The sequence below is a fragment of the Alistipes indistinctus YIT 12060 genome, assembly GCF_025144995.1.
Lineage (GTDB): Bacteria > Bacteroidota > Bacteroidia > Bacteroidales > Rikenellaceae > Alistipes_A > Alistipes_A indistinctus.
Window position 1 is genome coordinate 515,012 of record NZ_CP102250.1, and the last position, 57,671, is coordinate 572,682.

52 protein-coding genes (2 of these 52 running past the window's edge) are annotated in these 57,671 nt (G+C 52.9%); 31 read left to right on the top strand and 21 right to left on the bottom strand.

The genetic code is table 11. The features are described from left to right. The 7 genes from zwf to NQ495_RS02480 all read left to right on the top strand — a co-directional run. Positions 1 to 1,268, top strand: partial view of a glucose-6-phosphate dehydrogenase gene (gene zwf, locus NQ495_RS02450; protein ID WP_050808027.1) — the 3' portion only. The gene continues 256 nt to the left of window position 1, outside the view; only the last 1,268 of its 1,524 coding nucleotides appear in the window; its start codon lies beyond the left edge, outside the window; it ends in the stop codon at positions 1,266 to 1,268. A 16-nt stretch (positions 1,269 to 1,284) separates the two neighbouring features. After that, on the top strand, positions 1,285 to 2,022 hold the full coding sequence (gene pgl / locus NQ495_RS02455; protein ID WP_009134556.1) for a 6-phosphogluconolactonase: 738 nt from the start codon (positions 1,285 to 1,287) through the stop codon (positions 2,020 to 2,022). Positions 2,023 to 2,210: 188 nt separating this feature from the next. Then, positions 2,211 to 2,711 carry a hypothetical protein gene (locus tag NQ495_RS02460; protein ID WP_147513075.1) on the top strand — a complete coding sequence of 167 codons (501 nt, stop codon included), beginning with the start codon at positions 2,211 to 2,213 and terminating at the stop codon, positions 2,709 to 2,711. Positions 2,712 to 2,884: 173 nt separating this feature from the next. Next, positions 2,885 to 3,397: a GNAT family N-acetyltransferase gene (locus NQ495_RS02465; protein ID WP_040294571.1), complete on the top strand. Its 513-nt coding sequence runs from the start codon at positions 2,885 to 2,887 to the stop codon at positions 3,395 to 3,397. A gap of 130 nt (positions 3,398 to 3,527) precedes the next feature. Further along, on the top strand, positions 3,528 to 3,875 hold the full coding sequence (locus NQ495_RS02470) for a DUF3795 domain-containing protein (protein WP_009134553.1): 348 nt from the start codon (positions 3,528 to 3,530) through the stop codon (positions 3,873 to 3,875). Positions 3,876 to 3,955: 80 nt separating this feature from the next. Next, positions 3,956 to 4,627 carry a DUF2461 domain-containing protein gene (locus NQ495_RS02475; protein WP_009134552.1) on the top strand — a complete coding sequence of 224 codons (672 nt, stop codon included), beginning with the start codon at positions 3,956 to 3,958 and terminating at the stop codon, positions 4,625 to 4,627. 3 nt (positions 4,628 to 4,630) lie between these two features. Continuing rightward, entirely contained in the window at positions 4,631 to 6,415 is a 1,785-nt protein-coding gene (locus tag NQ495_RS02480; protein ID WP_009134551.1) for a MutS-related protein, read from the top strand. Between the two features lie 186 nt (positions 6,416 to 6,601). Here NQ495_RS02480 and NQ495_RS02485 read toward each other — a convergent pair whose 3' ends face one another. The 3 genes from NQ495_RS02485 to NQ495_RS02495 form a co-directional block, all read right to left on the bottom strand. Next, complete coding sequence (locus tag NQ495_RS02485; protein WP_009134550.1) at positions 6,602 to 7,150, bottom strand: NADH peroxidase; 549 nt, start codon at positions 7,148 to 7,150, stop codon at positions 6,602 to 6,604. A 48-nt stretch (positions 7,151 to 7,198) separates the two neighbouring features. Then, complete coding sequence (locus tag NQ495_RS02490) at positions 7,199 to 7,615, bottom strand: Fur family transcriptional regulator (protein WP_009134549.1); 417 nt, start codon at positions 7,613 to 7,615, stop codon at positions 7,199 to 7,201. Between the two features lie 96 nt (positions 7,616 to 7,711). Beyond that, positions 7,712 to 8,080 carry a DMT family protein gene (locus tag NQ495_RS02495; protein WP_009134548.1) on the bottom strand — a complete coding sequence of 123 codons (369 nt, stop codon included), beginning with the start codon at positions 8,078 to 8,080 and terminating at the stop codon, positions 7,712 to 7,714. A gap of 198 nt (positions 8,081 to 8,278) precedes the next feature. On the opposite strand from NQ495_RS02495, the gene NQ495_RS02500 reads away from it, so the two are divergent. Beyond that, positions 8,279 to 8,926 (top strand): MBL fold metallo-hydrolase, encoded by a 648-nt coding sequence (locus NQ495_RS02500; RefSeq protein WP_147513074.1) that lies wholly within the window; start codon positions 8,279 to 8,281, stop codon positions 8,924 to 8,926. Between the two features lie 58 nt (positions 8,927 to 8,984). On the opposite strand, the gene NQ495_RS02505 is transcribed toward NQ495_RS02500, so the two are convergent. From NQ495_RS02505 to NQ495_RS02515, 3 genes are read right to left on the bottom strand one after another with little or no spacing between them, the layout of a single operon-like run. Then, positions 8,985 to 10,232, bottom strand: coding sequence for a glutamate-5-semialdehyde dehydrogenase (locus NQ495_RS02505; protein ID WP_009134546.1), 1,248 nt, complete (start codon positions 10,230 to 10,232; stop codon positions 8,985 to 8,987). Positions 10,233 to 10,280: 48 nt separating this feature from the next. Beyond that, a complete protein-coding gene (proB, locus tag NQ495_RS02510) occupies positions 10,281 to 11,372 on the bottom strand; it encodes a glutamate 5-kinase (RefSeq protein WP_009134545.1) in 1,092 nt (363 codons plus the stop codon). 3 nt (positions 11,373 to 11,375) lie between these two features. Further along, complete coding sequence (locus tag NQ495_RS02515) at positions 11,376 to 12,167, bottom strand: pyrroline-5-carboxylate reductase family protein (RefSeq protein ID WP_009134544.1); 792 nt, start codon at positions 12,165 to 12,167, stop codon at positions 11,376 to 11,378. A 199-nt stretch (positions 12,168 to 12,366) separates the two neighbouring features. On the opposite strand from NQ495_RS02515, the gene NQ495_RS02520 reads away from it, so the two are divergent. Next, positions 12,367 to 12,933 carry an XRE family transcriptional regulator gene (locus NQ495_RS02520; RefSeq protein WP_009134543.1) on the top strand — a complete coding sequence of 189 codons (567 nt, stop codon included), beginning with the start codon at positions 12,367 to 12,369 and terminating at the stop codon, positions 12,931 to 12,933. A 21-nt stretch (positions 12,934 to 12,954) separates the two neighbouring features. Continuing rightward, on the top strand, positions 12,955 to 14,607 hold the full coding sequence (locus tag NQ495_RS02525; RefSeq protein WP_009134542.1) for an AMP-binding protein: 1,653 nt from the start codon (positions 12,955 to 12,957) through the stop codon (positions 14,605 to 14,607). Positions 14,608 to 14,750: 143 nt separating this feature from the next. Here NQ495_RS02525 and NQ495_RS02530 read toward each other — a convergent pair whose 3' ends face one another. Together NQ495_RS02530 and thrA are read right to left on the bottom strand one after the other, a co-directional pair. Further along, a complete protein-coding gene (locus NQ495_RS02530; RefSeq protein WP_009134541.1) occupies positions 14,751 to 16,511 on the bottom strand; it encodes a 1-deoxy-D-xylulose-5-phosphate synthase in 1,761 nt (586 codons plus the stop codon). Between the two features lie 299 nt (positions 16,512 to 16,810). Beyond that, positions 16,811 to 19,243: a bifunctional aspartate kinase/homoserine dehydrogenase I gene (thrA, locus tag NQ495_RS02535; RefSeq protein ID WP_009134540.1), complete on the bottom strand. Its 2,433-nt coding sequence runs from the start codon at positions 19,241 to 19,243 to the stop codon at positions 16,811 to 16,813. Between the two features lie 159 nt (positions 19,244 to 19,402). Between thrA and NQ495_RS02540 the strand changes: the two genes are divergently transcribed. Further along, the gene (locus tag NQ495_RS02540) at positions 19,403 to 19,825 is read left to right on the top strand and encodes a DUF5606 family protein (RefSeq protein ID WP_009134539.1); all 423 of its coding nucleotides are present in this window, start codon (positions 19,403 to 19,405) and stop codon (positions 19,823 to 19,825) included. A 7-nt stretch (positions 19,826 to 19,832) separates the two neighbouring features. Further along, positions 19,833 to 21,170, top strand: a complete 1,338-nt coding sequence (locus tag NQ495_RS02545; protein WP_009134538.1) for a M28 family peptidase — start codon at positions 19,833 to 19,835, stop codon at positions 21,168 to 21,170. 170 nt (positions 21,171 to 21,340) lie between these two features. On the opposite strand, the gene yajC is transcribed toward NQ495_RS02545, so the two are convergent. The 3 genes from yajC to NQ495_RS02560 all read right to left on the bottom strand — a co-directional run bounded on the left by yajC (position 21,341) and on the right by NQ495_RS02560 (position 23,195). Beyond that, complete coding sequence (gene yajC, locus NQ495_RS02550) at positions 21,341 to 21,655, bottom strand: preprotein translocase subunit YajC (RefSeq protein WP_009134537.1); 315 nt, start codon at positions 21,653 to 21,655, stop codon at positions 21,341 to 21,343. A 111-nt stretch (positions 21,656 to 21,766) separates the two neighbouring features. Then, a complete protein-coding gene (locus NQ495_RS02555; protein WP_187118326.1) occupies positions 21,767 to 22,222 on the bottom strand; it encodes a DUF1573 domain-containing protein in 456 nt (151 codons plus the stop codon). Positions 22,223 to 22,250: 28 nt separating this feature from the next. After that, complete coding sequence (locus NQ495_RS02560; RefSeq protein WP_009134535.1) at positions 22,251 to 23,195, bottom strand: transcription antitermination protein NusB; 945 nt, start codon at positions 23,193 to 23,195, stop codon at positions 22,251 to 22,253. Between the two features lie 134 nt (positions 23,196 to 23,329). On the opposite strand from NQ495_RS02560, the gene NQ495_RS02565 reads away from it, so the two are divergent. The 5 genes from NQ495_RS02565 to NQ495_RS02585 all read left to right on the top strand — a co-directional run bounded on the left by NQ495_RS02565 (position 23,330) and on the right by NQ495_RS02585 (position 27,634). Continuing rightward, positions 23,330 to 24,583 (top strand): BaiN/RdsA family NAD(P)/FAD-dependent oxidoreductase, encoded by a 1,254-nt coding sequence (locus tag NQ495_RS02565; protein WP_009134534.1) that lies wholly within the window; start codon positions 23,330 to 23,332, stop codon positions 24,581 to 24,583. 5 nt (positions 24,584 to 24,588) lie between these two features. After that, positions 24,589 to 25,119 (top strand): hypothetical protein, encoded by a 531-nt coding sequence (locus NQ495_RS02570; protein WP_009134533.1) that lies wholly within the window; start codon positions 24,589 to 24,591, stop codon positions 25,117 to 25,119. Positions 25,120 to 25,167: 48 nt separating this feature from the next. Then, entirely contained in the window at positions 25,168 to 25,725 is a 558-nt protein-coding gene (locus NQ495_RS02575; protein WP_009134532.1) for a cob(I)yrinic acid a,c-diamide adenosyltransferase, read from the top strand. A gap of 86 nt (positions 25,726 to 25,811) precedes the next feature. Then, positions 25,812 to 26,033, top strand: a complete 222-nt coding sequence (locus tag NQ495_RS02580; protein ID WP_009134531.1) for a DUF2795 domain-containing protein — start codon at positions 25,812 to 25,814, stop codon at positions 26,031 to 26,033. 470 nt (positions 26,034 to 26,503) lie between these two features. Beyond that, positions 26,504 to 27,634: an AAA family ATPase gene (locus NQ495_RS02585; RefSeq protein ID WP_009134530.1), complete on the top strand. Its 1,131-nt coding sequence runs from the start codon at positions 26,504 to 26,506 to the stop codon at positions 27,632 to 27,634. 472 nt (positions 27,635 to 28,106) lie between these two features. Here the strand turns inward: NQ495_RS02585 and NQ495_RS02590 are convergent, their stop codons facing one another. Both NQ495_RS02590 and NQ495_RS02595 read right to left on the bottom strand, forming a co-directional pair. Next, the gene (locus NQ495_RS02590) at positions 28,107 to 30,107 is read right to left on the bottom strand and encodes an LruC domain-containing protein (RefSeq protein WP_009134529.1); all 2,001 of its coding nucleotides are present in this window, start codon (positions 30,105 to 30,107) and stop codon (positions 28,107 to 28,109) included. Positions 30,108 to 30,280: 173 nt separating this feature from the next. Continuing rightward, complete coding sequence (locus tag NQ495_RS02595) at positions 30,281 to 31,150, bottom strand: helix-turn-helix domain-containing protein (RefSeq protein ID WP_050808026.1); 870 nt, start codon at positions 31,148 to 31,150, stop codon at positions 30,281 to 30,283. 185 nt (positions 31,151 to 31,335) lie between these two features. Between NQ495_RS02595 and NQ495_RS02600 the strand changes: the two genes are divergently transcribed. From NQ495_RS02600 to NQ495_RS02610, 3 genes are all read left to right on the top strand, one after another. After that, on the top strand, positions 31,336 to 32,862 hold the full coding sequence (locus NQ495_RS02600) for a PAS domain-containing sensor histidine kinase (protein ID WP_009134527.1): 1,527 nt from the start codon (positions 31,336 to 31,338) through the stop codon (positions 32,860 to 32,862). Positions 32,863 to 32,870: 8 nt separating this feature from the next. Then, positions 32,871 to 35,609, top strand: a complete 2,739-nt coding sequence (locus NQ495_RS02605; protein WP_009134526.1) for an ATP-binding protein — start codon at positions 32,871 to 32,873, stop codon at positions 35,607 to 35,609. 70 nt (positions 35,610 to 35,679) lie between these two features. Next, positions 35,680 to 35,961 (top strand): hypothetical protein, encoded by a 282-nt coding sequence (locus NQ495_RS02610; protein WP_040294570.1) that lies wholly within the window; start codon positions 35,680 to 35,682, stop codon positions 35,959 to 35,961. A gap of 221 nt (positions 35,962 to 36,182) precedes the next feature. Here NQ495_RS02610 and NQ495_RS02615 read toward each other — a convergent pair whose 3' ends face one another. The 5 genes from NQ495_RS02615 to NQ495_RS02635 all read right to left on the bottom strand — a co-directional run bounded on the left by NQ495_RS02615 (position 36,183) and on the right by NQ495_RS02635 (position 41,119). Then, positions 36,183 to 36,737: an RteC domain-containing protein gene (locus NQ495_RS02615; protein WP_009134523.1), complete on the bottom strand. Its 555-nt coding sequence runs from the start codon at positions 36,735 to 36,737 to the stop codon at positions 36,183 to 36,185. A gap of 179 nt (positions 36,738 to 36,916) precedes the next feature. After that, positions 36,917 to 37,717, bottom strand: a complete 801-nt coding sequence (locus tag NQ495_RS02620; protein WP_187118325.1) for an OmpA family protein — start codon at positions 37,715 to 37,717, stop codon at positions 36,917 to 36,919. A 396-nt stretch (positions 37,718 to 38,113) separates the two neighbouring features. After that, the gene (locus NQ495_RS02625) at positions 38,114 to 39,226 is read right to left on the bottom strand and encodes a DUF3575 domain-containing protein (RefSeq protein ID WP_009134521.1); all 1,113 of its coding nucleotides are present in this window, start codon (positions 39,224 to 39,226) and stop codon (positions 38,114 to 38,116) included. A 27-nt stretch (positions 39,227 to 39,253) separates the two neighbouring features. Beyond that, entirely contained in the window at positions 39,254 to 40,288 is a 1,035-nt protein-coding gene (locus tag NQ495_RS02630) for a FecR family protein (RefSeq protein ID WP_009134520.1), read from the bottom strand. 81 nt (positions 40,289 to 40,369) lie between these two features. Next, positions 40,370 to 41,119 (bottom strand): RNA polymerase sigma-70 factor, encoded by a 750-nt coding sequence (locus tag NQ495_RS02635; protein WP_147337763.1) that lies wholly within the window; start codon positions 41,117 to 41,119, stop codon positions 40,370 to 40,372. Between the two features lie 502 nt (positions 41,120 to 41,621). Here NQ495_RS02635 and NQ495_RS02640 point away from each other — a divergent pair. The 7 genes from NQ495_RS02640 to NQ495_RS02670 all read left to right on the top strand — a co-directional run bounded on the left by NQ495_RS02640 (position 41,622) and on the right by NQ495_RS02670 (position 51,491). Next, positions 41,622 to 42,728 carry a hypothetical protein gene (locus NQ495_RS02640; RefSeq protein WP_040294567.1) on the top strand — a complete coding sequence of 369 codons (1,107 nt, stop codon included), beginning with the start codon at positions 41,622 to 41,624 and terminating at the stop codon, positions 42,726 to 42,728. 77 nt (positions 42,729 to 42,805) lie between these two features. Beyond that, positions 42,806 to 43,702 (top strand): FimB/Mfa2 family fimbrial subunit, encoded by an 897-nt coding sequence (locus tag NQ495_RS02645; RefSeq protein ID WP_009134517.1) that lies wholly within the window; start codon positions 42,806 to 42,808, stop codon positions 43,700 to 43,702. 6 nt (positions 43,703 to 43,708) lie between these two features. Continuing rightward, the gene (locus tag NQ495_RS02650; RefSeq protein ID WP_009134516.1) at positions 43,709 to 45,118 is read left to right on the top strand and encodes a fimbrial protein; all 1,410 of its coding nucleotides are present in this window, start codon (positions 43,709 to 43,711) and stop codon (positions 45,116 to 45,118) included. 8 nt (positions 45,119 to 45,126) lie between these two features. Further along, entirely contained in the window at positions 45,127 to 47,100 is a 1,974-nt protein-coding gene (gene fimD, locus NQ495_RS02655; RefSeq protein ID WP_009134515.1) for a fimbrial tip adhesin FimD, read from the top strand. Between the two features lie 31 nt (positions 47,101 to 47,131). Further along, positions 47,132 to 49,393 carry a type 2 periplasmic-binding domain-containing protein gene (locus NQ495_RS02660; RefSeq protein ID WP_040294565.1) on the top strand — a complete coding sequence of 754 codons (2,262 nt, stop codon included), beginning with the start codon at positions 47,132 to 47,134 and terminating at the stop codon, positions 49,391 to 49,393. A 92-nt stretch (positions 49,394 to 49,485) separates the two neighbouring features. Beyond that, the gene (locus tag NQ495_RS02665; protein WP_147513104.1) at positions 49,486 to 50,052 is read left to right on the top strand and encodes a DUF3575 domain-containing protein; all 567 of its coding nucleotides are present in this window, start codon (positions 49,486 to 49,488) and stop codon (positions 50,050 to 50,052) included. Positions 50,053 to 50,069: 17 nt separating this feature from the next. Beyond that, positions 50,070 to 51,491 (top strand): OmpA family protein, encoded by a 1,422-nt coding sequence (locus NQ495_RS02670; RefSeq protein WP_009134512.1) that lies wholly within the window; start codon positions 50,070 to 50,072, stop codon positions 51,489 to 51,491. Positions 51,492 to 51,621: 130 nt separating this feature from the next. Here the strand turns inward: NQ495_RS02670 and NQ495_RS02675 are convergent, their stop codons facing one another. Genes NQ495_RS02675 through NQ495_RS02685 form a run of 3 tightly spaced genes read right to left on the bottom strand, consistent with a single transcriptional unit; the run spans position 51,622 to position 53,861 of the window. Then, entirely contained in the window at positions 51,622 to 52,143 is a 522-nt protein-coding gene (locus NQ495_RS02675) for an IbrB-like domain-containing protein (protein ID WP_118060473.1), read from the bottom strand. Positions 52,144 to 52,147: 4 nt separating this feature from the next. Beyond that, positions 52,148 to 53,446, bottom strand: a complete 1,299-nt coding sequence (locus NQ495_RS02680) for a DUF3440 domain-containing protein (protein WP_040294564.1) — start codon at positions 53,444 to 53,446, stop codon at positions 52,148 to 52,150. Further along, the gene (locus NQ495_RS02685) at positions 53,439 to 53,861 is read right to left on the bottom strand and encodes a hypothetical protein (RefSeq protein WP_040294563.1); all 423 of its coding nucleotides are present in this window, start codon (positions 53,859 to 53,861) and stop codon (positions 53,439 to 53,441) included. The genes NQ495_RS02680 and NQ495_RS02685 overlap by 8 nt, the downstream gene beginning before the upstream one ends. Positions 53,862 to 54,062: 201 nt before the next feature. Between NQ495_RS02685 and NQ495_RS02690 the strand changes: the two genes are divergently transcribed. The 4 genes from NQ495_RS02690 to ettA all read left to right on the top strand — a co-directional run. Further along, on the top strand, positions 54,063 to 54,482 hold the full coding sequence (locus NQ495_RS02690) for a hypothetical protein (protein WP_009134508.1): 420 nt from the start codon (positions 54,063 to 54,065) through the stop codon (positions 54,480 to 54,482). Positions 54,483 to 54,565: 83 nt separating this feature from the next. Further along, positions 54,566 to 56,503, top strand: coding sequence for a PIG-L family deacetylase (locus NQ495_RS02695; RefSeq protein WP_009134507.1), 1,938 nt, complete (start codon positions 54,566 to 54,568; stop codon positions 56,501 to 56,503). 191 nt (positions 56,504 to 56,694) lie between these two features. Continuing rightward, the gene (gene nagB / locus NQ495_RS02700) at positions 56,695 to 57,507 is read left to right on the top strand and encodes a glucosamine-6-phosphate deaminase (protein WP_009134506.1); all 813 of its coding nucleotides are present in this window, start codon (positions 56,695 to 56,697) and stop codon (positions 57,505 to 57,507) included. Between the two features lie 143 nt (positions 57,508 to 57,650). Then, positions 57,651 to 57,671 carry the 5' end (the start) of an energy-dependent translational throttle protein EttA gene (ettA, locus tag NQ495_RS02705; RefSeq protein WP_009134505.1) on the top strand. It continues 1,653 nt past the right edge of the window, so 21 of the gene's 1,674 nt are visible here — the first part of the coding sequence; its start codon is at positions 57,651 to 57,653; the stop codon falls past the right edge of the window.

The window sequence follows — 57,671 nt, forward strand, 5'->3', positions numbered from 1 at the left end:
ACCTGAGTTTCGACTCCACGAACGAAGCGGAGTACGGCAAGCTCAAGGAGCGGATCGAACAACTACAACAGCAAAACGGGCTCGACGACCGGATCATCTACTACCTGGCCACTCCGCCGGTGATGTATGAGAGCGTTCCCGTCAGCTTGCAAAAACAGGGCTTGAACAAACCCCGTACCCGCGAGGGATGGCGCAGGATCATCGTCGAAAAACCGTTCGGGACCAATCTCGAATCGGCCGAACGGCTCGGCGAGAAACTGCGCAAAATATTCCCGGAAGAGAACATCTACCGGATCGACCATTATTTGGGCAAGGAGACTGTACAGAATATCCTGGTTCTGCGTTTCGCCAACGGCATCTTCGAGCCGCTCTGGAACCGCAATTACATCGATTCGGTAGAGATTAGCGCGACCGAAACGCTCGGGGTGGAAAACCGGGGCAAATACTACGAGGGCGCCGGAGCGCTACGCGATATGATCCAAAACCACCTGATGCAACTGATGGCCTTCGTGGCGATGGAAAATCCCGCAGTGTTCGACCCGGAGCCGATCCGCGACGAAATCGTCAAAGTGTTCCGCGCCATCCACCGTTACTCGCCCACGGAAATCTGGAACGACGTGATCCGGGCGCAATACACTGGCCGCACGGTCGGCGGTACGGCACTACCGGGTTACCGGGAAGAGAAAGGTGTTGCCGCCGACTCGACGACCGAGACCTATGTGGCGATGAAACTCTTTATCGACAATTGGCGTTGGGGCGGCGTACCTTTCTATTTTTACACAGGGAAACGGATGGCCGAAAAGAAGTCGGAGATCGTGATCAACTTCAAATCGACCCCGACGCAAATGTTTGCAGGACAATGCTCCGGCAGTTCCTGCAACAAACTGACGATCCGGATTCAGCCGGACGAAGGCATTACGCTTAAATTCGGGCTGAAGATGCCCGGCGCAGGTTTTACGGTCAGGCAGGTCGGCATGGATTTCCGCTACTCGTCGCTATCGTCGAACTACCTGCCGGACGCCTATGAGCGGCTGCTAATGGATGCGATGCTCGGAGATTCGACGCTCTATGCCCGGCAGGATGCCCTCGAGGCGAGTTGGGGATTTATCGATCCTATCCTGCAGGCCTGGGCGAAAAAACCGGACAAGAATCTTTACACCTACCCGGTACTGACCGAAGGGCCCGAAGAGCGTTACGATTTGCTGTACCACGGAGCCGGAGCCCCCGGGCCGGAAATACCTACGGGCCCTTGCAAGTGCGGGAAATAACCAACTGACGACGACCATGACCAATATCTTTTCATCTCGCGACTCCCGCGAAGCGCTGGAATTGCTCTCCGAGCAATTCGCCATGCAAGTTCGCCGCAAAAAAGAAGAACCATTCTTCCTGGCCCTCTCCGGCGGAGAGACCGCCCAGCAGATGTTCCGGTTGTGGACGGAGCGATTTTCCGGACGGATCGACTGGGACACCATCCGGTTTTACTGGGTGGACGAACGATGCGTACCGCCCCAGGACTCCGAAAGCAATTACGGGCACGCCCACGAACTGTTGTTCGGGCCGCTGAATATCCTGCCTGCGCACATTCACCGCATCCAGGGCGAAGAGGAGCCGGCTGCCGAAGCCGTTCGTTATGCGCAAGAGGTGCGGGAAGAGCTGCCTCACCGGCATGGAATTCCCCGTTTCGATGCCATTATCCTCGGAGCGGGGAGCGACGGACATACGGCATCGATCTTCCCGGATTCCATATCTCTGATGGCGGATCAGAATCTCTTCGCCGTTTCGGCGCATCCCGGCAGCGGACAAAAACGGATCACGATGACCGGTCCGCTGATTTTAAACGCCGCCATGCTGCTGCTGCCGATTCTCGGTAAAAGCAAAGCGCACATCACCCCGTTGCTGCTGGGAAACGCTCCCGAACGCGAGCTACTGCCCGCCGGCTACGTGATCTCGCATGCACGGCACATTTCGATATATACCGATCCCGGCAGCCATCCCCTCCAGCCGCCTCTGCCGGACAAATAGCCTTTCACCAAATAAATCGGGTCGTATTTCCATTTATCCAGCAAATATTTGGGAACTCGCTTTCTTTGTGCGATATTCACAACATGATTCGATATAAAACCTCAGTCGTTTTAACAAGGCAAAATCAATCTGTTCAATCTGAAGCGCCCGGCAGGATGGCCTTTTATTATGCTCTAAATAATTCGGTAATGAAAAAAATATTTGTTCCGATCGCGTTCATGGTTGCTTTGAACGGCTGCATTATTCCGGTCTATGATCCACCACGAGGTTCTATCGAACTCCACAATTACTCGGATCGTCCAATCTATGTATACAGCAATGATGAGGATACACTGCCGCTAACTCCGGCTTTAGAATTATTTCACAGCGCATCATCTGATTATAATAAGGATTATGATGCTTGGGGAAACCCAATGCCTGTGCCTACTATGTATACCACAGATGAAAGAATTGACGCATATAACTATGGTAAGGTGTGGACAGGGGGAACACACAAACATCCCAGTATAGGCCATCCGAAGAATCCGGATAATAAACTGTATCTTTTCTTTATTACAGAGGAGACCATGCGTAACCATACATGGGAAGAAATCTGGAAAGATCAGTTGTATGTGAAAAAGGATTCTGTTACCGAAGGAGAAATGGAGAAAACATTGTGGAGATATACCTATTTTCCGCCAAAGGAATGATAAAATACACCATATCGAAACCATTTTATGCAAGCTGAAACTTCCTCTTTTGACCTTAGCCCAACAGAAATCAGGCCTCTTCAATCTACTTCATTAAGAAACAAGATATTATACTCTTTATTTTTTATATGATCGCTGTTATCTTTACGGCGATCATACTCAATTCAGGCCCTATGGAAATCCAACGACCCGGCTACCTGCTGCGGGAATGGCGTGCAACGGACTGCACCTCGTTAGCCCGCTACGCGAACAACATAAACATCTGGCGCAACGTCCGCGACCGTTTCCCCCATCCCTATACCGAAGAGGACGGACGTTTCTTTATCGGCAATATCGTTCCGCAGTCGCCCGGCTATGAATTTGCCATCGTCATCGACGGCGAAGCGGCCGGCGGGATCGGACTGGTGCGCCAAAGCGACGTGGAACGGCTCAGCGCTGAAATCGGCTACTGGATCGGCGAACCTCACTGGAACCGGGGTATAGCCGGGGATGCCGTGGGCTCGATCTGCGAGTATGCGTTCCGTGAAACCGAACTGATCCGCCTGTTCGCATCGGTCTTCGAATACAACGCACCGTCGATGCGGGTGCTCGAAAAAAACGGCTTTCGCAAAGTAGGCGTCCAGCGCCGCGCAGCGATCAAAGAAGGACGGATTATTGACCTGCACCTGTACGAACGGGTGAAATAACGTACAAAGCGGGATATCGCCGTTGCCTGCAAAAAGAACCGCAAAAATAACTGTCCGAATAGAGCCAAACCGATAATATTTACGATCTTTGTCTTTATTCTTTCCAACCAACACACACAACTACTATTCAATGCCTACCGATTTCACCTCACTCCGGCCCGACATCGCCGCGTGCGGACTATACTGCGGCGCCTGCCGGAAATTCCGTCAGGGGAAGTGCCCCGGTTGCCGGGACAATGCCAAAGCGAACTGGTGCAAAATCCGGCAATGCTGTACGGCCCACCATTATAGCAGTTGTGCGGATTGCACGCTGATTCCGCTGGAAGCCTGTAAAAAATTCAACAATCCGATCGCCAAAATATTCGCTCTGGTCTTCCGTTCCGATCGCCCGGCCTGTATCCGGCGTATCCGTGAAATCGGATACGATCGCTATGCCTCTGAAATGAATCTGTCCGGGCGCCAAACCATCCGTAAATAGCGGCCCGTTCCGACACCCGTTTCACAGACAGGAAGGAAAATCCAATTTTTAATAGCAAAGAACCGCAAACCGACTTCGCAATGATAAACCCATCCACGCTCGAATTCCTTTCCGAATTGCGGGAGAACAACTACCGCGAATGGTTTCACAGTCAAAAACCGCGTTACGAAGCGGCCAAAACCAATGTACTGGATACGGCCGGACAAATGCTCGACGGTATCCGTCAGTTCGCCCCTTCGCTGGGTTTCCCCGACCTGCGCAAATGCATCTACCGCATTGCACGGGACACGCGTTTTTCAGTGAACAAAGAGCCTTATAAAACCAATATGGGGGTTGTCTTCAGCCCCAGCGGCACCACGCACGGCGACCTGTCATGCTATTACATGCACGTAGAACCGGGCGGGTCGTTCATTTCGTGCGGGGTATACATGCCGTCTGCCGACGTACTCAAAGTGGTCCGCAAGGCGATCGACGACGATTGGGAAGAATTCGAAGCGATCCTGAACGACAAATCATTCAAAAAGGCTTTCGGCGATCTGTCACGTGAAGAAAAGGTGCTAAAACGGGTGCCGGCCGGTTTTGCCAAAGACTCCCCATCCGCCGACTATCTGAAACTCTACCACTTTTACGTACAACAGCCGGTCAGCGACGCACAATTGTGCAGCGAACGGTACGTGGCCGAGGCCGTACAGGCATTCAAAACCACCAAACCGTTGAACGATTTCCTAAACCGGGCCATCCGTAACCGTTAACCGATGAGCCCACAGGAATTTTACCAAACCTTCCGGGAGCAGCAACAAGCCTTGCTCCGGGTAACGAGCCGGACCCGCAACTGGATTACCGTCCTTAAACTACTCTGTTTCGCAGCTCTCGTATTCTGCCTTTACCGGCTTGTCGCCACTTACGGTGCAACTGCGTGGATCTGGTGCGGCGCCGGCACGGTGGCAGCCTTTATCCTGCTAACGGTATGGGATAACCGGGTAGCGGCGCGGATCATCGAACTCAAAACGTTAATCCGCTGCTGCGACACCGAATCCGATTACCTGAACGGGAAAACAGCCGAACTCGATACCGGCGTGAAATTCCTCGATCCGGGACACCCTTACTCTCTCGACCTGGACTTGTTCGGTGAAGAGTCGCTGTTTCAGGCGCTCAACCGCACCGTTACCCCGCAAGGAACCCAACGCTTAGTCCGTTGGCTGCTCGCCCCTTGCCAGGACCCGCAGCGAATCACACACCGGCAGCAGGCCGGAGCCGAACTGGCCTCGCAGGCGGAGTGGATGCTCCGTTTCCGCACGACAGGAATGGTGCACGAGATTACCGGAAACGACGATACCGCCGTACGCCGCTGGCTCGACGAACCCCGCTTTTTCAAATACCGCCATGCCCGGAAGACCCTCTACCTGGCAAACGCCGTCAGCATATCGCTCTGGATCGCAGCGTTCTTTTCGCTGATCCCATACGGGATTCCGGGAATCGCACTATTCATACAATTGGGCGTACTGGGCTTATTCCTCAAGCGAATCAACCGGCTGAGCAGGCAGACGGACCGGTTCCTGCACGCCGTAGGCACCTACAACCATCTGGTTGCACGCATTACCGCAACTTCTTTCTCCTGTCAAGAGTTGCAGGTCTTGCAGCACACCCTGACCGAAGGACGCCCGGCCGAAAAGGCGCTTCGAACACTGAACCGCATCCTCAGCAGCTTCGATCAACGCAACAACGTGCTGGTCGCCGTTATCCTGAACGGCATCTACCTGAAAGACCTGCACCACATCCTGCAGCTCGACCGCTGGCGGGAAAACTATCGCGAGAACGTGTCCACCTGGCTCGATACGATACAGCGTTTCGACGCACTAGTGAGTATGGGAACCTATCGCTTCAACCATCCGGATTATTGCACCCCGGTTCTTAGCGACGACATATTACTGCAAGCCGAAGAGATGGGCCATCCGCTGCTCAATACCAAAGGCAAAGTCAGCAACGATTTCGAGGTGCGGAAACTGCACGACCTGTATATCGTTACGGGAGCCAACATGGCTGGCAAAAGCACCTTCCTGCGCACCGTCGGGGTCAATCTCGTACTGGCCCTGTCGGGTAACGTCGTATGCAGCCGGACGTTCGCCTGCCGGACGATGTCGCTTTTTACCAGCATGCGCACGACCGACAACCTGGCTAAAGGCACCTCCTATTTCCACGCCGAGCTGCTGCGGTTGCAGCAACTTGTGGCTACGGCCGAACACGCCGACAGGCTCTTCATCATCCTCGACGAAATGCTCAAAGGCACCAATTCACAGGACAAGCTCAACGGATCGCTGAAATTCCTCACCCGTCTCCGGTCGCTGCCGGTAGCCGGACTGATCGCTACGCACGACCTGGCATTGGGTGAACTGGCCAAACAGGACCCGCAGCATTTTCACAACGTTTGCTTCGAAATCGAACATGCCGGTGAAAAGATCATCTACGATTACAAACTCCGCCCCGGGGTCAGCCGCAACATGAATGCATCGATCCTGCTGCAACAGATGGGACTGATTTAACCGCCCGCAGATTCGGCCAGAAGCCAACGAACGTATCCGCCAACAGCACAATCGAGTTTTTAACCGCGTCGGAATTCATCCGAACCTGTACAAAAAATCGGTGCCGGGGAAATTCCCCGGCACCGAACCGTGCATTAACTTAACCTAAATAAACCTTACCTCTATTATTGTCGGTCCCCAACGCGTTTATTTAAAATAACGGTTGTACAGGCCTTCGAAACCTTTGCCGTGGCGAGCCTCGTCCTTGCACATCTCGTGTACCGTATCGTGGATAGCATCGAGGTTCAGTTTCTTGGCCAGCGTAGCGATACGCTTCTTATCCTCGCAGGCGCCGCATTCCGCCTCCATACGCGCTTTCACATTGGTTTTGGTATCCCAAACCACTTCGCCCAGCAGTTCTGCGAACTTAGAGGCATGCTCGGCCTCTTCCCAGGCATAGCGCTTGAACGCCTCTGCGATCTCGGGATAACCTTCGCGGTCAGCCTGGCGGCTCATCGCCAGATACATGCCCACCTCGGTGCATTCGCCCATAAAATGATCCTTCAGGCCCTGAAGCACCTCTGCATCCACACCTTTTGCCACTCCGATCACATGTTCGTCGGCCCAGGTCAGCCCCTCGCCTTCGACCACCTCTTTGAATTTCGAACCCGGGACTTTGCACTGCGGGCAAAATTCGGGTGCTGCATCTCCTTCGTGAACGTAACCGCAAACGGTACAAATGAATTTCTTTTTCATAACGATCTTCTTCTTTAAGTTTAAAGGTATCTTTTCAAATAACAGTTCCTAATCCACTCCCCGGCTGCATTTGCGGCACAGCCCCTTATAATAGACCTGCACCTCGGTCACCTGCAACCCGTCGGGGACGGCCTGCATCAACCGGTCTCCCTCCACCATCGACAAGTCGTGAATTGCCCCGCAGGATTTACAGTAAAAATGGGTATGCGGCGTGATATCCCCATCGAAATGGGTGTTTTTCGGGTCGATGTCGAGGGACAGAACGGCCCCCTGTTCGGCAAAGAGTTTCAACGTGTTGTACACGGTTGTTTTCGACAGGGTCGGCATCGACGGGGAAAGCGCATTGAAAATTTCATCGGCAGTCGGATGCGTCCGGTGCGTCATCAGGTATTCCATAATGGCAAGACGCTGCAAGGAAGGTTTCACCCCGAAACCGGACAGATATTGATGCAGTTTCTTATCCATTATTATAAATACTACAAATTTGTATTCATTACAGATTTAAATTCAATGCAAATTTACTCCTATTTTCTGAAATTGCAATAGTCCGGGATTTTTTTGTTATTTCTTGAAGATAAAATAGACCGCTAGCACCAACAGTATAAAAGCCACGGCATGATTCCAGCGCAGTGCCTCTGTTTTGAAAAAGACCAGCGTAAAAACGGTAAAGACCAGCAGGGAAATAACTTCCTGAATCACCTTAAGCTGCATCAATGAAAAGGGGCCGTCGTTGCCATGAAATCCGATCCGGTTCGCGGGTACCAGGAAAAAATACTCCAGCAGCGCGATACTCCAGCACATGATGACAATTCCGGCCAGCGGCAGTTCGTCGAACCATTTCTGTCCCTTAAGCCGCAACTGGCCATACCAGGCAAAAGTCATAAATACATTGGACACGATCAATAACCCTATTGTCCACAATCCTTTCATACAAGCATTTATCCTTACGTTTTTCCGTCCCGGATACAAAGCCGGCACCACTTTTGCGAACTAAAAACCGAACGGAACACAATTATGTCCGTTTTCAGCGGCGATCCCTTCGGGATTCAGGCTGCAAAATTAGAGGATTTTTATAAATTTACAGAACAAGACCAAACGAAATTGACACTAACCGGTAAAATTACCATTATGAAGAGATACAATACCGCAGCAGGCCCGCTGGACATCGAAATTCTCGGCCATTCATCGGTCATTATGCATTGGAACGGCCAGGTGATCCATATCGATCCGTATAGCGAAGAGGCCGATTACAGCGAACAACCCAAAGCCGACCTGATTCTGGTCACGCACCACCACAGCGACCATTTCGATCCCGATGCAATTGCAGAAATACGCAAAAAAGATACAGTAGTCATTTCAACGGAAAAGGTAGCCCACGCCCTGGAAGGTGTAACCGTCCTTCACAACGGGGAGCGGACAACATGGAACGGAATTACGATCCGGGCCACCCCGGCCTACAACATCGTCAACATGCGTGCCCCCGGCGAGCCGTTCCACATTCCGGGCGAAGGAAACGGATATGTAATGGAGATCGACCCGCTCCGCATTTACATTGCCGGAGATACCGAACTGATTCCTGAAATGTCCGGGCTGGAGGCTATCGACATCGCCTTTTTGCCGAAAGATGTACCCTATACGATGAACGATTCGATGTTCATCGAGGCAGCCCGGGTTATCCGGCCCAAAATACTGCTTCCTTACCACTGCCCCAAACCGCGTATCGACAGGACAATGCTCCGAAACGCACTGCCCGGCATGACGATCCCGGAAGAGTAAAAGCGGGGAAAAACGGCACATGCAATAAACGCGCGTTTACAGCAAATCAACCTTTGCTTTAAGCGCGCGTTTGCCCGTTACCGTTGATCAGATACTTATAGCTCGTCAATTCCCGTAGCGCCATCGGACCGCGTGCATGAAGTTTCTGCGTACTGATACCGATTTCGGCACCGAGTCCGAACTGGGCGCCATCGGTAAAGGCGGTAGACACATTTGCATAGACACACGCCGCATCGACACTCTGTTGGAAAAGGCGGACAGCGGCAGGATTCTCGCTGATGATCGCCTCGCTGTGCTTCGACGAATAACGGGTAATGTGCGCGATCGCCTCGTCGAGTGAAGAGACCGTCCGGATGGACATTTTATAGGACAGGAACTCGGTACCGAAACTCTCCGCCGTAGCACGCTCCAGCAAACGGGCCGGATAACGGCCGTCGAGCACGGCATACGCGTCCGAATCGGCATAAATCACCACCTCTTTCGCCGCCAGCCGTCCGCAAACGGCAGGCAGGTCGCCGAGCCGGTCCCGGTGCACGATCAGGCAGTCGAGCGCATTGCACACACTAACACGCCGGGTCTTGGCATTGAACACGATATCGGCACATTTAGCCCGGTCACCTGCGGCATCGAAATAGGTATGGCAAATACCGGCCCCCGTTTCAATCACCGGAATACGGGCGTTATCTCGCACATAGTCGATCAGACCTTTGCTGCCGCGCGGGATCAACAGATCAATATAGCCGACGGCACCGAGCAGTGCAGCGGTGGCCGCACGGTCTGCAGGCAGCAAAGTTACCGTATGCTCATCCATTCCGTGTGCCTGCAACACTTCCCGGATCACCTTCACGATCGCTTCATTCGAATAGCCGGCGTCGTGGCCGCCTTTCAGCACACAGGCATTTCCGGATTTCAGACACAGGGACACGACATCGAAACTGACGTTCGGACGGGCTTCATAGATCACGCCGATCACTCCGAATGGAACCGATATTTTTGTAATCTTCATTCCATTGGGGCGAACCACTTCATCCAATACATGCCCCAGTGGAGACGGTAGCGAAGCCACGTTACGAATATCGGCGGCAATGCCCCGGATACGCTCCGGCGTAAGCATCAACCGATCGTACATCGGGTTTTGCTCATCCATCAGGGCCAGATCGCGCCGGTTGGCCTCCAGGATAAACTCCATTTTCGCTTCGGCCGCATCAGCCAGTGCCAGCAGCACGGCATCGATCCGGGAAACATCGGTCAGGTTCAATGCCCGGGATGCCTCCACCGCTTTATTAAAAGTTTCGTTCAGTTCCATATCTGCCTTTACGCTTCAGATAAATCCCATTTACATCTGTCAATCAAATCAATCCAGATACAAATAATCATAATGAATAAACGGCCTGATTCCTTTTTTTCCGGCCGCCTGCCGGGCGCGGTTACTATCGCAAGCGATACGTCCCACACCGATCTGACGCCCGTCGGGAGCAATGATTTTCACGATATCGTCTTTCTCGAACTCGCCTTTCACCTCACGCACCCCGATCGGCAGCAGGCTAACCGCCTCGGGACGCGACAGCGCTTCATACGCTCCCTCGTTCACATGCAATTCCCCCTTGGCGAATCCTTCCGAATGGGCGATCCATTTCTTAACGGGAGAGATGGTCCGGTCCGACGGAATAAAACGGGTGCAAACGACATCCCGGCTTTCACACAGAACGTCTATTAAAATACTATCCCTCTTCCCATTGGCCACGATTACCTCAATCCCTTCATCCGCCACTTTCGTCGCAATCCGGCACTTGGTCAGCATCCCGCCGCGGCCGAACTGGGATTTGCCCGTCTGGATGTAACACGACAAATCCTGCTGCGGTAAAATCTCACGGATAACCTCCGTACCGGATTCGGACGGATTGCCGTTATAAATACCGTCGATATTGCTCAGAATAATCAGCGCCTCGGCATCCATCATCGCCGCGACCATACCGGAGAGTTCGTCGTTATCGGTAAACATCAGTTCCGTCACGGAAATCGTATCGTTCTCATTGAGAATAGGGATAACCCCGTTCTCAAGCATCACCGTCATGCAGTGCTGCTGATTGAGGTAATGGCGGCGCGTCGAAAGGCTTTCCTTGGTGGTCAGCACCTGTCCGCAGACAATTCCATGATCGCGGAACAACTCGTAATAGCGGTTGATCAGTTTGGCCTGTCCCACGGCAGAAAAAAGCTGCCGGGCGGAAACCTGTCCTAATTTTTTCCTGTGGTTATGCAACTGCATCTCGCTGCGGCCGGATGCCACCGCCCCCGACGAAACCAGAATCACCTCTACTCCCCCCCGGTGCAGTTCGGCTACCTGGTCGGCCAATGCCGACATCCGCGTAACATCGAGCGAACCGTCCGGACGCGCGAGGACGTTGCTCCCAACTTTGACGACGACCCGTTTGAATCTGTATGCCATGATTTATTTGCTGTTGAAAAGTCCCGCCTTGACGGCTTCGGTAAAACCACTCTCTTCCATCGCGGCCAATCCCCTGAGCGTCATTCCGCCAGGAGTGGTCACCTTGTCGATCTCGGTCTGCGGCATCGTGCCGTTCAGATTCATCATCTCCAAGGCCCCGCGCATCGTCTGCATCACGACAGCCCGGGCCTCTTCGGGAGCAAAACCGAGTTCCACTCCGCCCTGAATGGATGCATCGAGGTATTTTAGCGCAAAAGCGATTCCGCAGGAAGCGAGCGAGGTTCCGGGCCCCATCATCGGCTCCTTCACGACGACCGTCTGGCCCAATTCGCTGAAAATGGAGACAAGTTCATCGAGTCGTTCTTTCGGGGCACCCTGTTCCGCTATGAAGGTTACACTTTCGCCGAGCGAAATGGCCGTATTGGGAATAATACGATACATGACCGGCATGACGCCCGAACCATTATCCAACAGTTTGCCCAGTTCTTCAAAACTCGAACGGCCGATAACGGACGCAACAGCCTGCTTCCTGTAATCCAGCCCGCCACGAATCTCCTTAACCACCTCTTCGAGCAGCCACGGTTTTACGGCAAGCACGACCAGGTCAGCCCCCTGCACCGCTTCCCTGTTGTCGAGCGTCGTGCGGATAGCCGGATCATATCCTTTGATCTTATCGAGTGTCTGCTGCGTATGTGCCGTAACAGTGAGGTCCGAAGCCGGCACGAGGCTTCCGGCCGCGATGCCTTTGGCAATTGCGCCGCCCATATTTCCGCCTCCGATAATTGCGATTTTCATGCTGTGGTCAAGTTTAAGTTCCAAAGGTAGAAAAAATATCGCATCGTTGGCAATAGCGCGCAAGCCTCCCGCGTCGACTTCACTTAAAGCCAATGGAAGAGCTCCCGAAAGGGTCTGCTTGGGGCTCGTAAATTTCACAAAAAGTTATTTTAATCCCTCACCGCATTCGGGTATTTTTGAATAACATAAAACAACAGCCATGAACCCGAATATAGGAAACAAGATCAAACAACTGCGCGAAGAACACCAGCTATCGCTAGCCGAACTGGCCGCAAACGCCTCCATCTACCCGATGCAACTCGAAAAGATCGAAAGCGGTGAAATCCAGCCTACCATGGCGATTATGGTCCGTATCTCCCGTGCGCTCGGCACCCGCCTGGGCACGATCCTCGACGGCGAGGAGCACTATGAACCGGTCGTACAGCTCAGCACCGACCGAACCCCGTCGATCAACCTGGTGGAGAGCGAAAACCTGGGCAGTCACCTGCGCTTCTCCGCGCTGGCCCAGAACAAAACCGACCGCAATATGGAACCGTTCTTCATCAACGTCAGTTACTGCCCCACCGGCGACCTTCCGTCGCACCACGAGGGAGAGGAGTTTCTCTATGTGCTGGAGGGATCGGTACAGCTGCTTTACGGACAGGAAACCTATACGCTGGAGAAAGGCGACAGCATCTATTACGATTCGATCGTGCCGCATAACCTCACGACGCTGGCCGAAGGGGAAACGGCCAAAGTGCTGGCCGTGACCTACACCCCGTTCTAACCCGTTGGATTTCGTAAAAAGATGGAATTGATTAACGACACACTCGGCGGCCTGCTCGAAAAATGGGCACAGGAGCAGCCGGATCACGATTTTCTGGTCTATCCGGACCGGAATCTGCGTTTCAGTTACCGGCAGTTCAACGAGCGCGTGGACACGCTTGCAAAGGCTCTGCTCGAAATCGGCGTCACCAAAGGAAGCAAAGTCGGCGTCTGGGCCAAGAACGTCCCCGACTGGCTCACATTTATGTTCGCCTCGGCCCGTATCGGCGCGGTGCTGGTGACAGTCAACACCAACTACAAAGCCGCCGAGTTGAAATACATCATGCAGGATGCCGACATCCATACGATGTGCCTCGTGAACGGCTACCGCGACAGCGACTACGTACAGATCATGTACGAAGTGGTACCCGAACTGCGCTCGTCGGAGCGCGGCCGGCTCCATTCGGATGAATTCCCCGAACTGCGCAACGTCGTCTACATCGGACAGGAGAAGCAACGCGGCATGTACACGACCGCCGAACTGCTCACGATGGGTTCCTACGCATCGGACGAGGCGTTGCTCGCGGCAAAAGCACAGGTTAATCCGTTCGAAGAGGTCAACATGCAATATACTTCGGGTACGACGGGATTCCCCAAAGGGGTGATGCTGACGCACCACAATATCCTGAACAACGGGCTCACGATCGGCGACTGCATGCACTACACGAACCGGGACAAAGTACTGACCTGTGTGCCGCTTTTCCACTGCTTCGGCTGCGTGCTGGCCCTCTGCGCCGTGATTACGCATGGCTCCACAATGGTGATGATCGAGGACTTCGACCCGCTCAAAGTGTTGGCATCCGTGCACAAAGAGCGCTGCACGGCCCTCTACGGCGTCCCGACAATGTTCATCGCCGAGCTGAACCATCCGATGTTCGACATGTTCGATCTCAGCTCACTACGTACCGGCATCATGGCCGGAGCCCCCTGCCCGATCGAAACGATGAAGCAGGTAATGGAAAAGATGTACTGCAAGGACATCATCAGCGTATACGGACTGACGGAGAGTTCTCCCGGCATGACCGCTACGCGGGTGACCGACTCTCCGGAAATCCGGGCTACCACGGTAGGACGTTCGCTGCCGTTCGTCGAAGTGAAAGTGCTCGACCCGGAGACGAACAAAGAGTGTCCGGTCGGCGTACAGGGCGAGATGTGCTGCAAGGGTTACAACATCATGAAAGGTTATTACAAAAACCCCGAAGCGACCGCCGCGATCATCGACGAAAACGGCTTCCTGCACTCGGGCGACCTGGGCGTAATGGACGAAAACGGTTATTTCCGCATCACGGGACGGCTCAAAGATATGATTATCCGCGGCGGGGAGAACATCTATCCGCGTGAAATCGAGAACTTCCTGTTCCGCATGCCGCAAATCGAAAGCGTCGAAGTCGGGGGCATCCCGAGTCCGAAATACGGCGAAGAGGTGGGGGCATTCATCAAGGTCAAAGAGGGACAGACGCTGACCGAAGAGGAGATCAAGCTTTTCTGCCGCGGCCAGATCGCGCGCTACAAAATACCGAAATACATCTTTTTCGTCGACAGCTACCCGATGACCGCGAGCGGCAAAATCCAAAAATACAAGCTCAAAGACTGGGGCCTGGAGATGCTTCGGGACCGGGGCGTCGAAGTGATTTAACCGGCATCGCACCACTTATCCCGGAACAAACGGCCAAAGGCCGTTCCGTATATTGTAAACGCCTCCGAGACCGACCAGGGTGAAAATCCTGAAATGTCCCAGAGGCGTGTTCCGTTACCGTAGCGAGACTATCCTGCGATCCGTTAGTGCAATAAAAACCGGATATCCTCCACGATCTGTGCGTCAGTCAACCTGTTTTTTTCCAACAGTTCCCCTATCGCATAACGGTCGGCAAACTCCTTGCGGACTCCGTAATTCAGCACGCGCATATCCGAATCCCCGTAATAGCGGGCGATCTTCTCGCCGAAACCTCCGTCCAGCACCCCGTCTTCGAGGGTGACGACTATCCGGTGATCGGCTTTGAGTGCATCCAGCATCTGTTCATCCACTCCGGTTATGTAGCGGGGATTGATCAGCGTCGCATCAATCCCGGCATCGGCCCGCAATTTATCGGTGACGGCCTCCCCCAGCGCATAAAAAGAGCCCAGTGCAACAACGGCTACCGTATCGCCGCGACGCGTCAGCCGGTACCGGTTCAATTCGCTGTAATCGGTATCGAAGTTCCGGCCGCTCTCCACGACGGTCGCCCCCGGCACCCGGACGGCGACAGGATATTCGCGCTGACGAATCGCCCACCCGAGCATTGCAAAATACTCTTCTTTACAGGTAGGAGCCAGATAGACCATGTTCGGGATGTTACTGATGAGCGGAATATCGAAAAATCCGAGGTGCGTCACATCGTTCATGCCCGCTATCGTCCCCATAAAAACCGGTATCACGGCAGGATTCCCGTTGATGCACAAATCCTGGGACAACTGATCGTAACAGCGCTGGATAAACGTACTGTAAACCCCGTAAACGGGACGTCCTCCGTTGGCCGCGATCCCGGATGCCAGTGCAACGGCATGCTCTTCGGCAATGCCTACGTCGACAAACTGACGTCCGGCCTGTTTTCTCCGTTCGGGCGTAAATCCCATAACGGCGGGGGTTCCCGACGTAATGGCAACGAGCGTCGGATCCTTCGCCATCCGTTCCAACAGGAAACGCCCCGTCAAATCGCCATAATCCTCCGCCGCACCGGCTTCGGACTTCGGGGCGCCCGTAGCCAGATCGAACGGCATGCCCCAGTGGAAACGTTCCCGGTCCGCTTCGGCAAGCGCGTATCCCCTGCCTTTCAAAGTATGGATATGCACTACCGTCGGACGGGGTGTGTTTTTCACCCGGTTGAATACCTCGATCAGCGCCGCGACATCGTTACCGTCCCGGACATAGAGATAGTCCAGTCCCAATGCCCGGAAAAAATTACATTCGGCCTTCCCGTCGCTGTCGCGCAGAGCTTTCAGGTTCTGATAAAGACCGCCGTGATTCTCGGCAATGGACATCTCGTTGTCATTGACCACGACAATCAGGTTCGTTCCCATTTCACCGGCATTGCTCAAACCTTCATATGCCTCTCCGCCGCTCAACGAGCCGTCGCCGATCACGGCGATGATGTTTTCGGCATCCCCTTTCAAATCCCTGGCCTTGGCAAGACCGCAGGCCAGGCTAACGGAAGTGGACGTATGTCCGACCGTAAAGAAATCGTGTTCGCTCTCCAGCGGGTTGGTATAACCCGAAACCTCATCGTATCGGGCTGGATCGAGGAACGCAGCGTTACGCCCGGTCAGCATCTTGTGTACATAACTCTGGTGCGAAACGTCGTACACCATCTTATCTTTAGGCGAATCGAACACATAATGCAGAGCAATCGCCGCCTCGACCATGCCGAGGTTCGGGCCGATATGGCCGCCGTGCGCACTCAGTTTGGCCAGCAGGGCCTGGCGGATTTCGCCGGCCAGCCCGTTCAGTTGGCCGACGGAGAGTCGTTTTACATCTTTCGGGGAATCAATTTTCTCTATATACATCGTTACATGCGTTTAATGTTACTGAACCTATTTCACAATGCAATATTACAGCTTAAAACACCACCGGACGGTATCCCGATTACAGGGAAAATTACCCGGATTACTGTTTCAACGTATTGCAGGCACAACATACGAGAACGCAAAAGACAAAAAAGGGAGAAGATGCTTCGTAAGCTCTCCTCCCCTATTCATTCCGTCTCAGTCCGCGCATTGTATCGCATGAAACGGGTGCACTGCGCAAGGCCTTCGATCGAAACACGAACGGCCACACACGACCAGGCCGACAGGAAACCGCGTTTTTACCGGATATTGGCGATGCTGATGATATCGGCGAACACTCCCGCCGCCGTCACACCGGCACCGGCACCGTACCCTTTGATCTGCATCGGATACTCCTTGTAACGCTCTGTCGTCAACAAGATTACGTTGTTGCTGCCCGCCAGGTGATAGAACGGACTATCCGGGCCGACTTCGCGCAGCGACACCTCGGTCGCCCCGTGATCCATACAGGCCACGAAACGCCACCGCTTCCCTTCGGCCGCAAGCCGTTTACGCCGGGCCTCGAACTCGGCATCCAATTCGGGCACGCGCCTCCAGAAATCCTCGACGCTGCCCTCGAAATATTTTTGCGGAATGAAAAGATTCTTTTTCACATCGTCCTGTTCGACCCGGTAACCGGCTTCACGCGAAAGGATAACCAGCTTACGCACGACATCCATGCCGCTCAGGTCGATGCGAGGATCGGGCTCGGCATACCCCGCTTCTTTGGCCAGTTCAATAGCCCGGCTCATCGGTACGGTTTCGTTCATTTCGTTGAAAATGAAGTTCAACGTACCCGAAACCACCGCCTCGATCTTCAGGATGCGGTCGCCGCTGTTGATCAGGTCGCTGATCGTATTGATAATCGGCAGGCCTGCTCCCACGTTGGTCTCGAACAGGAATTTAACCCCACGCGACCGGGCGATATTCTTGAGTTTCAGATAATGGTCATATTCGGATGACGCAGCGATCTTGTTGGCCGCCACAACCGACACGTTGTGCGAAAGCAGCTCTTCATAAATGCTCGCTACGGACGGGCTGGCCGTGCAGTCAACGAAGACCGGATTGAAGATATTCATCGCCAGGATTTCATCGCGAAAAATTTCTGGGGTCGAAACGCGGTCCGACGCAGCCAGCTGCTCCTTGTAACTGTTCAAGTCGATCCCGTCACGCGAAGCGATGAAATGGCGCGAATTGGTAATCCCGACGATCCGGATCTTCAATGCATTCTCTTGCATCAGTTTCTCCTGCTGCAGGCGTATCTGCTCCAACAGGTTACTACCCACCAATCCGACACCGGCTATAAAAATGTTGAGTACCTGGTACTCCGACAGGAAGAACGAATCGTGGATCACGTTGAGCGACTTACGCAGGTTCTCCCGTGTCACGACGAACGAAATGTTCGTCTCCGAAGCGCCCTGTGCACAGGCGATCACATTGATACCGTTGCGGCCGAGCGTATCGAAAAGTTTTCCGGCAACTCCCGGACGGTGTTTCATATTCTCGCCGACGATCGCTACCGTAGCCAGGTCGTGATCGGTTTTGATTTTATTGATCTCGCCCATCGCAATTTCCTGTGCGAACTCGGCCGAAAGCACTTCCACGGCCAATGCGGCATCGCCGTTGCGCACACCGATCGAGGTTGTGTTTTCCGAAGCGGCCTGCGAAACGAAGAACACGCTGATACCCGATTTCGACAGGGCTTTGAAGATGCGGTAATTGACGCCGATCACACCGACCATACCCAACCCCCTGATGGTAATCAGGCAGGTATCGTTGATCGACGAAATACCCTTGATCATACGGCTGTCTCCGGCCTTTTCCTTCGAGACGTAGGTTCCCGGCGCATCCGGGTTGAACGTATTGCGGATGCTGATCGGAATATTGTTGTGGTAAGCTGGAAAGATAGTCGGCGGATAAATCACCTTCGCGCCGAAGTTGCACAGCTCCATCGCTTCGACAAACGTCAGGTGCTCGATCACATAGGCATTGCTGATCACCTTCGGGTCGGCGGTCATAAAACCGTCCACATCGGTCCAAATTTCGAGCGCATCGGCTTTGAGCGTCGCGGCCAGCACCGAAGCGGTATAATCGGAACCGCCGCGCCCGAGGTTCGTCACGTCGTCCGACTGATAATCGGCGGCAATGAAACCCGGTACCACGACCACCTTCGGCATCGCCGCGAACCGTTCGCGGATCAGCTTTTCGGTCGGTGCGAATTCGACGATATGTTTCCCGAAATAGGGCCGGGTCTTGATAAATTCACGGGCGTCGTACAGTTCGGCGCATCCGAGTACCCCCCGCACGATCACCGACGAAAGACGCTCCCCGTAACTCACGATCGCATCGCTCGTCTTGGGGGAGAGATCCTTGATCAGATAGACTCCCTTGAAGATATTGGAAAGTTCGTCCAGCAACGTGTTCACCGTTGCAAGTACCTCCGCACGGCACGCCGGATTGACCACTTCGTCTACCGTCCGGCGGTGACGCATGACGATCTGTTCGAGTTGGCTTTTGTACTGCATATCGCCTGCGGCCGCCATTCGGGAAGTCAGCAACAGCTGATCCGTAATACCTCCCAACGCCGACACGACGACAATCACCTCCTCACGGCAGGATTCCACCACAAGCTTCACCTGCCTCAGACCTTCCGCAGAACCTACGGACGTCCCTCCAAACTTCAGTACTTTCATATATTTATGATAGGGTTACAGATTTGCAATTTTAGAAAAATTCCTAGAAATCTCCTAATTTTTCAAGGGTTCCGGCGGTGAAAAGTCCGGCAAAATGAATATATTTGTCCTCCGCCTCGCGGAAACGTGCGAATTATCAATCCAAACATAACGAAAACCATGAATTTAAAAGAGGTTCTGGCCATATCGGGCCAAAGCGGACTGTTCAAGTTCGTAGCCCAGAGCAAAAACGGCGTGATCGTCGAATCGCTCACCGACGGTAAGCGCAGTAATGCATCCGGTTCCGCCAAAGTGAGCGCATTGGGCGAGATCGCGATTTACACCGAAACGGACGACCTGCCGTTGGCGCAGGTATTCGAAAACATCTACAAACACACCGCAGGCAAAGAGGCCATCAGCCCGAAAGCATCGCCCGAAGAGTTGAAAAAGTTCTTTGCAGCCGTATTGCCCGAGTACGACCGCGAAAGGGTACACGTATCGGACATCAAAAAAGTAGTGGCCTGGTACAACCTGCTGATCGGCATCGGCATGACCGATTTCAAGATCGAAGAAGAAAACAAAGAAAACGAAAAAGAAGCATAATCCATCCATGAAAAAACAGATCATCCTCCTGCCGGCTACTCTCCTGCTCGCATTGGGGGCCGTTCAGGGACAGGACGTCAAAGAGAGGCTCAAAGCCCACGTCTACACGCTTGCAAGCGATGAATTCGCAGGACGCAAACCCAATACGCACGGCGATACACTGGCCGCCAACTACATCCGTGAACAGCTCAAGGCGATGCCCGGCTTTAAACTGCTGGCCAAAGACGGCCTGCAGGAGTTCTCTTACCAGGCATACCGCAACCTGGCCGCCGAAGGCAATACGCTCAAAGCGGGCAAACGTGCTTTGACGCTGGGCCGCGACTTCCTGCCGTCGGTCACCTCCGCCAACGGATCGTTCAGCGGGGAAGTGGTCGACATGGGCGAAGGCAAACCGCGCGATTATGCGGGCAAAGACGTCAAAGGAAAATTCGTCGTGGTGCACCTGACGCCGCGCAGTTATGCCGACGGCAGCGAGCAACGTTCCCGTGAAACGGCAGCGCTGCAAAACGGGGCAAAAGGCATATTGCTCGTCGGGCAGCCATTGAGCAACCTCCCCGCCCGCTGGCCGACCAAAGACGGTTTCTACGTGGCGAAAGTGACCGACAAGGCCGCCAAGGAACTGCTGACAAAAAAACAGATGGAAGCCAATGTAGCCATCGACCTTTCGACGGAGCACACCTTCAATGTGGTTGCCAAGATTGAAGCGCCGAAGGCCAACAACCCGGAAGGCGACGTACTAATTCTCGGTGCGCATTACGACCATATGGGAATCGAAGAGTATGAAGGCGAACCCGCCATTTTCCACGGTGCGGACGATAACGCTTCGGGCACCGCAGGCATCCTGGAACTGGCCCGTTACATCAGCGATCGCCGCGACTTCCTGAAAAAAGACGTGATCGTCATCCTGTTCGGCGCCGAAGAGCGCGGGCTGAAAGGCTCGCGTTATTATGCAGCCAATCCGGTCGAGCCGCTCGACAACGTGAAAGCCATGGTAAACATCGACATGATGGGCCGCATGCCGGCTGAAAAGACCTTAGGCATCCGCGGGCTGGGCTCCGCTTACGAAGCACCTGCCCTGTTCGCCTCGCTCCCCAACAACGACAACCTCGAACTGGTATGGGAGTTCCGTGAAAAAGGTCCGACCGATTACTCCTCGTTCTATGACAAGGGCATCCCCGCCTTTTCGTTCGGCACGCCCCACCACGTCGATTATCATAAACCTACCGACACCAAAGAGCGCGTAAACTACGACGGCATGGTGATGGTCTATGACTACGCCACCAACCTGATCAACCGCCTGGCATTCGAGCCGCTGCGACTGACTTACCGGCCCCAGCAGAAGTAGAACCGGATGCCTCCGATCGTCGCCGCAATCCGACCGGTATGCGCACGGATCGGTGGAACAAAAACGGGGACCGGAGCGATCCGGAAGTTATCCACACAAAAATCCCCGGCTCAGTCGAGCCGGGGATTTTTTCATGAAGGCTTTTAAAGTTCCGTAAAACGTCAACCGGACTATTTGGACGGGGTTGCTATATCGGAAGGATCGCGCATCACCATATTCTTATCTACACGAATCGCTACGTTGCTGTCAACTTCGACCAGCACATATCCTTCTTTCACCTCTTTCACAGTGCCGTAAATACCGCCGGCTGTCACGATCTTCTGCCCCTTTTCGAGAGCATTGCGGAACTTCACCAACTCTTTCTGTTTCTTCTGCTGGGGGCGAATCATCAGGAAATACATCACACCGAAGATCAGCACCATCATAATCAGGAACTGCGCGCTTCCGCCGCCGGCTGCCTGCAGCATAATTGTCATCACATTCATAATAAAAGATATTTAATTGTTTTGCAAATATAAGACATTCCGCGATATCCGCAACACTCCTGCCAGAAACTTCAACCGAAGCGGCACAAATGAACAAACGTCCCTGCCGGGTTATTGCGCCGGGATCACTTCCCCTGCAGCAACCAACGTAAAAGGCTGGGCTGCAGCCGAAGTAGAGATGGTAATGTGCTTGAGTTGATAACCGTTAAAGCCTTTACTGTCGAACTCAAAAGAGAACGGCACCTCTTTGCCCGGCATAACCGGCTCTTTGGCGAAATCGACGGTCGTGCAGCCGCAGCTGGTTCTGACCGACAGGATGACAAACGGCTTGGAACCCGCATTGCGGATCAGCAGGTCGCGCCTCACGATCTCACCGGCACGGATACGCCCCATATCGATCGTATCGGTGGTTTGTCCGGCATGCAACAATGAATCGGAAAGTGCAATAGTCATCGAAGGCGCGAACGACGCTTCGGCCCCAGTGGTATCGGGCGCCTTGGACGAACGGCCGCAGGCTGCCACAGCCGCCACTACGGCTGATAAAATGACGATTCGCTTGAAGTCCATCTTCATTCAGACCTATTTGCAAGAAATTCTATTTATCCAACAGACCGCGGCCGCTTTTTGCAATCTTCCCCTCTTCGCGAAGCGCTTCGACGACCTTGTCGAGAATGCCGTTGATGAACGTACTGCTGCCCGGCGTGCTGTAATACTTGGCGATTTCGATGAACTCATCGAGTGTCACCTTGACCGGAATCGACGGGAAATTTATCAATTCAGACATCGTAGCCGCCATGATCAGGTTATCCATAAATGCGATGCGCTCGACATCCCAGTTCTTCGTAAAACGGCCGATATAATCGAAATACTCCTTGTAATGGACTAACGTATGCCGGAACAGCTCTTTGACGAATGCTTTGTCGTCTTCATTCTTGTACTCGGGCAGCAACGGGACTTCGTCCTGCGAAACTTTCATATTGGCCAGGGTACGCAATACCATGATATTGGCGAAATCGACATCGTCGGCCCAAAAGATCGACTGCTCTTCGACAACGTTCTCCAACTCCTCGCAGTTGTCGACCGTATAAGTATAAAAATCTTCGATCAATTTCTGATCCTCTTTGAACGAACGCGACGGGGAAGCCATATACTCGCGGTAATAATCACTCGCCGTCATCGCCTTATAGAGATGTTTGACCAGTTCGGGATACCGCACCCACCCCAGTTTGTGCGACGTGAGGTAGTCGGTCAGCCGCTCGCTGTTACGCAATGCGGCTATCACGCGGTTATCGATGAATTTTGTGTTCGGATTACGCTCCTGTTCGGTCGGCAGGTGTTTCTTGCGGCCCAGTTCGATCTTATTCTCGGCCACCGTGGCGACATCGACGATCAGCCAAAGCAGTTGATGGTACAACTCGTAAGTCTTGTCGATGCTAAACATCAGGTTTTTCTCGGACGAAATCAACGAATCGGAATCCGATTTGAAGTGTGCGTAAAGCGCCTTCACGGCCTTAATGCGGAGTAATCTTCTGCTTAACATCTGGTCAGGACTATCTGTTATTTATTCACGCCACTGTGAATAAAACGGTTGAAAGGAGCGCAAATGTATATATTTTTCGCCGAAACGGAAAGGAAAAGCGCCCGATTTTTTACCTTTGTCTGAAAATTTCCGGAATGAGACATTTCGCAACGGTAGTCATCGGCGGCGGCGCAGCCGGCATCATGGCCGCAGGGGTAGCAGCCTCGCGCGGAGGAAACGTACTGCTGTGCGAGCGGATGGAAAAGCCCCAGCGCAAAGTGCGCATTACCGGAAAAGGACGCTGCAACCTCACAAACTTATGCAGCGAAGAGGAGTTTCTGGCTAAAGTGCGATGCGGCGCCGATTTTTTCGCATCGGCCCTCCATAGATTCGATAGCGAAGCGACTATGCGTTTTTTCGAGCATATCGGGGTCCCGTTGACGGTCGAACGCGGACGGAGGGTCTTCCCCTCCAGCGGAAAGGCATGGGATATAGCCGATGCACATGTGGGCTGGTGTCGCACACAAGGCGTCACGATCGAAACCCATGCCCGGGTAACGGAGATTACCGCCCGGACCGGGCAGGTAACAGGCATCATCCTCGAAACCGCTCCGGGGCAATCCGAAACCATTACCTGCGAAAATGTCATTCTGGCCACAGGAGGAGCTTCCTACCCCGCTACCGGTTCGACCGGCGACGGCTACCGCCTGGCGCACCGTCTCGGGCACACGATCGTACCGATTCGCCCATCGCTGACTCCGCTGATCACCGGGCGCCCTACCCCCAGGCCGATGGCGGACCTCACGCTACGCAACATTTCGGTGCTGCTGCTTATCAACGGACGATCCGTAGCCGAAGAGTTCGGCGAAATGGAATTTACCCCTAAAGGAGTGAACGGTCCCGTTGTCCTGCGCCTGAGCCGCCGGGCCGTCGACGCCCTGATCGACGGGGAACGGGTGGAGTTTTCGCTCGACCTGAAGCCTGCACTCAGCCCAGAACAGCTGACCGGCCGCCTTGTCCGCGAAACGGCCGCTCTTCCCCCCAAAGCCGCAGCCCGTTCGCTGGCGGCAAAACTGGTGCCGTCGGTTTTGATCGGCGAATGGCTCAAACGGGCTGGCATCCACCCCGAAGAGTATGCGGCCGCGCTCACTCCAATCCAGCAAAAAGCCCTGATCGGAGCACTGAAAAAGTGGACGATCGGCATCGCGGACTATGCTCCGTTCACCGAAGCGATCGTCACGGCGGGTGGCGTCTCCGTCGACGAGATCGACCCGTCCACGATGCAATCAAAATTGGTAAAAGGACTTTACTTCGCCGGCGAAGTACTCGATATCGATGCAGACACCGGCGGTTATAACCTTCAAATCGCCTATTCGACCGGACATCTGGCCGGAGAGTTGAAACCTTAACCCGCATGAAAATAATTTCGCGCATCAAACGTCAATTGTTCCGGGGGTATTTCCGCATCGGGGCGGTGATTCATGTGCGTCACTGGCGGGGACACGGCATCCATTCGCCGTTCATGTACGGGATCGTGCGCAACGTGTTCATGAAAAGCAGGATTACCGGACGCGACCGGACACTGTATAACGCACTGATCCGGCACCGGATCGGACGAAAAAACGGGATCCTGCTGCAAAACCTCTACACACATTGCAAAATGGAGCGGTTTGTGCTGGTCGGAGCCATGGATGTACCGCTGCCGCCCGGGCCCGTTTTTTGCATCCTGCTGCCGAACACAACGACCGAAACATTGGGTTTTATGGCCCGCAAAATTTTGGCGCAGTCGGGCTGTCTGGTAGTGCTCGCACCGCACCGCTCGTCGCGCAGATGGAAAGTCGCACAGCAGATCCGGCAACATTACCGCTGCGTCAGCGTGGACCGGAGGGTCATGATGCTGTATTTTGCCGATCCGAAACTGCAACCGCAACACTACCGGATATAAAGCTACCGCCCGGGTAAACAGCATGACGACACATAAAAACTTTCGGATATGAAAATCTATACCAGAACCGGAGACAAAGGAACCACCTCGCTGGTAGGAGGCACCCGCGTAGCGAAAGACCATCCCCGGCTCGAAGCTTACGGCACCGTCGACGAATTGATGGCCCATACGGCCTATTTGCGGGACAACATGGAAAACCATCCGCAGCTTACCCGCTACCGAGACGAATTACTGCAGGTGCTGGATCACCTGATGCGCCTCTCATCGTACCTGGCCACCGAAGAGGAAGCCAAGAAATACCTTCCCGCATTCGACGGCACACAGGTGGCACTGCTCGAACAGTGGATCGACGGCATTCAGAGCACGCTGCCCACAATAGACAAATTCACGCTCCCCGGCGGCCATCCGATCGCCGCCCTCTGCCATATCGCCCGTACCGTATGCCGCCGCAGCGAACGCAGGGCCATTTCCCTGAGCGAACAATATCCTGTCAATGAATTTGTTTTACGCTATTTAAACCGCCTGTCGGACTACTTTTACGTACTGGCCCGTAAAATATCCATGGAATTTAACATAAAAGAAATCCTATGGGTATACGATAAATGATTTTTTTCCTATTTTTGCAGGCTAACGAGGCATAGCTTTGCCAAAGTTGATGTATAGATCATAAAAACAACTAAAATATAACTGCTATGTACTGGACTTTAGAGTTGGCTTCCAAACTGGAAGATGCGCCGTGGCCCGCTACCAAAGAGGAGTTGATCGATTATGCCACGCGGTCGGGCGCACCGCTGGAAGTAATCGAGAACCTTGAAGAAATCGAGGACGAAGGCGACATATACGAAAGCATCGAGGATATCTGGCCCGATTACCCCAGTAAAGACGATTTCTTTTTCAACGAAGAAGAGTATTGATGTGCAAATAGGTCTTAAAATGACTTAGAATGACACTCTTATAGTTAGAAAGCGCGATTTCAAGATCGCGCTTTTTTTCGCTTTATATCACACTATCTGAAAATAAACCTCACAAAAACCCCACAAATTATTCACATTCACCCATTTGATATTTAAACAATTACAGGTAGAATTAAGCCGAGATTTCCTATTGGAAACTTCACAATCAGGACAACACCTAATAAGGAAGGTAAAAAGGTAAAGTGTTTATAATATGTAGTGCATAATGTTGATTCAATTACGATTGCTAAAACTACAGTCTGCACGGTTACGTCATAAAGCAGTACGATTCGTGGTATGAGCGTTACGCGCCGGATCGTGCCAGCCTTCGCAAAGCACTACACGGACGTATCGATAAAATCATTGAAATGCAAACCGCGTTTGATTATTACCTCATAATAATTATCTTCACGTAAAACAATAAACCAGCTATGAGAACGCTTAAAAATCCCTTCATAACCAGCAGCTACGAGTCCGCGGAATACTTTTGCGACCGCGAACAGGAAAGCCGGAACCTGATCCGGGAAGTGACCAACGGAAACAACCTGGCCCTGATCTCCACCCGTCGTATGGGAAAGACCGGCCTGATCCAGCACTGTTTCCACAATCCGGAAATAAAGGGTAACTACTATACCTTTTTTGTAGATATCTATGCGACCAAATCGCTGCGTGATTTCGTGTTTTCCCTGAGCCGGGTGATCGTCGACGGTCTGAAACCTTTCGGAAGAAAGGCGATCGAGGGATTCTGGAACAGCGTCAAATCCCTGCAGGGCGGCATCACTTTCGATCCGGTAGGCAATCCCAGCTTCAACCTCCAGTTGGGCGATATCCATTCCACAGAAGCCACGCTCGACGAAATATTCCGATACCTGGAACGTGCCGCCAAACCGGTCATCGTCGCCATCGACGAGTTCCAGCAAGTCGCGTCCTATACCGAAAAGAACGTGGAAGCATTGCTACGTACCCATGTCCAGCATTGCCGCAATGCCCGTTTCATCTTTGCCGGCAGCCAGCGCCATGTTATGGGGAGCATGTTCACCAGCGCATCGCGCCCATTCTACCAAAGCGTATCGATGATGTATCTGGAAAGCATCGACCTTGCCGAATACGCAGCCTTTGCCCGGGCCCATTTCGAAAAAGGCGGCCGCCAAATCGAACCGGGGACGGTAGAAAGTATCTACGAGCGATTCGACGGCATTACGTGGTATGTGCAGAAAATGCTCAACACGCTTTATAGTATAACACCCGAAAAGGGACAGTGTACGGTAAAAATGATTCCCGAAGCCTTGCAGAATATTCTCGACTCTAATAATTACACCTTTCAGGAAATCCTGTTCCGCCTGCCGGAAAGGCAGAAACAACTGCTCATCGCCATCAATAAAGAAGGCGAAGCCCGCGCGGTTACCTCCGGGGGATTTGTCAAAAAAAACAGTCTCCCGTCGCCGAGCTCGGTACAGGCCGCCCTCAAAGGATTGCTCGAGAAGGACTTTATTACGCACGAACAGGGCGTCTACCGCATTTACGACCGATTCTTCGGAATCTGGCTCGAGGAGAACTATTAACCGGCAGTCCGAATAATCGGAAAGGGAGCGCAGCAGCAAGGTCGAACCCTGCTTGGCCCCTCACCGGAACAAGCGAATACCGCTGCACATGCCCCTTCGTTAACGTGAAAAAACACAGTTATGTGTAAAACCGGATAACTGAATCAGGATTACAAGTTTATCCGTCGGCAGAATAACTAAAAAAGCGCGGGCATTGTCGCTCACACTTTGTATCGGCTCAGGTAAGCCTTGAATTATATAAGCACATGAGGCCCACGCTCGTAAATACGTGGTTTGAGAGAACACCCCGCAATCCGAGCATGGACTCCGGTGCATGAGAGCTTTTCTTGTGCTCGGCTTACAGCCCCACCTAAAACGAAAACAGGAAACTGCAACATAAAAAAGCCGGAGAATTATCATTCTCCGGCACGGGTATCATGCAACCAATGGCTTCTACCTCCTAAATATTCCGTACATATCTATCTCCCTGCTTCTATTTTGCGGGTTTGAGGTACCATTCCTTGTTCTTCTCACCCTTACTGGTCACCCATCCGGCGAAATCAGGGTAAAAATCGTCGATCTTGACGCTTTCGTCCGGGATATGGTAATCGGGAACCGGCAGGTCGATGGCGAACGGATGAAGATCGGCCGTCACATAGTAATACGGGCCCGTCGGATTTCCCTGTTTATCCACGGAACTCTTGTCGTCGTTCCGCCCGAAAGGATACGGGTCGGCCAGCAAGGTCGGGGCATAATTGGTCAGGTGGACTTCTTTGCGGAGTACCCCGGGTGCGAACCCTTCGCTGCTCACGCAAACAAAGGGATTATACAAGGATTTTCTCGTCGTTTTATCCATCGAAACACTTCCGTCCAATTCAGTCACTACAGTGATCGGGCCCTGTGCCACGGCCTGATGGATATCGTCGAACAGCATGATGACGGCTTTACTTTGGTTCGATTCCAGTCCGCCGACCGTCTGCGCCGAGGAAGAGAAATGGTCGATCGTCACGTTTTTAACCGCCGTTGTCGGCATGTCGAGCTGGTAGCCGAAAGCACTTTTGAGCGAGCCTCCGCTGTGTAGCGGAGTAAAAACATCTTTCATGGCGATCAGCTTGTTGTCTTTATCCGTCGTAAAGGTCGTGCTGTAAGCCACCACCACGTCGTTCATGTCATAGTCGCCCTGGCTGGGCCACAAATCCTCGAAAGCCAGCGTCCCTTCAATCGGATCGCCCGTTATGTCGGGGTACTCCTCGCCGGGGTCGATTACCGGTTTGTCCGAATCGTCGATGCCGCCTTTAGGATCGGCATCCAGATAGAACAGCACATCTTTATAATCGCTGTCGGCTCCATCCTCGAAACCGATTACCGTCTTTCCGCTGGCTTTGTCGTAAAGGCTCACGCAGACCTTTTCCTGGTAATTGTTGAAATCGCTGTTCGAGCTTTTGAATGTGCCGAAATTGGTGGGGAGTATCAGCTGTCCCCAGGAAATTTTGAAACCGCTGGGCATGATGAACCATCCGACCGTGATGCCTGCGGGGAATTTATCCGAAGGCTGGCCGTCCTGGCCGAAATATTTCAGCCTCACCTGCATGCCGGGTTTCAAAGGAGGTGTATAACCCGGATACTCGTAATTGCCGTTGTACATCGAACAGTTGGGAAGCGCGACGTACTTGGGCAGGTCGAGGAATTCCTGCAAGGTCTTAGGGGCATGCCCCGTTTCGTAGTAATAGTAGCCGATGGCGTTGGCCCACTGCGAAAGTTCGGAGAGGAACACCAGCTTCAGGGAGGCCTCCTGCGTTATCTCGATATTGACCTTCTCGGCGGGAAGGGCATACTGCGAGTTGTTCGTTCCCGGAAGGAGCACGTTCTGCACGCGATTCATCAACCCGTCGGGAACCGTGGCCGCGTTTTTTTCGAGGTAGTCCGGCTTGCCGTCGATATCATAACCGCCCAGCGGCGTCTGGACATTCAGGATGTTGTCCGGGGTCGATCCTCCGCGTGTCAGGGAAGCTTGTGCGGCCGCCGCGGTACGGTCCTTTCGCTGCGAAGCCAGATTCTCCAGGAAGGAATCGAGGTTGAACGAAATCCCCGACGCGGTTACCTGCGTTTCCACACAGGTGGGCAGGCCGTAGGACTCGCTGTACAACCACACTCTATCGGTGGCCGTGGGCAGGTTGACCACTCCGGAGTATTTGCTGTCCCGGTCGGTGTAGGCTTTAAGCAGCGACTTGACTCCTTCTTTCCGGACCAACAGGCCGTCCTTTTCGATAACGGGATTTTCTGCGAATACTTCGAAAACAGCTTTGTTGCCCTTCATGGAGTAATCGACGTTTATTTTGACATCGGCCACAGTAGCGTAATCGAATCCGTTTCCGCCACCCTGCCCGTTGTCGTCGGGGCCAGAATAATCCGGTTGTTTGACGCATCCCGTCATCAGTACCGTAAATGCCGTAATGCCGGACAACAGCAAAAACAGGCTTTCTTTCGCTTTCATAATAGCGTGTATTTATTAAATATTCATATTCTGCAAACGCTTTATTCCGGAAAGGACAAAACTCCCTGCAAATCCTTTTGCAAATATAAGTTACACACTGATTACTAGAGCAATAATGGCTAAAATTGTCAGACAATAAGGAAAACCGGTCAAAAAGCAGGAGAAAATGAAAATCAGAAAAAGAAACTCTCGCGGTACTTCGTAGGGGTCATGCCGGTATAGCGGCGAAAGTAGCGGCTCAGCGTCGCATGGTCGGGAAAATGCGTACGCGCGGCAATAGCCTTGATATCCAGAGACGAATCCCTGAGCAAGGTTTTTATTTCGAAGATCGTGTAAAAAACGATCCAATCGCGGGCGGACTGGCCACTGATACTTCGGATCAGATTCGTCAGGGATTTTGCGGAAAGGCCCAGTTTTCGGGCGTAGTACGTTACATCTTTATCTGGTGAATGCTCTTCGATGATATAATGCATAAACCTGAAGGCCAATTCCTCTTTATGGGTATACCGGGTTACTTCCGCCATGGGATCGTTGATATAGGCCGCATAAAGAATCCAGTAATAGAGCCGCAGAAATTGCATGACCGTCTCCCTGCGGCAATTTGCCGGCGAATGTTTGTTCCAATATTCCATCAGGTCGCAGTAACTCAGGAATCGCCGGATATAGCCTTCGTCGGAACCGGATACGAGATGCCGGCTCATGTAGAAAAAGAATCCCGGACGCAACCTCCACAGTCCGCTCAACGTGTCGATGAACATCGTCTGGGATATCCGGAAAAAGGTCATGCGAAAATCTTCGCTGACTTCCTTAATGAACGCAAGCTGCCAGGGCAGCAAGGTGAAAACCATATTCGGCGCGATACGGAATTTGTTGTCGAGTACCTGAATCGTGATATGTCCGGATATGCAAACTCCTCCCACTCCTTCCCTGAGAAAAGCGGGACAATCCGACACGGGAAAATCGGAAAGCTCGGTACAAATATGGAACTCCTCTTTTCCCGGCGCCTCTTGTCCAGTTAAATCCGTTAGTGGTTCTTCGTCCATCGACATACTTTATTTCATGACAAAACTAAGCATTTATTTCGCTATAATTTTTTATCGTTTTTCCTTATTGTCAGGCAATCATTGCCCGATTTCATCATAAATATAACTTATAACTTAACTTCGTATAATAAGGACTTTATACACCGAGCCACTCCTTTTATTATCGAACGACAAATATCTGCTATATGCGTGCCTCCGAATGCCCAAACGAAAAAATCCCCGATCACGACGACCGGCAGGAATCATGCCGTTACCCAGGTACCGACTGCTACCCCGACAGTCTGCTCGACGCCATGCTGTCCGGTTTGATTTTCTTCGACTCGGAAGGGATTATTTTCCGCACCAATACGACGGCACGCAAAGACCTCCACCTCGCGGATAGCGTCGCCGGATGCAAACTCGGGGACGTGTGCTCCATCGACTTTCGTGGCAGCAACATCCTCGCCGACCTGCTTTCCCGTTTCCAAGACCCGGCTGTCACACAAGTTCCCTTAACGCAAGACGCCCTCCTTTGCACAAAAGACGGCAAAGTATCCTTTTTTGCCGCCGGCCGAATATCCCGTCTGGAACGGGGGCATTTCGTGTTCGCGTACCGCAATACCGTGGACGAGATGACCAACGAATCCATGATCAATATAGCCCTGAGCGTATCCAAAATATTCCCTTGGTTCTATGATTTCGAGCAACAGACGATGATCATCGACCAACGGTATTTCGACTATACCGGGATTCCGACAAAGGACCGTACGATGACCCTCGAAGCCTTCGCCGAAAGGCTCCATCCGGACGACCGGGCCGCCATGGCCCACGCCTTTGCCTTGCAACTCAGCGGGGTGTACTATCCTCATTCCGTCCCGTTCCGCCTACGTCGCGGCGACGATACCTACGAATGGTTCGAAGGACAATCAGCGTACCTCGGGCAATTGAAAAACATGCCTTACCGCATAGTAGGTATTTGTATGAGTACGCAGACCCATAAGGATACAGAAAAAGCTTTGACTATTGCCAAAGACAAAGCCGAACAAAGCGACCGCCTCAAATCGGCTTTCCTGGCCAACATGAGCCATGAGATACGCACGCCGCTAAATGCTATCGTAGGGTTCTCGAATCTGCTTGCAGGCGGCGATCCGGATATCAGCGAAGAGGAAGCTGACGAGTATGCCGCGCTGATCAGCAAGAACTGCGACTATCTGCTCACCCTCGTTTCGGATATCCTCGACCTGTCGCGCTTCGAAGCCGGCTCCATGGAGTTTTGCTTCACAAACCAACCGCTCGGACACATATTGTCCGACATTCATGGAAAATATGCGGACAGAATACCGGCAGGCGTCAGATTCAACCTGTTGGTACCTCCCCACGACATCCGGATCGACACGGATGCCCTGCGCTTGCGGCAGGTGATGGAACACCTGGTCGGCAACGCATTGAAATTCACAGAAAAAGGCCATATAGACCTCGGTTATTCGCTTACCGGCGACGGAAAGGAAGTTCGGCTTTTCGTCACGGATACCGGGTGCGGCATCCCGTCGGACATGACAGAGAAGGTATTCGACCGATTTTATAAAATTGACTCTTTCAAGCAGGGTGCCGGACTGGGGCTGTCGGTCTGCAAAACCATTATAGAGGGCATGGGAGGCCGGATCGCCGTATCCTCCCAACCGGGGAAAGGCTCCCGGTTCACCGTAAGGCTCCCGATGAAACAACAAAAATAATATAGTCTATGAGTAATGCCAGTCATTCCCCAAAAATATCCGACCTGCACGGTCCTGTGTTCGATGCTATTCCCGATATGTTTGTCCTTTATGACAAAGATCATACGATACTGGACATCCTACATCCCAAACCCGAATTGATGTCGGATCGGCCCGAGGCTTTTATCGGAAAATCCATGACGGAAGAACGCCTAAAACAGGTAGTCGGTGCCAACTATCATCAGCTCGAAGCCGTCATAAGTACCCAAAAACCCAGTCGGTTCGTTTTCCGGCACAAAGGATACCGGAGCGGCAAGATACTTTATTACGAAGTCTATCTTTCCTGGCTGGAAGCCGGCTACGTGCTGGCCGACATCCGCACGGTACACGAAAAATCCGTCGCGCTGATGGAATCCGAGCACCTGCACTATTTCTTTACCGAAGTATTGGAAAACCTCGCTATTCCCGTGTCGGTCAAAAGCATGGATACCGAACGGTACGTCTATTGGAGCAAGAAAGCGGAACAGTTCGGCCGTACGGCCGAAGAGATGATCGACGGAACGGAAGAACTTTTCATGCCGAAAAACAAGGCGTTTCAAGCGCAGCAGATCGACCGCGATATGCTTCAGGGGAAAGAGAAACAGTATCAGGGTGTCGAAAAATACACCCTGCGCGACGGGAAAGAGCACACCTTTGTCGTCACCCGGACACTGTTTTCTTTCGGGGATGAAAAATTGATCCTTAACAGCGCCCTCGATATCTCCGAGCTGAAAGAAACCCAGTCGTCGTTACTGCATACCAAAGACGAGCTGGCCCGCAAGAATATGTCGCTCTCTTCGGCTTTGAGCCTGGCCAAAGTTATCCCGTGGGGGTGCGACGTGGAAAGGGACGTTTTCTACTGCGATTACGACGCTTACCATCCCGATCATGCGCCGGAGCCAGACGGACACGGCTGTTACGTGGTTCCGATGGAACGCTATTTCGCAGGCGTCCATCCCGATTACCGGCAAGAAGCCATCCGGATGATCGCGGAGCTGAAAGAAGGCAAACGGACCGAATTTCACGAAACCTACATGGTCCATTGGTTCAACGAACGCGAATGGGAATGGGTGCAGGTGCAGTGCAGTGTTTCCCGCAGAAGTGTGGGCGGGAAACCCGTTTCGCTGATCGGTTCGGCCCAACGTATTACCGAGCAGAAAGAAACAGAACTGGCGTTACTGAAGGCTAAAGAAGAGTTGAATGTCAAAAATGCCACGCTTTCATCCGTATTGGGTATAGCCCATGTAATTCCGTGGAGCGGAGATTTAAAAACAGGCGTATTTTCATGTGATTATAACGACTACCACCATGAAGAAGCCACAGAACCGGACGCAAAAGGAGAATATGCGCTTACATTCGACCGGTTCTTTTCCCGTATCCACCCCGACTACCGGGAACATGCCATCGAACAGTTCGCCGATCTGATTGCAGGACGCATATCCGAGTTCCACGAAGTCTACCCTATCCACTGGTACAATGACCATGAATACGAATGGCTGGAAACCCAGAGCAGCATTCCCAAATATGAAATTAACGGCGATCTCCGGCAATTGATCGGTTCAGCCCGGGTCATAACCGCCCAGAAACAAATGGAGGAATCCCTGCGCATAGCCAAAGAAGAGGCCGAGCGCAGCAACACGCTTAAAAGCGCGTTCCTTGCCAATATGAGCCATGAGATACGCACGCCGCTGAATGCTATCGTCGGTTTCTCGGAACTGCTGGCCGATGCACAAGACGAAGAAGAGAAGAAAGAATATCTCAACATCATTAAGAACAGTAACGCTTTGCTGTTGCAGCTTGTCGGGGACATCCTCGACCTTTCAAAGATCGAGGCCGGAACGCTGGAATTCTCCTTTGCCGACCATGACCTGAGCGAAATCATGGGGGAACTCGAACAGACGGCCCGCATGAAAATATCCGATCCGGCCATAGAAGTGGCCTGTAAGGAATGCATGCCGGGCTGCACGATCCATACCGACCGGGGACGTCTGCTGCAGGTGATGCACAACTTCATCAACAACGCGGCAAAATTTACCCGGCAGGGGCACATCCGTTTCGGCTACCGCAAACAACCGGACGACCGTTGGTATTTTTACGTGGAAGATACCGGTTGCGGCATCCCTTCCGACAAAATAGACAACATATTCGGGCGGTTCGTCAAGCTCGACGCAAAAGCAAAAGGCACCGGATTGGGTCTTGCCATCAGCAAGAGCATCATCGAAAGGTTGGGCGGCGAGATCGGCGTCACTTCCGTGAATGGAGAAGGATCGACGTTCTGGTTCCGGCTGCCCGCCGGATGCGTCACCACATCCGGTTCGGCAGCCGAAGCCATTGAGAGCCCCCCGGAGTCTCCCTGTCCGGATACCGGGCAACCAACCCTGCTGATCGCCGAGGACGATCCGGCCAACTACAAACTTTTCGAAGTCATGCTGAAAAAACATTACACGCTCCTGCACGCATGGAACGGAAGGGAAGCCGTAGAAATATTCAGGGCCAACCGTCCCTGCATGATCCTGATGGATATCAAGATGCCGGAAATGGACGGTTACGAGGCTACGGCCGCCATCCGCGAGCTGTCGTCCGACATACCTATCGTCGCAGTGACCGCATTCGCCTATCCTGAGGACATGCGAAGGATTCTTTCCAGCGGGTTCAACGGCTGTCTGCCCAAACCCGTGAGTGCAGAAAGCCTGAAAAAAAAGATATCGGAGTTGTGTCCCGGGAAATAAGGAGTGACCTTGCCTTTCTTTTTTATGCCACCGGGCATTAAGTGGCATAACGGAGCGCTGCATTTAACCAATGGCGCTTACCGATCTAAAAAGCCGAATCGAAGATTCAGTTTCTCCCTATTTCAACAGCGAGTCCTCGTATACGGCAGATATGAATCAGGACGGACAGAAAAATGACCTGATCTACATTCCGAACACTAAAGACGAGCTGCTTTTCATCGATAAGAACGGATTTACGGCCGCCGACCAGGCCAATGGTCGACATTCTCAATCTGGACAATCTGCTGAACAGCTCCTGGAGAGTAATAAAAAGCACGAGCGCCTGCAACGAAGGCAGGCTGCTTCAATATGAAGGCGTCAACGACAACAACGTTCCCCGGTTTCGATGTACTACGACAAAGCGAAACAAAACCTCCCGACCCACACCTTCGAAAGCGCACTGGACACTACCAACTGCTGGCAACTGCAGATCGGCATCCGGTATTTCTTCAATTAGCCGGGGAGTTTACGATTGCTGAACAATACAAGATTATGAAAAAGACAGGGCATCGGCCCTGTCTTTGTTATTGGCCCTTAGCGGTCCAGTTCATCCATTTTCCGGATCAGCGCATCATACAGCTTTTTGAGAAAAACAGCCCGCTCGTTTTTACGGTTGCGGATCGCTATAAACCGGTTGTAAATATGGGGAAGTTTGATGTGGAACATCTGTTCAAAAATCCGGACAATCTCTTTAATATCGCATTGCCCTCCATCGATGCAACCGGCCAGATACAACCCGTAAATCAATTCGGTCAGTTCGCTGACCGTACCGGTCCAATGCGCAGCGACGTTCCCGGCCGGTGCGACATTCCGGTCCATCCCTTTGGGAATAACCATCAACAACAGTTCCTCTTCCGCTTTCAACAATTTCAGCACATAGTCGGCCTGTCTGGAAGTAATTTCGTAATTACCTACCGCCAAAGAAAACCTGATTCGCGTCTGGCGGATGGTGCGCAGTTGTTGTATCGCATTCCGTTCGTGCGAGTAATAATCGCAGATTAACCGGTTAAAAACCGCCGTAATTCGTTCCTGGTTCGGCAAAGAGGTCAAACCGATCATCTTGTTACAAAAAGTTTGGGCATTTTTCATGATTAAAAAAGTTTTTAATGAAACACTAAGGTTGAACCTTCCTAATCATGAACCATGAAATATACATAACAATATATTAATTATCAACACCTTCACTAGCATCAAACAGTAAATTTCGAGCAAAAAACAGGCAAAATCGACCCAAGAAAGTATCTGGTTAAGATTTACTTCCTCAGCAATTATTGTTTCTCTTCGAAAAATATTTTGAGAATCCCACCGCGACGAAGCAGCGGAAAATAGTGATCGCTAATGTACCGATACGGAACTCCGTTTGCCACACCTTTTATTTCATGAAGCAAAAGCTTGTGCCCGGCTGTGTCCGCAACAGGTGTATGGTTGAAAATCCCGAGCAGTGCCTGCTTTCCTTCCAATTCGGATTTTTCGATCAGCATACGTAATCCAGGCCAGTCTTCAGAACCGTTGTACAGGTATATTTTTTCCGCAGGAATACCGAATTCGGTCATCAGGTAACGTTTGATTGACACCGCGCGCCGCCATGCCATACGGTCGTTTGCGGCAAAATCGCCGTCAGGCGAAGCAAAACCTGCCACAACAATCGACTTCAGCATAAAATCACGCGATTCCCGCAACTTCGCTAAAGCAGCGGCTACTTCCGAAAGGACTCTGCCGTTATCCCGATAATCCGGCATTATCTGATAAGCCTGTGGAAAATAGATGGCCGCGGCACGCTGCATGTCGTCCGCATAAAGGATACGACCATCGGTCATTTCCGTAAACTCCTGCCGGTTGTAAAAGGCCATATACGGATACTCCCGCATGAGCTCTTCCGCAAAAAGACCGGCAGCGTCAGGCACCGTATCCCGGACTTCGGGTTCCGATCTTTTTGCGACCGGAACCGGGGCAGTTCGGACCTCAACCGGCAGAATAATCAGGTTTTCAGCAATCGTCTGCCCAGAAGGATCACCCTCCGAACACGGGGTTATCTTGACCGCCTCCAGGCTCAATTCGGCACCTTCCATCCATCGCTGGTAAGGTACCGTAACGGAATACCGCTGCGCATCGTTGTTTCTCAAGTAAAACAGAGCCGGAGGTACCGTCTGTTTCGACAAAGCTATGTGCCTGGCCCGGGAAATCCCGGCCAATCGTCCCTGTACGATAATCGCCGGGAACGACCACGTAAAACTATCCTTCATCAGCCGGGGGACGATCACTACATATTGTCCGCTGCGTACCGCCCTCCGATCCGCCCGTATCCGGAACGACATCTTGACACTATCTTTCTGAATACGGAAATTCAGGTCCGATACACGAACCGGGATACCGGATCCGTTCCCGGCAAACGACGGCATACAGGTAAAACCACACAACAACAGGAATAGTATTTTTTTTTGCATCGTCTTATTTTAACGGCACTCTCATTTAATCACAAACACCAGGCTGATACCGACGCGGCCCGGCCCGAAACAAAACCGGGTGGCACGTTCAGCCGCTTCGTTGCTGCCGTCGCAGTCGAACCTATCGTACTGCAATACGGCACCTCCGATCCCGGCACAAAACTCCAGCCCCCAGCGGGGCAACACGGCCATATGGTATCCGTAGGTAAGCCCGAGCCCGAATGCATCCCCTTTATAGCGCGCCCCCTTCTCAAACAATGAAAAGATTTTATAACCGCTGACATTGTAATTCCAGTACGAGACATTCGCACCGAAAAAATGACCGTTCATCCGTTCGCACAACCAATACCGGAACTCGGGACGAACCATCCAATGATCCAGTTTTTTATTGCATTCGAGGGATTGCGAACTTTTCCACCGGTTATTGGCCGCATAAACTTCCACCGAAGTGCGACGCCCCAATCCGAACTCTACGCTCAGATTTGGGGAAGCGGTTGCAATCCAGTGAACCAGATTCGTCTTGGCCGCGACTTTAGGCAATCCTTTATATGCAACGTAAGATTCCACCGGCATCCTGTGTGAAGCGGGCAGCCGGGCATCGATCAGGTCTCCGACGCTGTCCCGGGATTCCGGCTCAACGACTACTTGAATCACTTGTACCGGTTCGGATTTATCCAAAGGCAGCGACCTGTCGGGACGGGACAGGGCACTTAACGAACGGATGTCCGTAGCTATATATCGGTCTCCCGTTTCCGGATCCTCAACCGCTGGTGGCCGACCGATACCCGGCGGTATCACCGGAGGCGGAACCTCTTCTTTACCCGGACCGATGATAACCATATCCTGATGTACGAGACAGGTAACCCGGGAGATTTCCGTGACACGGTCGAGAATTTCCCGCAGGGACAGTTCCGCCGCGGGAAGATTGATCACCTGCGAAGCATCGAATACGGCACTGTTATAGGCAAACCTGTATACGGTCTGCCGCTCGATCTGGATGAAGAGGTCGCGGGCCGGCAATTCGGTACCCGAAAGCACGATTCGGACTTCCTGTGCTGAGAGAGTCGCAAAAGAAAGCAAATAGACAAAAAAAACGGCAATGATCTGGATACATAGAAGCTGGTGTCTGAGCATAAGCATAGGCTGGATTGGCGGACGGACTTATTTTTTTGTAATCCGGACCGTATTTCCGTCTATTTCATAATTGAATTGCGGAGTGGTATTCTGTAATGTAAACAATACTTTATCCAGAGAGGGATCCTGTTCGAAAACAGCCGTAAATTTTCCGTCGGGCAGCGCCTCCCCGGACATATCGATCGTCACCCCGAAATATTTGGATATAACGTGCAGGGCATGTTCGAGCGGTATCTCCTCGAACCTTAACTGTGACATCCAACGGGGCAGCTGATCCTCCACGACATCCCGCAGTACCGCATGCTCCGACTTGTTGTCTATCCGGATTTGCATATGCGGATCCAGATGGTAAACTCTTTTCCCGCAGGAGACATCGAGCAAACCCTCGGTCAGTACGATTCCGCTGGTGGTACTATCCCGGTAATCCTGCACGTCAAATTGAGTTCCTGTCGCCACGGCCGTCAAATTCCTCGCTTTAACCGTAAAAGGACGCTCCCGGGAAGCATTCACGATGAAATACGCTCCTCCGTCCAGGTATACTATGCGTTGCGACATAAAGTTCTCGCAATAGCCCACGCTGCTGTTGCTGTTCAACCACACCTGGGAGCCATCGGGCAGCATAAGGTGCTTTTGTTCCCCGCTGCCCACCGATTCTATCACATCGGACAAACGGGTCAGTTCAAAGCGGTCGTGAACCCGCAGGTTCCGCAGATACAACGCTGAAGCCGCAACGACAAGTGCAGGGATCACGACGGCAGCAATACGAAAACCCATTCTCCTGTACAACGGTCTCCTCCGTTTTCGCGGTTCCGGATCACGCACCCGGCGATGCGCGACAACACCCATCAATTCCCGGTACGATGCACGGACTTTATCATCCGGATCGGGATCGAAACGTACTGTCCTGTCAAACGCCTTTGCCAACGCCGCATCCTTCTCCTCCCGGTGAAGGTCATTGGCAAACCAAGCCCGAAACCGTTCCGCCGACTGCCCGTCGACATGCTCCTGGGCAAGATACAGATCGATTATCTCCTGAATTATTTTTTGAGAATCATTGCTCATAAACGTAGTCGTACAAATAGGCCGGCTAATCTGGCATCTAATAATAATACAATCTAAACTCTCTTTTGTCCAACACCGGAATCAATGGATGAATACGATGATCGCTTTCAGGACGTGTCTGATCTTTTTCAGGGCCTGGGACAGGTGGTTCGCTACATTGTGTTTGGATATTTCAAGATGCTGGGCGATCTCTTCGTGGGAAAGGTTTTGCTGCCGGCTCATCTCAAAAATTTTCCGACGCATCGACGACATGTTTTTTACAGTCAGCTCGATCAGCAGCTCCCTCTCTTGAGCAATCAGGATATCCTCGGCCGTCAAATGCTCTTTGTCGTCGGGATCACGCTGCTGCTGATACCGCTCAAAAACTTTTTGACGCTTGAACAAATTAATGACCGCATTGCGGGCAATCGTGTAAAGCAGGGTTTTGATATTTTTAGCGGGATCGAGTTCGGCCCGCCTTTCCCAGAGAACCATAAAAACATTCTGTACGATCTCCTCTGCCTCTTCACGGGACCGCAACAGCCTGTACAGGAAATTTTCGATGGGTCCCCGGTAGTGCACATAGACGGTTTGAAAAGCCTCATGACTTCCGTCTCGGAGAGCTTCCAGCAATTCGGGAGTCACGACCTCACTTTCAAGAGGCCGTTCCCGGCTGTTTAATTCCAGCTCCTCCTGATCGGGAAGAGCCGAAGCTAAATCTTTACTCATACTTGTTGCGACAAGGGTGTTTCTATTCATTCCGGACAAATATGCCAATAATATTTCACAATCGATCGTCTCAAACCGGGAGGTTGCCCGCTCAAACAGGCTTTCGCTCCGGCGTACCGCCAATCGGATTTTTTTTGCAATTCCAATCCTTTCCGAATTGCAAAAATGATACGAACAGAACGCTGATGACAGCTGCCGACCACTTCGATTACTGACAAATTTCTCGCCGCAATTTTCATTTTCCGAAAATAGAGAAGGTGCGGCGTTTTTTTTCCCTAAATGAGAGTTTCAATGTTACTGATGTTGCATAATCAGTTGACAAAAAGGAATAAACGTTTCTATATATCCCCCGGCCAAGCTTGTATTAGAAAGTGTAACAGGAAGCAGAGCCGGACAAAAACACAGGGACAATATGGCCGGAAATACGAGCAAGGTCCTATTTCCACTATTTGATTCAAAACCGAATATAAACAAACGTATTCAACTTTAATTAATTTATTTTATTATGAAAACATTCAAGTACTTATCTGTAGCATGTTTGAGTTTAGGGATACTGGCATCGTGTTCCAAAGACGCGAACCAGGGCCCCGCTCCCTCCAACGGAGAAAAGCATGTGGTCATATCCATGGGAGACGTCCAAACGAAAGCCTCCGACCCGGTAGGCTTGCTCTCCACAACCGCGGACGTAGACAACATCGCCATTTTTGTTACGAACACAGCAGGTACGATCCTGAAAAAAGTGGAGGTCGACAAAAACCTGACGGCCGACTCGGATTGGGACAAACTGACCACCGCAGGTCTGCTGATTCCCAATGTCGGGACGGAAGCCACGGACCTCGCCGTTTACGGCAATTACAAAAAAGGTGCTGAAACTTATGTAACCGGTGCAGTTGGCGACAAAGTGACCGTAGCGGCGACCTTTAACCAACAGCAGGGCTCGAAAGTGCTTTACTCGGGGGCGGGCGCACTCTCGTCATTCGACGTAAGCGTTGAAAACGCAAACGACGAGAACGTCTATACTTTCACGGGAAATATCTCCATTAAACCGGTTATGGCCCGTCTCCAAATAAAGCAGGTGTCTTTCGTTGCAAACGGAAGCGAGACGGTTACCAACAATTCGAACGGGAAATCAGCCCTTGTCGAATGGACCGGCCTGACCGGCGAACTGCTGGGAGTATACCTCAACAATTTCTACAAACAGTATAACGGCGCAGCCGTGGCGGCATCGCTGATGACCAATACCACCGCTTTCGAGCGGGCGACCGAAGGAAAATGGCTTTTTGGCGCCGATGCGAGCGAAACGAACGAAGCGGCGTTCGCCAGCTACAACCAATGGAATACAAGTGCATACACGCCGTATGACCTGGATGAGTTCAACACCCCGGCCGATCCCGATGCTAAAAAGTGTTTCGCATTCAACTTCTTCCCCGGACAGACTCCGTACCTGCACCTCAACCTGGGTAACGTATCTGCAACGACGATCACCAGCGACGACGAGGAAGCGTACAACCCCAGACTGCTGCCGCTTTCGAAATATGCGAATATCGTGAACTTCACGACAGGAGGCCAGAACGTCACCTTTGAAGCGGGTAAAATCTACAACGTCAACGTCGAGATCAAACCGCAGTTCATGCACACCGACCTGAACCCGGTCGCTTACAACATTACCCTTACCATTACTATCGCAGATTGGGTGGAAGAAAACATCGACCCGGAGTTCCAACAGTTGTAGTAATCCTTTAATCACAGGGGGGAGGGGCGCTCTCCCCCCCTTTTTACTGTAAAGACACAGCTAATTGACTGAGCGAAATGAAAGGATTCAACTATATCATTACCATCCTATTGTCGGCATTGGCACTGTCGGGATGTATCCGCGATGACGGCTCCGGACTGGATTGCGAACGTACCCGTATCTCGTTCACCTATTACGGCGACATTCCGGGACGATGCCGTTTCCTGGAAAAAACCGACCAGGTAACCCTGTTCGTCTACAACAGCGACGGGAAACTCGTGATGACCCGGACAAAAAGTATCGGCGACCTGCAGGGATACAAGGGGATTAACCTGAACCTGCCCAACGGTGAGTATTACCTGATCGCCTGGACGAACCTGACCGACTGTACCGAAATACACGATTCGGGCAAGCTTTCCGACGCCGTGCTCGGTTGCCGGGATTATTACGCCGGGAATCCGGTCATCGAACAGGAAAACGACAGGATTTATTATGCCTTTAAAAAAATCACGGTCGTACAGAGCGAATTCCGGGATGAAGAGATGCAATTCACGCAGGCCCACATTCCCCTCCACATTTACATTACGGGAGCGGCGGCCCCTACCAAGGCCGATGCCCCCGTTGAGGTGGACATTGCCAACCTCCACCCCCAGATGGGATTCGACGGCACAGCTTCCAGTTCGCTTAAAAGCGTTTACCGGGCCCAGCTCGTACACGATGCAGAAACGGGTGATTATACCTCCCGTATCAATGCCTATCGTTTTCTCAACGACAACGACGTGCAACTGACACTGTCATCCAGCGGCGGCACCGTCCGTTACAAGACCGTCAATCTGGTGGATTTCATGAACGAACATTCCATCTCGGTAGACGATAAAGACGAAGTGGAAATTGCCATACGCTTCAGATTCAACAACACTTCGGTAGATGTTACCCCTTGGGAAGAAGAAGATATCGACCCGACACAAAAATAGGAATCCATGCAAAAGGATAAGATATTCAAAACTATATTGCTGTTTTGCATCCCCTTGTTGGTGTTATCGTGCAGCAAAACCGCCGGGGATGACTCCCCGGGACAGGATGCCAACCTGGCATTGGCCCTTATTACTCGCAGCGAGAACGGCGATCTGGCGATTACCGGTGAAGACCGATTCACCAGCCTGGCCGTGTACATATTCAACAACGACAACGGCGACCTGGAATTCTCCGAACTGATCACGGACTTCACGCCGGAATCGTCGGCAAGCCTTTACACCAAATCGGTCCGGGTAACGCAAGACAAAAAGGCGGTTTATGCGATCGCCAATTATGCAGGCCAAAGCTTTACGGCAGCCGGACAACCGGTAACGATCACCGAGCAGACACCCCGGTCGGTACTCGACGCACTGCAAGTCGCTTCCGCGACTTTCGCGGGCAACGATATCGTCATGGTAGGAAAAAAGGTAGTGGAGATGACCAGTACCGCAGTGAATGCGTCGATAGAAATGGAACGGCTGGTAGGCCGGCTGGATTTGCACGTTTATAAAGCCGCAGAGCTGACAGACGATGCGGTGGAGCTGGTTTCTATAATCTTTTGCAACCAGGTGACCAAAAGCAACGTCCAGTACCAGAGCAACGCAATGCCCGCAGGCGATATCCGCCAGACGGAAACGCATACACCTTCGGCGGCGACTTTGCTGGAAGTGGTGCCCGACAATACCGATTATGCTTCACGCACGCCGTCCGATGCCGAAACGTCGTTCTACAGCTACCAGAATATTTCCGGGGCAACCGATCCGTCGGGAGCCGCCCCGGACGACTCCTCGACACCGTACCTGCTGGTAAATGTGAAAGTAAACGGCGCTCCGGTCACCTATCGCGGAGACCTGAAGAATCTGGCCGGACTGTACGACCTGGAACGGAACAAGGTATACCGTATCAAGACCGTCGTAGGGGAACCCCAAGGGATACTGTATCTGCGTATAGAGGTTATGAAATGGGATACGGAACTTTCGGAAATTACTTACGACAACCGGGCTTTTACGTTTTCAGGAACGGATAACGGAGCCAACCGCGGAGAGGTATCCATGTCCGATCCAGCCACTTTCAGCTTCAACCTTACGGCGCCTGCCGGAGCGGTCTGGGCGGCCAACCTCACCAACGGACTCGATTTCAAACTGCTCTCCGAAGGAGATTATGTTTCACAAGGCATTACCAGGGTCACTCCGTTCTACATCCGGATCGTGCCCTCTAAAACCTTTTCCGCAGGCGCAGACCGGCAAAGCCGGTTCTATATCACCGTAGACGGACAAAAAGCGACAATCAATCCAAACGGTGCGGGAGGCCCCTTCGACGACGGACGGAAATATCCGGGAACCGAAACCGAAATTCTGATCAAACAAATACAATAATGAGTGCCATGATACGAAAGCATACGATATTACCGATCCTCGCGCTGGCTGTCCTGTTTCTCGCCCCGTCGTGCCAAAAGGACCGGGGTTACTCGATCGCTGACGACGGCAGCCTGATGCTCCAGGTCATGTTGCCGGTGGAGCAATTCACCAAAGCGTCGGAAACCGGTGCGGACGAACTGAACGAAAATAAGGTGTCGACACTGGACGTCTTTATCTACCAGGAAGGCGAAGAGGCTTGCGTCCACTACCAGCGTATTACTCCGGCGGCCGGCCTCGTCCGGTACGGACTGACGAAAATGCAGAAAGATTTTGCCCTGAACGCCGGGTATACGGTATATGTCGTAGCGAACGGAGGGACGGCCACCGGCAGTGCGAAAAGCCTCGCCGAATTGAAAGCGGCCGTCATCGCCGAAGCGTTGGATCCCGATGCGGTACAGTCTGCGCTGCTGATGGACGGAAAATCGGCGGTAACGGTGCTGAACGACGGTACGAACACAAACAAAAACATCGATGTATCGCTCAAAAGGGGTGTTGCCAAAATCCGGGTAAACCTCAGCTACGGTACGGACTACCAGCCCACAGGCCAGGTAACGAAGAAACTGGTCAACTACGCGTACGACAGCCGGGTGCTGGAAAGCGGCGACGCCTATTCGCCCGCCCTTGCCACGACTGCGTCCTATACGAATACGGATGCCGTTTCGGGAGATGCGGATCAAATCATCTTCTATTCATACGCAAACGACTGGAACAGCGCAGTAGCCGACGAGACATTCATTTACCTGAACGTACCGATCCGAAAAGGAGCGGGTACCGAAAACCATTATTACAAACTTCCCGCAAACTACCGGCTCGCGTCCGATGGGAATGACCCGGCCCACCTGTACAAACTGCGGCGCAACTACATTTACAACATCACTGCGCATATCAACGGCGACGGAGGATCGAGCGCACCGGAAGCGGTTACATTGGAAAGTGTCAATTACCAGGTGGTCGACTGGACGACCAACCACGTGGACGTATGGATCAAGAACATCATGTACCTCTACATCGACGAACAGGAGATCGTAATGAACAACATCAGCACCTACCTGACCGGGTTTCAGTCTTCATCGGACAACGTGGAGATTCAGAACCTGAAGGTATTCGTCGAAGGAGTCGAAACTTCGACTGCCGGCGTGTCGGTCACCCGTGAACCTTTCGTGCACAACGGATCGATCACGATCAACAGCACCATTCCGGACAATTTCGTGCCGAGAACCATCACTTTTGACGTGGAAAACGGTGACCATATCGTGCAGAGTGTCAAGATAACGCAATATCCGCCCATCTGGATCGGACACATCACGTCGCAGGATGTGGACGGAACTAAAAACCGCAACATGTACACGGTCAACATCAAACAGGCTGACCTGCGGACGATTCCGATGCCGGACGTGCCGACCAAGGGAAGTTGGGGTGATGCCCACATACGCGGTTATTACCAGGAACTGACCGGACAACTCTACACCGGACCGCACCCTTACAACCCCGTCAACGACGGCAGGCAGGAGATGGAGTACGGATATTGCCAGATCGGTTACCCCGTACTGGATAAAAACGGCTATACCGATCCCTCGACCGAAAACCGGTGGATGATCTCTCCGAACTTCATGTTCGCCTCGCGGGTCTCCTCCTCGACGGACAAAGTCGATTTCTGGGCCGCCGTGAGCCGGTGCAAAAACTACTCCGAGACCGGTACGGACGGCGTGACCTATACCGGATGGCGCATGCCGACCTATGCCGAAATGCTGCTGCTGGACATTCTTCAGAACGTCAGCAAAAGCGAAATCAAGGAGATTACCGACCGGCACCGTTACTGGACCGCCGACCCCGCGTCCAACTCGGCATTCCGCATCCTGAATCCGTCCGGCGGTACGAACGGAGAAAACGCCAGCTATGCGGAAGTGCGCTGCGTGCGGGACATAGACCGCCCCTTATAGCCATTTGAAAAGATACGATTAATAAGATACGATGATGAAAAAGATATGTTACATCCTGTTGCTATCCCTGATCGCAATCCTGACCGCGTGCCAGAAATACGATCCCGGGACGGAACCTGTATCCCGAAGCGGAGACGGAGAGGTTCAATTCGCCTATTCGGTTCCCGACTACACGGTTCTCCGTACCCGGTCCGGCGAAAACACGGTCAGCGATATCAGCCTGCTGCAATTCGACGCCAACGGACTGTTCCTCGGCCGTTCGACCGCTACTGACATGCTGGCAGGAACCTTTAAAGCCAAAATCTCGGGGAGCACCCGCATTATCCATTTCATTGCCAATTACGATTGGAGCACGTTCGACGAACGCGGTTCGCTGGGTAAAGATGAGCAAACCCTCATTCCGGAATTCGAATCCGACGGCTGGGTACTGTGGGACCGCAGGGAAATCGATAATTTCAATACGCCGCCCCAGGTAAAGCTGCTGCGCAACCAGGCCAAAGTGACCGTGGAAATCGACCAGAACCTGCTGGATCTGATGGCCCAAGGACAGCGCGAGCAATTCACCATCGAAGGGTTCGCCCTCTACAATTATGCGACCCGGGGCACCGTCGCCTCCTTCCGGCCGAATGCAACCGATCCGTTCGAATGGTCGGCGGACCATCCCACCCTCCCGGGTAATCCGGGGATGTGCACAGACAAGCCTGCCGGACTCGACACCGAGCCCAAATATATGTTCGAAAGCGACAACAGCTACAACAACCAGACGGTCGTTATCCTGCACGCCGGCGGTGCATACAAGAAATATTACAAAATCCAGCTGATCGACAGCGAGCTGAACCTCTATCCGGTCGTAAGGAACACCCACTTCAGGATCAGGATCATCGATTACATGCCCGGAAACATCGGCTCGGGAAGCGTCGAAGATGCGCTAAACTCGCCGCCGATCAACGACCTCTATGCGGAGATTATCAAGGAGTCGCCGGAAATTTCGGACGGATCGGACCGCCTGACGGTAAACCCAATCGTCAACATCCTGACCAACCCGGGAACCGGTGTAGCGACACAGCGGCTCGAGCTGGACGTAAAGTACGAAAAAAGCAATGTGATCACGAACGGCGACCTGCGCAATCCGCAGGTGCTTTCCGATCCCGACGGCATCCTGGACAACCTCACCATCGACCGGACTGCGGGCAAGGTATATGCCGACGTGAAAGTCGTCGACGAGGGTTTCAAACGGGCCGAAATCAGAATATCGGCCGGAGCGCTCTCGCGGATCGTGACGGTTATCTCCTGCGAAAAATTCACGTTCGAACCCGCAGGAATGCCTTCGGGAATCAACAAAGGCGACTCGAAAACGCTTACGTTCAATATCCCGGATGAAATCCCGGCAGCCTACTTTCCATTGGAGTGCGTGATTACGGCCCGCAACCTGGAACCGACCAACGCCAGCCGGAACAACCTGCGGATCGAGTCGAATGCGGACGGCAGCATCGACTATATCTATACCGCCACACAGGCGGGACCGCAAACGGTTTACTTCCAGAATTCGAGGAACCACAGCGGAGAACTAGTGACGATATCGCACCCGATATTCAAAACCGCCTACGTCGGACCGGCACTGACGCTCGTCGCCATCAACAGGCACCACACCACCTACCTGCAAAATTGCGTGGGTTACGGTGCCGGGCAAGAGGCGCTGGTAACCTTCTACATGTCGGAGGATGCATTCGCCCGCCAGTCCCTGGTACTGTTCCACGCCCCGAACCTGACGCCGTCGGACATGACCGGATTCAGCGACGATGGAAACGGTTATTATTACTACACGCCTGCCGGGCCGGGAACGCAAACGGTCAGCTTCAAAGTGACCTCGGCGGACCTCGACCAGGACGAAGCGGCCCGGACGGTGAAACTATACCACGATAACATGGAGGAATTCACGTCGCTGACCTACGAATATTACCTGGTCAATACGCAATTCCTGCGCAGGAAGTTCAAACGGGCGAACCATGCGACCAACCTGGGCAACGGCAAAGCGCTGTTCGTCGTGAGCGCCTATGCCCTGAGGCACGACAATCACGATCCCGCCACGCACGGCAAAACGGGCCGAATAGAAGCGGAAGAGATCGGCAGCGGCCTCGCACACGGCTGGAGACAATGGTACATGATTCCAGGAACGCGCCTCGACCACCTGATGTTGTTCGAGATCGAAGAGAGCAGCGACCGCCGGGCCACGCGGACCCTGCGCCGGATTATGAAAGAAACTTCCGATATCATTACGCTACGCGCCGAGTAATTTTCCCGGATCGGACCGTAACATTTGCAAACCAAGGTGACCGGCCGCCGCCGATAGAGCGGCCGGTCCATAAAGAAGAATAATATTCCATGATGAAAAAAGTTATCCTTTCGCTCGCTTTTGCCGCCATAGCACTCTCGGCCGGAGCCCAAAGGGTCGTACTGAAAAACAACGTCGTTTACGATGCGCTGGCGACACCGAACCTGGGTATCGAACTGGGACTGGGCCGGGCGACGACCCTGGACATATCCGGCAATTACAACCCGTTCGAGAAATCGAGCGGCAAAATATTCAAACACTGGCTGGTACAGCCGGAATTCCGTTATTGGCTCTGCGAACGATTCAACGGGCATTTCTTCGGAGTACACGGTCTCGGCGGAGAATACAACATCGCCAAAGTCAAACTCCCGTTCGGGCTGGCCAAAAACGGCAAGGATTACCGTTACGACGGCTCCTATGTCGGCGGGGGCGTGAGTTACGGTTACCAATGGATGCTCGCCCGCAAATGGAGCCTGGAAGCCACCGTAGGCGTCGGATACGTACGATTCAATTACGACAAGTATCCCTGTTACGACTGCGGCCAGCGGCTCGAATCCGGAAACAAAAACTATTTCGGCCCGACCAAAGTGGGCATTAACCTGATCTTCGTTATCAATTGATATAATCTGAACGCCCGATGAAAAGAGCATTAACCGCTATTCTGTCGCTGTTTTCAGTGGCCCAGCTATGGGCTGCCGCGCCGGAAAAGCTGACCCCGGAAAACACCAAAATACGCAAAGTAGACCAGAATGTGGAAGTCTCGTTCGACGTCACGGTCGACAAGCTGAAACCGAACTACAAAGTCGTGATATCTCCCGTCCTCTATAACGGGACAAACCGACAGGCGCTCGACGAAACCGTCGTGACCGGCAAACGGCGCAGCCTGTACGAAACCCGCAACAGGGAGACTGCGGACAAAGGTACGGCCATCGCCCGAAAAGAACTTCCCGCGACGATCCGCTACCGGGCGATCGTTCCGTACCGCGACTGGATGAGTTCCGTCTCACTGGCCGTCGGGCAGACCGTCACCGGCTGTTGCTCGGAAGAGACACGGGCCGACCGGATCCTCGCCGCTGACAAGCTGCTCTATTATGAGATCGACCCGGCTTTCGGCACGGTACCCCTGGAATACCAGCTCACCGAGCTTGAAAAGTACTCACTCGAAAATCCGTTCCTGCACCCCGTGGAAGATTACCCGAACCGTTACGACATCCTGTTCAACGAACGCGACAAAGGCACCTCGGTCGTTCAGTTCAAGGTCGGTTCGCACATGATCGACATGAATATCCCCGGGAACAAGGAGCTATTGAATGCCGTAGGGAAAGCATTCAGGCTGATCCTCGACGATCCGAACGCATCGCTCAAACAGATCGTGATCGCAGGCTACGCCTCTCCCGAAGGTTCGTTGGCCTTTAACACCGCCCTTGCACAAAAACGGGCCGAATCGTTCAAAAACTACCTGCAGCACAACCTCGACATGCCGCAAGACGACAAACTGTTCGAACTTTACAACGGCCGTGAAGACTGGGACGGCCTGCGCAGGCTGGTCGCGGCATCGGACATGGAATACCGCCAGGAGGCACTCGATATCATCGACAGCTACACGATCGAACAGGAAGAGAGGAAAACCAAGCTGAAACAACTCGCGGGAGGAAAGCCCTACGCCTACATGCTGGAGAGTTTCTACCCGTCCCTGCGCAATGCCGGATACCTCCAGGTATATTACGATATCGACCGGACGGCTTCCATCGCGACGGCGGTCACCGACGAGAACGGCCGCACGACCTGGATCGATCCCGACAGTCCCGAAAACATCGGGGTCACGCTGATCAATAAAGCGATGAAACATATGACGGCCGGCGATTACGAAACCGCCCTGAAGGAGTTGGAAACCCAGCGGGACAACCCTGCGGCCCAGAACTACATCGGCGTCTGCTTCATGATGAAGGGGGATTACGATCAGGCTGAGACATTCCTGCGCAAAGCGGAAAAAAATGGAGACCAATACGCACCGATCAACCTCGAACATATCCGCCAAGCCAAACGGATCGAATTCTAAGGTTCATCCCGACCGGAAATATCGACCTCGGCATAGACAATGAAAAACACGACACTACTGCATCATCTTTTCTCCGCAGCGCGACGAATCGTCGCGCTGTTTTTTTACTAGTATGCCTTCCGACTTCGGCCTATACCCTGTCCTGCGCTTCGCCGGTGCTGAACTCCTTGTCCGCAAACAGTTCGGCCAGACCGGTAATCTGCTTGAGCCGCAACAATTCATCCCGTTCCATCCCGATATGGCGCATGATCCACTGATCCGACATATTCGCACGGGAAAGTTCGGCGATAATTTCACTCATCAGTTCGATGTTATGCGTCCCGCGCGCCCGGTTGTGCCGGATCGTCGACGCCATCCGGTTGGAAATATCCTTCTCGATCACCGACACCGGCAGCAACCCCTTCTCCCGTTCGTAAATCCGGCGGGAGGTTTTCAGTACCTGATAGCGATGGTAGCCGTCCACCAGTTCGTAGACGTCCCCTTCGGCATCGTAATAACAAACGCACGGCATCGTGTAGCCGTCTTCCCAAATGGAAAGTTCAAGTAATTTCATTTCGGGCGGAGCGACGATATTGGGATTGTAGCTGTTGGCCACGACCTTTTCCACCGGAACGGCCCGGATGTTATAGACAGGACTGCGGTACTCTTTCATCTGTTTAGGATCGCAACAACGATTCATATTTTTCCATGATTTTCTTGCGGCGGAGCGTTTCGTTCTTGTTGGGAGAGAAACCCATATACTTGCAGGCATGGTCGTTTCGCAGGATGCAAATGCAGATCCGTTTAAACGTAGGCAGCTGGCTGAACTCCGGAACGTCGATGTCGTCGAGATACTCCATCCTGACCGGTTTTTTGTCGGTACGGTACCCGCTTTTCTCACCGATGCGGATCGGAATACCCGCCTTTTGCAGCCTGGCGATGGTTTGGTCGGAGAGGCTGCCGCCCTTGTCGCGCCAGAAACGGATGCTCACGGAGAGTTTCTCCAGGTAGTTCCGCCGGGTCTCTGCAGGCAATGTGGTGAGCAGGAAATTCATATACTTCTCCCACGTCAGTCCTTTCGGCAAACTGACGGATTGCCACCCTGCGACCGGGCTTTTACCATAGTGAGCCGCGAAATTGACTCCGTTCACCCGGCTCACCATTTTACCCCACGTATCGGGATCGATGGCCCTGTACAACGAGAGACTCGGAATGGCCGGAGAGATAAAAGGACTGGCGACCCGCTGGTTCTCGAGCGGCACCCCGGCCTGGTAAAAAAGATCGTACAGCCGGTTATACGCCCAGCCGAACTTCCCGTTCGCGGTCCAAACGTCCGTCGTCAACCAGTCGTAAATCGGATAGGCATTGCAAATATTATCCGCCTTACACTGCCGGATCCACCTCTCCCCCCGGAAACGATGCTTGTTGCGGTCGCTGTAGATACTCCGCCAACGGTTGTAACTCTCCTGGGTGCGGATTCCGATCAGGCAACAAGTCCGCCCGGCCCGCTTGCGGCGATGCAGCCACAGGGCAAAACGGCTTTGGAATTCGTAGTCCCACATCTTCGCCGAAAAAAACGGAAAATCTTTGCCCGTATAGGATCCGGCGGGCATTTCCCGCACCCACAACTCCCGTTTGCTCTCCTCCCACGGCCGCCAATAGGGCTGGAACATCGATGTGCAGGTCGGCACTTTAAACGGCACGCAGACGCGGTATACTTCGAGAATATCGGCATTCGAGGCCAGCACCTGATCGACGTGGGCGACCGTATCGCGGTACTGTATCTCATAATCCATATGGAAAACGCCGATTTTCCGGTCGAGTCCGTGCCTGCGGATGTAATCGATGCATAAATTCAGCAGGACGCTGCTATCCTTGCCGCCGGAAAAAGAGACATAAATATTGTCGAACGCTTCGAAAAGGAACTTCAGACGCCGTTGGGCCAGTTCATATACATTCGGCAAGCTGCTATCCATTTGCTGATTCCCCGCACGGTTTTTCACCGTATTGCATCTTGACATAAAGTTTCCACTCTTTGACGGTCTGGAATTTTTCGGAAAGGAAAACGGGGATATGACGCGTGTGGGTGACGGACTGGATCGTGTAATCCCCCCGATAATCATTCACAATTTCCTGAATCAACCGGGAAAGTAATCTGTTGTCGTCGCCCGAAACATAATAATTGTTGATCTTTACGACCCCGTTGTCCCTCACTTCGACCGGGACGAATCCCAGTACGGACTCCCCTTCCTCGGCAACGAACCAAGTGTGTGAACGGGAAGTCCAGAAAGGATAATTGTTGTTCAGGCGAAGTACGCTGCGCCGCATGACCAAAGGAGCGATCAACGTATAGAGACGGGGCGAGGTTCCTTGTAACTTTTCGATTACCATACAGCACACATTCATCTTGACAGGAGTGGCCGTCACCGGGATTCCGAATGACTGGCAAGCCTGAGTATTTTTACAAAAATACAATACTGCATTGTATTATTCAAATTTAAATGAAGATTTTGAATTTCGCGATTTTCCACTACATTTGCATTTAAATAACTGATAATCAATGTAGTAGTAATACAATTAACCTCGAACAACGTGGCACCTATACCTCACATCCGCCTCTTTCGGATCTACCTGATCGCATTGGCCGGCAGTTTTTTCCTCGCCGCTTCAGGGCCGGTTGCAGCACAGCCCCGAAAGGACATATTCAAAAAAGAGTGTGTGAAAATCCACAAACTCTACGACGCACTGCTTGCCCGCGACACCGTCCGCTACAAAAAACTGCTTGCAGGAATCGAATGCTCCGAAGCCTCAAAATACCTGATCGCCGTACGTTACATGACCGAAGCGGCACGGAGCGCCTATCCGATCCTGATCCGGCGGGATTACAGCGGGACAGACGATTTTTGCGCCAAATACAGGCTGGCAGAACAGGCTGCCCCCTACCGGGATAAAGCGATCGTGCATCTGCTCGGTGAGGCCGTTTACAGGGAAACAGGGGTCGCGGCGCCGTAACCAGGCAGGATTGTTGCCATCTGAAATTTTGCATTTCCGCAGTTTATTCCTACCTTTAAGGGTTATTTCTAACACGATAAAAGATGGCAGCAAGAAATTACAAACTGAACAAGCCGGGCGGCCTCAAACCGGGCGCCGATCCCGCCGACATCATCCGAAAATTCGAGAAAGTCTACACCAACATATTCACATCCGAATCGAGCGGTTCGATGTATGTAGCCCGCGAAATCGAGAATTGCATCCGCGAAAAACAGAAGTTCGGAGAACTGTGCATCTTGGGCATCACTACGGGAAAATCTCCGGTCGGTGTTTTCCGTGCGCTCGTGGAAATACACAAGAAAGAGAACCTGAGCTTTCGCAATGTAGTGGTGTTCAGCCTCGACGAGTTCTTCCCCATCTCGCCTAAAGAGCAGCAGAGCCGCAACTGGCTGATCCATGAAAGCCTGCTCGACCATGTAGACATCCTGCCTGAAAACATTCATATCCCGGACAGTACTCTCCCGCTGGACAAGGTGGCTGCCTTCTGCCGTGATTACGAAGCGAAGATCGAAGAGTACGGCGGACTCGACCTGCTGTTTCTCGGCACCGGCGTACAGGGCCAGCTCGGATTCAACGAACCCGGTTCGTACACCAACACCCGCACGCGGCTGGTAGCGCTCGGCAACGAAAGCCGGCAGGCCGTTTCATCGATCTTCTACGGGATCGACAACGTGCCGCGCAAAGCGATCACGATGGGCCTCGGAACGATCCTCAAAGCCAAACGGATCATCCTGATGGCCTGGGGCGAGGAGAAAGCCACCGTAATTAAGGATATCGTCGAAGGTGAGGAAAATTCGGCTACGCCGGCGACCTGCCTGCAAAAGCACCCCAATATCGAAGTAGTCGTAGACGAAGGCGCCTCACAGGAACTGACCCGCGTCAAAACGCCGTGGCTGGTCGGGACCTGCCTGTGGCCCGAGCGTTTCATCCGCACGGCGGTGCTGTGGCTTTGCCGGAAGGTGGATAAACCGATCCTGAAGCTGACCTACCAGGATTACATCGACAACCGGCTCGGTCAGTTGCTCGAAGCGACAGGCCAGACCTACGACATGATCAACATACAGGTATTCAATGACCTGCAGCATACGATTTCAGGTTGGCCGGGCGGCAAACCCAACGCAGACGATTCGACCCGTCCCGAACGGGCGACTCCCTACCCCAAGCGGGTGCTGATCTTCAGTCCGCACCCTGACGACGATGTGATTTCGATGGGCGGTACGTTCATCCGGCTGATTGCCCAGGGGCACGACGTGCATGTGGCTTACCAGACTTCGGGCAACATCGCGGTTCTGGACGATATCGTGTTGCAGACCCTCGATACTGCCCGCGAATGCGGTTTCGTCGACCGTTACAACGAAGTGCAGGAGATTATCAACAACAAGAAAAAAGGCGAAGCCGAACCGATAGAATTGCGCCGCCTGAAAGGTTCGATCCGCCGGGCCGAGGCGAAAGCCGCCTGCCGCCAAATGGGATTGACCGATCCGTCGCACGTACACTTCCTGAACCTGCCGTTTTACGAAACGGGGGGCGTCAAGAAAGGCCTCCTCACGGACAAAGACATCCAGATCGTCGTCGACTTGCTGCGCGAAATCAAACCGCACCAGATTTATGCGGCCGGCGACCTCTCTGATCCGCACGGCACGCACCGCGTCTGCATCGAAGCCGTACTGGCCGCCATGGAAGTGGTACAGGACGAGGAGTGGGTCAAGGAGTGCCGCCTGTGGCTCTACCGCGGGGCATGGCAGGAGTGGGACCTCGACATGGTCGACATGGCCGTACCGCTGAGCCCGGACGAAGTGATCCAAAAACGCCATGCGATCTACCGCCACCTTTCGCAAAAGGACATCGTCCCGTTCCCGGGCGAGGACAAGCGCGAATTCTGGCAACGGGCCGAGGAACGGAACCAGAACACCGCCAGGCTGTACGACAAGCTCGGAATGGCCGAATATCAAGCCATCGAAGTGTTTGTCAGGCTATTCTGACGATCCGGACAAATACAGGGCTGAACATTGCCATGAATAAATGCAACGGCCGATCGATTACAGCCAGCCGAATACAAAACAGACAAAAGAGCGGTGCGAGCGATTGCGAAAACCCTTCGTAGTAATCGAAAAATCGTTCGTATCCGGTTTTAACAGATAAAAGATACCGAAAACCATAAATCGATTAATCCATGAGACTTATCATTCAGCCGGACAGCAACGGCGTATCGGAATGGGCCGCGGCCTATATCGTAAAACGGATCCGTGAGCGCAAAGCGTGCTGCAACCGGCCGTTCGTGCTGGGACTTCCGACCGGATCCACCCCGCTGGGGACATACAAGGCACTGATCCGCTACTGCCAGGAAGGCGCCGTATCGTTTGCCGATGTCATCACTTTCAACATGGACGAATACGTAGGCATTCCACGGGAACACCCCGAAAGCTACCACTCGTTCATGTGGAACAACTTCTTCAGCCATATCGACATCAAGCCTGAGAACGTCAATATCCTGAACGGCAACGCTCCCGACCTGACGGAAGAGTGCGCCTCATACGAGGAACGCATCGAGGCGGCCGGCGGTATCGACCTGTTCATGGGCGGTATAGGAGCCGACGGGCACCTCGCGTTCAACGAGCCGTTCTCATCGCTCAAATCCCGCACCCGGGTCAAAACCCTGACCAAAGACACGATTATCGCCAACTCGCGTTTCTTCGGCGGGGATGTGAACCTCGTGCCGAAAACCGCGCTGACCGTCGGCGTGGGTACCGTGATGAGCGCCCGCGAAGTGATGATCCTCACGATGGGACACAACAAGGCGCGGGCACTGGCCGAAGGTGTCGAAGGCGCCTACAACCACCAGTGGACGATCAGCGCGCTGCAAACGCACCCGGCCGGCATCATCGTCTGCGACGAAGACGCTACCGACGAACTGAAAGTGGGTACCTACAAATATTTCAAAGATATCGAATCAGCCAACCTGAACCCGAAATCGCTGTTGAAATAGTGCCGTAGCCCGCATGCGCAACGTTGCGGCCCCATTCCCGAATCAACGCGCCATACAATCAATAAACCCCTTACCGTCCGCACCGCTTCCGCGATGCGGACGGCGGGGTAAATGGACAAACCCTTAAAATCGAAACCAAACCTGTGGCAGACGAAAAGATAATC

Excerpts from the sequence above, each read along its gene's own strand:
- pgl (WP_009134556.1), top strand. The coding sequence starts at position 1,285 with ATGACCAATATCTTTTCATCTCGCGACTCCCGCGAAGCGCTGGAATTG.
- NQ495_RS02460 (WP_147513075.1), top strand. The coding sequence starts at position 2,211 with ATGAAAAAAATATTTGTTCCGATCGCGTTCATGGTTGCTTTGAACGGC.
- NQ495_RS02465 (WP_040294571.1), top strand. The coding sequence starts at position 2,885 with ATGGAAATCCAACGACCCGGCTACCTGCTGCGGGAATGGCGTGCAACG.
- NQ495_RS02470 (WP_009134553.1), top strand. The coding sequence starts at position 3,528 with ATGCCTACCGATTTCACCTCACTCCGGCCCGACATCGCCGCGTGCGGA.
- NQ495_RS02475 (WP_009134552.1), top strand. The coding sequence starts at position 3,956 with ATGATAAACCCATCCACGCTCGAATTCCTTTCCGAATTGCGGGAGAAC.
- NQ495_RS02480 (WP_009134551.1), top strand. The coding sequence starts at position 4,631 with ATGAGCCCACAGGAATTTTACCAAACCTTCCGGGAGCAGCAACAAGCC.
- NQ495_RS02485 (WP_009134550.1), bottom strand. The coding sequence starts at position 7,150 with ATGAAAAAGAAATTCATTTGTACCGTTTGCGGTTACGTTCACGAAGGA.
- NQ495_RS02490 (WP_009134549.1), bottom strand. The coding sequence starts at position 7,615 with ATGGATAAGAAACTGCATCAATATCTGTCCGGTTTCGGGGTGAAACCT.
- NQ495_RS02495 (WP_009134548.1), bottom strand. The coding sequence starts at position 8,080 with ATGAAAGGATTGTGGACAATAGGGTTATTGATCGTGTCCAATGTATTT.
- NQ495_RS02500 (WP_147513074.1), top strand. The coding sequence starts at position 8,279 with ATGAAGAGATACAATACCGCAGCAGGCCCGCTGGACATCGAAATTCTC.
- NQ495_RS02505 (WP_009134546.1), bottom strand. The coding sequence starts at position 10,232 with ATGGAACTGAACGAAACTTTTAATAAAGCGGTGGAGGCATCCCGGGCA.
- proB (WP_009134545.1), bottom strand. The coding sequence starts at position 11,372 with ATGGCATACAGATTCAAACGGGTCGTCGTCAAAGTTGGGAGCAACGTC.
- NQ495_RS02515 (WP_009134544.1), bottom strand. The coding sequence starts at position 12,167 with ATGAAAATCGCAATTATCGGAGGCGGAAATATGGGCGGCGCAATTGCC.
- NQ495_RS02520 (WP_009134543.1), top strand. The coding sequence starts at position 12,367 with ATGAACCCGAATATAGGAAACAAGATCAAACAACTGCGCGAAGAACAC.
- NQ495_RS02525 (WP_009134542.1), top strand. The coding sequence starts at position 12,955 with ATGGAATTGATTAACGACACACTCGGCGGCCTGCTCGAAAAATGGGCA.
- NQ495_RS02530 (WP_009134541.1), bottom strand. The coding sequence starts at position 16,511 with ATGTATATAGAGAAAATTGATTCCCCGAAAGATGTAAAACGACTCTCC.
- thrA (WP_009134540.1), bottom strand. The coding sequence starts at position 19,243 with ATGAAAGTACTGAAGTTTGGAGGGACGTCCGTAGGTTCTGCGGAAGGT.
- NQ495_RS02540 (WP_009134539.1), top strand. The coding sequence starts at position 19,403 with ATGAATTTAAAAGAGGTTCTGGCCATATCGGGCCAAAGCGGACTGTTC.
- NQ495_RS02545 (WP_009134538.1), top strand. The coding sequence starts at position 19,833 with ATGAAAAAACAGATCATCCTCCTGCCGGCTACTCTCCTGCTCGCATTG.
- yajC (WP_009134537.1), bottom strand. The coding sequence starts at position 21,655 with ATGAATGTGATGACAATTATGCTGCAGGCAGCCGGCGGCGGAAGCGCG.
- NQ495_RS02555 (WP_187118326.1), bottom strand. The coding sequence starts at position 22,222 with ATGGACTTCAAGCGAATCGTCATTTTATCAGCCGTAGTGGCGGCTGTG.
- NQ495_RS02560 (WP_009134535.1), bottom strand. The coding sequence starts at position 23,195 with ATGTTAAGCAGAAGATTACTCCGCATTAAGGCCGTGAAGGCGCTTTAC.
- NQ495_RS02565 (WP_009134534.1), top strand. The coding sequence starts at position 23,330 with ATGAGACATTTCGCAACGGTAGTCATCGGCGGCGGCGCAGCCGGCATC.
- NQ495_RS02570 (WP_009134533.1), top strand. The coding sequence starts at position 24,589 with ATGAAAATAATTTCGCGCATCAAACGTCAATTGTTCCGGGGGTATTTC.
- NQ495_RS02575 (WP_009134532.1), top strand. The coding sequence starts at position 25,168 with ATGAAAATCTATACCAGAACCGGAGACAAAGGAACCACCTCGCTGGTA.
- NQ495_RS02580 (WP_009134531.1), top strand. The coding sequence starts at position 25,812 with ATGTACTGGACTTTAGAGTTGGCTTCCAAACTGGAAGATGCGCCGTGG.
- NQ495_RS02585 (WP_009134530.1), top strand. The coding sequence starts at position 26,504 with ATGAGAACGCTTAAAAATCCCTTCATAACCAGCAGCTACGAGTCCGCG.
- NQ495_RS02590 (WP_009134529.1), bottom strand. The coding sequence starts at position 30,107 with ATGAAAGCGAAAGAAAGCCTGTTTTTGCTGTTGTCCGGCATTACGGCA.
- NQ495_RS02595 (WP_050808026.1), bottom strand. The coding sequence starts at position 31,150 with ATGGACGAAGAACCACTAACGGATTTAACTGGACAAGAGGCGCCGGGA.
- NQ495_RS02600 (WP_009134527.1), top strand. The coding sequence starts at position 31,336 with ATGCGTGCCTCCGAATGCCCAAACGAAAAAATCCCCGATCACGACGAC.
- NQ495_RS02605 (WP_009134526.1), top strand. The coding sequence starts at position 32,871 with ATGAGTAATGCCAGTCATTCCCCAAAAATATCCGACCTGCACGGTCCT.
- NQ495_RS02610 (WP_040294570.1), top strand. The coding sequence starts at position 35,680 with ATGGCGCTTACCGATCTAAAAAGCCGAATCGAAGATTCAGTTTCTCCC.
- NQ495_RS02615 (WP_009134523.1), bottom strand. The coding sequence starts at position 36,737 with ATGAAAAATGCCCAAACTTTTTGTAACAAGATGATCGGTTTGACCTCT.
- NQ495_RS02620 (WP_187118325.1), bottom strand. The coding sequence starts at position 37,717 with ATGGAAGGTGCCGAATTGAGCCTGGAGGCGGTCAAGATAACCCCGTGT.
- NQ495_RS02625 (WP_009134521.1), bottom strand. The coding sequence starts at position 39,226 with ATGCTCAGACACCAGCTTCTATGTATCCAGATCATTGCCGTTTTTTTT.
- NQ495_RS02630 (WP_009134520.1), bottom strand. The coding sequence starts at position 40,288 with ATGAGCAATGATTCTCAAAAAATAATTCAGGAGATAATCGATCTGTAT.
- NQ495_RS02640 (WP_040294567.1), top strand. The coding sequence starts at position 41,622 with ATGGGAGACGTCCAAACGAAAGCCTCCGACCCGGTAGGCTTGCTCTCC.
- NQ495_RS02645 (WP_009134517.1), top strand. The coding sequence starts at position 42,806 with ATGAAAGGATTCAACTATATCATTACCATCCTATTGTCGGCATTGGCA.
- NQ495_RS02650 (WP_009134516.1), top strand. The coding sequence starts at position 43,709 with ATGCAAAAGGATAAGATATTCAAAACTATATTGCTGTTTTGCATCCCC.
- fimD (WP_009134515.1), top strand. The coding sequence starts at position 45,127 with ATGATACGAAAGCATACGATATTACCGATCCTCGCGCTGGCTGTCCTG.
- NQ495_RS02660 (WP_040294565.1), top strand. The coding sequence starts at position 47,132 with ATGATGAAAAAGATATGTTACATCCTGTTGCTATCCCTGATCGCAATC.
- NQ495_RS02665 (WP_147513104.1), top strand. The coding sequence starts at position 49,486 with ATGAAAAAAGTTATCCTTTCGCTCGCTTTTGCCGCCATAGCACTCTCG.
- NQ495_RS02670 (WP_009134512.1), top strand. The coding sequence starts at position 50,070 with ATGAAAAGAGCATTAACCGCTATTCTGTCGCTGTTTTCAGTGGCCCAG.
- NQ495_RS02675 (WP_118060473.1), bottom strand. The coding sequence starts at position 52,143 with ATGAAAGAGTACCGCAGTCCTGTCTATAACATCCGGGCCGTTCCGGTG.
- NQ495_RS02680 (WP_040294564.1), bottom strand. The coding sequence starts at position 53,446 with ATGGATAGCAGCTTGCCGAATGTATATGAACTGGCCCAACGGCGTCTG.
- NQ495_RS02685 (WP_040294563.1), bottom strand. The coding sequence starts at position 53,861 with ATGGTAATCGAAAAGTTACAAGGAACCTCGCCCCGTCTCTATACGTTG.
- NQ495_RS02695 (WP_009134507.1), top strand. The coding sequence starts at position 54,566 with ATGGCAGCAAGAAATTACAAACTGAACAAGCCGGGCGGCCTCAAACCG.
- nagB (WP_009134506.1), top strand. The coding sequence starts at position 56,695 with ATGAGACTTATCATTCAGCCGGACAGCAACGGCGTATCGGAATGGGCC.